Origin of the sequence: Mesoflavibacter sp. CH_XMU1404-2 (assembly GCF_037029465.1) — a bacterium.
Classification (GTDB): Bacteria; Bacteroidota; Bacteroidia; order Flavobacteriales; family Flavobacteriaceae; genus Mesoflavibacter.
Map to the genome: position 1 here is coordinate 57,672 of NZ_JAYMEM010000006.1, position 57,671 is coordinate 115,342.

The following is a 57,671-nucleotide window of genomic DNA, read 5'->3' on the forward strand; positions in this document are numbered from 1 at the left end:
TTAAAAATTTAAAAAACGGTATTTATCTAATGACAATAACGTCTGACAAGAAAAAACAAACTTTTAAATTCATTAAAGAATAATCATTATCAAAACTTAAACAAAAAAGCGATTTCAACTTGAAATCGCTTTTTTTATTTGCTTTTATTGGCTAATTGACCGCAAGCAGCATCAATATCTTTACCTCTACTACGCCTAACTGTAACAGTTATATTGTTTGCTTCTAACACTTTTTGGTACATATCAATTGCTTCTGTATTTGCTTGTTGAAACTCGCCATCATCAATAGGGTTATATTCGATTAAGTTAACTTTACTTGGTGCAAATTTGCAAAACTTAACCAACGCATCTACATCTTTACGCCTATCGTTTATCCCTTTCCAAACTACATATTCGTAGGTTATTCTGTTTTTTGTTTTAGCATACCAATATTCTAAAGCTTCTCTTAAATCTGATAACGGAAAGGTTGCGTTAAATGGCATTATAGATGTTCTTACCTCATCAATTGCAGAGTGTAATGACACTGCTAATTTAAATTTAACTTCGTCATCAGCCATTTTTTTAATCATTTTTGGCACTCCTGAAGTTGAAACTACAATACGTTTTGGAGACATCCCTAAACCTTCTGGAGATGTGATTTTATCAATAGCTTTTAATACGTTATTGTAGTTCATTAATGGTTCTCCCATACCCATAAACACAATATTGCTTAAAGGTCTATCATGATATAATCTACTTTCTCTATCTATAGCTACGACTTGATCATAAATTTCGTCTGGATTTAGATTTCGCATACGTTTTAACCGTGCTGTTGCACAAAACTTACAATCTAAACTACAACCTACTTGACTTGACACACATGCTGTAGTACGTGTATTTGTTGGTATTAAAACCGACTCGACCACCAAACCATCATGTAATTTTACAGCGTTTTTCACTGTTCCATCACTACTACGTTGTAAAGTATCTACTTGTATGTGGTTAATTACAAAATTATCTTCAAGCATTTGACGTGTTTCTTTTGAGATATTGGTCATATCTTCAAAAGTATGAGCGCTTTTACCCCATAACCATTCATACACTTGATTTCCTCTAAAGGCTTTATCGCCTTGAGCTACAAAAAAATCTCTAAGTTGGTCTTTAGTTAAGGCGCGTATGTCTTTTTTCTTTGTTTCCATAGGTTTTGCAAAGCTACAAATTATGATTTATCCTTTGTGTAAGTGATTGATTTATTTAATGTAATAGTCTTTGGCTGGCGCATTAGCGGTTAAGGCTTTGTTGAAGCTCTTTTTGTGTTGTTGCGTATATGCAACACAAAAAAGCGACTGCCGAAAACGCGACCCTTTAGGGTAATGCCATAAAAAAACCTCTTCTTATTGACATAAAAAGAGGTTAAACTATATTTATTGTTCTTTTACAGGATTAACATAGCGTCACCATAGCTGTAAAATTTGTATTTTTCTTTTACTGCTTCTTCATACGCACGCTTAACAAAATCGTGACCTGCAAATGCAGAAATCATCATTAATAATGTTGATTTTGGTGTGTGGAAGTTTGTAATCATAGAGTTTGCGATACTAAAATCGTATGGTGGGAAAATAAATTTGTTTGTCCAACCTTCAATTTCATTTAAGGTTCCGCTAGAAGACACAGAGCTTTCTATAGCACGCATTGCTGTTGTACCAACTGCGCATACACGACGTTTTTCGGCTTTTGCATTATTGATAATTCTTACTGCTTCTGGTCCTATTTTTAGCTCTTCGCTATCCATTTTATGCTTAGAAAGATCTTCTACCTCAACTGGATTAAAAGTACCTAAACCAACGTGTAATGTTACTTCTGCAAAGTCTACACCTTTAATTTCTAAACGCTTTAATAGGTGTTTTGAAAAGTGTAATCCTGCTGTTGGTGCTGCTACTGCACCTTCTTCTTTTGCAAAAATGGTTTGGTAACGCTCTTCGTCTTCAGGTTCTACTTCTCTTTTTATATATTTTGGTAAAGGTGTTTCTCCTAACTCGTTTAATTTATTACGGAATTCTTGGTAAGATCCATCATATAGAAAACGTAATGTACGACCACGTGATGTTGTGTTATCTATTACTTCTGCTACTAAAGACTCGTCATCTCCAAAGTATAATTTATTACCAATACGTATTTTACGTGCAGGATCTACTAATACATCCCAAAGACGTTGTTCTTCGTTTAATTCTCTTAATAAAAATACTTCTATACGTGCTCCTGTTTTTTCTTTGTTACCAAATAAACGTGCAGGAAATACTTTGGTATTATTAAGAATCATCACGTCTTTTTCATCAAAATAATCGATTAAGTCTTTAAACATTCTGTGTTCGATTTTTTGAGTATCTCTGTGCAATACCATTAAACGAGACTCGTCTCTATTTTCTGCTGGATATTCTGCTAAAAGTTCTTCTGGTAAGTCAAAGTTAAAATGTGATAATTTCATCTAGTTGCTTTATTTTATTTACAAAGTTGCAAATATACAATCTGAAACTAGGCGTTGTCAAGTAAATGAGCAATTATTATTTTTTACCCAGCTATAGCAAGGGTTTACAAAGGAAAATTAAAACCTAATATTTTTAAATCTTCCCAAAATGTTGGATATGACTTAGAAACAACTTTGTAATCTTGAATTATGATATCAGTTTTTAAAGCTAAAGGCGCAAAAGCCATAGCCATTCTGTGATCATTGTAAGTTTCAATTTCTATATTTTCTAAAATTGAATCTGAAGCTTCTAAAGTTAGACTATCATTGGTAATAATTACGTTACCTCCAAGTTTTTCGATTTCAGTTTTTAAAGCCACCAATCTATCTGTTTCCTTAATTTTTAAAGTATGTAAACCTGTTAAATAACAAGACAATCCTAATCCAAAAGCTGTTACTGCAATGGTTTGAGCTATATCTGGCGCTTCTTGCAAGTTTAACTCTTTAATTGATTTTGCTTCGGAAGTTTTTGAAATTATTACTGAATTATTATTGAATTCCGTTGAAACTCCAAACGCTTTATAAATCTCAGCTAAAACAGAATCGCCTTGCAAACTTTCCTTTTTGTAAGATGAAATTGTGACACTAGTTCCTATTTTAGAAAGTGCTATAATACTATAAAAATAAGATGCAGAAGACCAATCGGACTCAACTACCAAATTTTTGTTTTCTTTTATATTTAGTAATGGTTTTACTGTAATTACATTATCTTTAAAAGAAGATTCTACGCCTATTTGTGATAATAAATTAAGCGTCATTTTTATATATGGAATGGATGTTATTGTTCCTTCTAAAGTTAACTTTAGTCCGTTTTCTAATTTAGGAGCAATTAACAATAATGCCGAAATATATTGACTGCTAACATTGGCTTTTAAAGTAACTTTATTACCTGTTAGTTGTTTGCCTTTTATGATTAATGGCGGAAAACCTTCGTTTTCTTTATATGAAATATCTGCTCCTATTTGCTTTAAAGCATCGACTAATATTGCTATTGGTCTTTCTTTCATTCGTTTAGAACCGGTTAACTCTACCTTTCTATTTGCTTGCGTCGAATAGAATGCTGTTAAAAAACGCATTGCTGTACCAGCATGGTGTATATCTATAATTTTATTAGATGAATTTAATGCCTTTTGCATTAATTGACTATCATCTGAATTTGACAGATTTTCAATGTTAACACTTGGATATAACGCTTGTAATAACAACAATCTATTTGATTCGCTTTTTGAGCCTGTTATAGCTATTTGCTTGTTGCTTTTTATGGTAGATTTATAGAGTTGTAAATTCATTTATTTATGATATTTACTTAAGTTTTTCGTTATTATGATGCCTATCGTGATCGCGTTTTGTTTTTAAATCTAGCTTTTTATCAAAAGCGTCTTGCAAGTCTACTCCTGTTTGGTTTGCTAAACATAAAACTACAAACATAACATCTGCTAACTCTTCACCTAAATCTTTATTTTTATCGCTTTCTTTTTCGCTTTGCTCACCATAACGTCTTGCAATAATACGTGCTACTTCACCTACTTCTTCTGTAAGTTGCGCCATATTAGTAAGCTCGTTAAAATATCTTACTCCATGGTTTTTAATCCAATTATCTACGTCTTTTTGTGCGTTTTTTATGTTCATAAGTAAATTACTTTTTCTTTGTGATTTTTGGTAAAACTAAAACATGAAACAAGCCCATTGAAGTCCCAAAAAATAAACCCATTTTTATTAACTGACTCATTGTATAATCATTATCTACAATGTAATGAATTAACGAAAAGATAACACCGTTAATTAAGAAGGCTATTATAAACTCTAAAATCTTTTGTTTCATGGTTACTCTTTATCATTAAATAACTTTAATAAAATTGGCTTTAAAAGGATATGAAAAAAACCCATAATCAAACCTAAAAACAAACTTTTCCTAATTATCTTAATTAAGGTTAAATCTTTCAAAAACACATTAAATAACAGAAAAATAATACTGTAGAATAAGAATACAGCTACAAACTCTAAAACCTTTTGCTTCATAATTACTCTTTGTTTTTGGTATCAATAATTATAGTTACTGGTCCATCATTTACTAAAGCAACTTTCATATCGGCACCAAATTGTCCTGTTTGAATAGGCTTTTGTAAGTCTGCTTCGCAAATTTTTATAAAACTTTCGTAAAGCGGAATTGCAACATCTGGTTTTGCTGCTTTTATATAGCTTGGTCTATTGCCTTTTTTAGTACTGGCATGTAATGTAAATTGACTTACCACAATAACATCGCCATCAATATCTTTTACAGACTTGTTCATTACACCGTTTTCATCTGAAAAAATACGGCAATTCAAAATTTTGTTAACTAACCAATTAATATCTTCTTGCGTGTCTTCTTCTACAATTCCGACTAAAACTAATAACCCTTGCTCTATTTGTGCTACTTTTTGATTATTAATAGTAACACTTGCTTGACTAACTCTTTGTAAAACCGCTTTCATGATTACTCTTTATCCCAGTTATCCGTTCGGTAATGTTCTTCTTCTCCTTCTAAAATTTGCACATAACTTCTATATCGTGATGCTGCAATTTCATCATGTTCTAAAGCATTTTTTACAGCACATTTTGGTTCTTCCAAATGCAAACAATTATTAAATTTACAATCTTGTTTTAAAGCGAAAAACTCTGGAAAATAATCACCTACTTCTTCTCTTTCCATATCAACAACACCAAATCCTTTTATGCCTGGTGTGTCTATAATTTTAGCATCAAAACTTAAATCAAACATTTCGGCAAAAGTTGTAGTATGTTGTCCTTGCATATGCTGCATAGATATTTCTTTAGTTTTTAGATCTAAAGAAGGCTCTATTGCGTTAACTAATGTAGATTTACCAACACCTGAATGACCTGTAAACATACTTACTTTACCTGCCATCATGCTTTTAACTTTATCTATATTTTTCCTTGTTTTTGCAGAAATACCAATACATTCATAACCTATTTGTCTATAGACGTGCGCTAAATATCTAACCTCATCTAGCGTATCTTGATCATAAGCATCTATTTTATTAAATAAAAGTACAGCTTTAATATCATACGCTTCGGCAGTGACTAAAAAACGATCTATAAAACTGGTAAATGTTGGTGGATTATCAATGGTTACTAACAAAAATACTTGATCAATATTAGAGGCAATGATATGTGTTTGTTTGGATAGATTAACCGATTTTCTTACAATATAATTTTCACGCTCATGAATGTTATTGATAACACCGGTTTCGTTATCGCTTTTAGTATCCAGTTCAAAATCTACAAAATCGCCAACAGCAATTGGGTTGGTACTTTTAATTCCTTTTAATCGAAATTTACCTTTTATCCTACACTCGTAAGTTTGACCCAACTCGGTCTTTACGGTGTACCAACTTCCTGTAGATTTATAAACGCATCCTGTCATCTGTACAAAGATGATGAATAATAGCCTTTAATGCAATAAAATTTAATTGTTAAAATTGATGTATATTGAACAAGTATTAATCATAATTTCTATTTACAATGAAAAAATCATTATTCCTTATTCCAATTATTGCAATCGCATTTACTTCAATTTCTTTTATTAACAAACCTGCTCAAGTTGAATACAAGGTTGTTACAGCTGTAGAATCTATCGTGCCAAATGGATTTGGGCGTTCAAGAATGATCATGGCTACAGAAGACAAAGACTATCAAGAATTTACTACGTTAAGAAGTGACGACAAAGATTCTGATGAAAAGAACAAGTCTAAAAGAGACGAAATTAGAGTTAAAAATTACGAAGAAACTAAGCTTTTAAACTTCTATAATTTAGGAGGAATTAGATTTCAAAATATTGCAGCTAATGATGCTGTAATGACTTCAAAAATCAACACTATGATTAGTGAAGGTTGGGAATTAGCTTTTGTTAATACTGGTGTGGAAAGTGAAGGTGGAAAAGGTGATGGAAAAGGTATTTTTATTACTAGATATACATTTAAACGAGTAAAATAATCTGAAAATAACATCATAAAAAAAGCCTTTTTCAATTGTTGAAAAAGGCTTTTTAGTTTTAAGATTTTAAAATCTTCTCTTGATGATTTATAGATTCTTGATGTATAGCTTTAAATAACTTTAAAATAAACTCTTCGCTTAGTCCTTTTTGCTCGCCTTCTAATACCATTTTTCCTAAAATCTCATTCCAACGCTTGCTTTGTAAAACAGCCACATTTTTTTGTTTTTTTAGTTGACCAATCCCATCTGCAACTTGCATTCGTTTTCCTAAAAGCTCAATAATTTGATTGTCTACAACATCTATTTTTGCTCTTAAATTGGCTAATTCATTGTTAAAATCTGCTTCAGGATCAGTTTCTTTTCTAATGCGTAAATCTTTCATTATTTGCACCAAAGCAGTTGGCGTAACTTGCTGTGCTGCGTCACTCCACGCATTATCTGGATCAAAATGAGTTTCTATCATTAAGCCATCAAAGTTTAAATCTAATGCGGTTTGTGATACATCAAAAATCATATCACGCTTTCCAGTAATGTGCGACGGATCGTTAATTAACGGTAAATCTGGAAACTTGGTTTGCAGCTCGATAGCTAATTGCCATTCTGGATTGTTTCTGTATTTTGTTTTTTCATACGTTGAAAATCCTCTATGAATCACTCCTAACTTTTTAATATCTGCACTTGCTAAACGCTCAATCGCGCCTAACCATAAAGGTAAATCTGGATTTACAGGGTTTTTAACTAAAACCACTTTATCTGTTCCTTTTAAAGCATCTGCTATTTCTTGCACTATAAAAGGACTAACTGTAGATCTTGCTCCTATCCACAATAAATCAACATCATGTTCTAAAGCTAATTCTACATGCGCACGATTAGCAACTTCGGTAGCAGTTTTTAATCCTGTTTCTTTCTTAACTTTTTGTAACCATTTTAAACCTAATGCACCAACACCTTCAAAATTACCTGGCCTTGTTCGTGGTTTCCAAATTCCTGCTCTGTAATAGCTTACGTCTGTATCTTTTAAATCGTGAGCGATTTTTAAAACTTGTTCTTCGGTTTCTGCGCTACATGGTCCTGCAATTACTAAAGGATGATCTAATTGTAAATCGTCCAACCATGTTCTTAATTCTTTTTTGTTTTCCATTTCTTTTTCTGAATTTAACCTACCAGGTTGTATTAATGTATTCCGTTTAAAATTTGTTTTATATAATTGGTGTCTTTCATTGCTTTGTAAACCGACTGAAAATCGTCTTCTACAATCATTTGCTTAAACATTGAAAGATTTTGAATATACTCTTCTAAAGTCTCTACGACATTTTGTTTATTCTGCTCAAAAATTGGTGTCCACATTTCTGGGCTGCTTTTTGCAAGTCTAACTGTACTTTCAAAACCAGATCCTGCCATATCAAAAATATCGCGTTCGTTTTTTTCTTTTTCTATTACAGTTTTTCCTAACATAAACGAACTAATGTGTGATAAATGCGACACGTATGCTATATGTTTATCATGCGATTCTGGATTCATGTAACGCATACGCATACCTATTTTTGAAAACACATTTAAAACTTGTTCTTGTAATTTTGAAGCTGTTTTTTCAACTTCACATATAATATTTGTTTTGTTTTTAAATAAATTTTGAATGGCTGCTTTTGGACCAGAAAACTCGGTACCAGCAATTGGATGTGTTGCTAAAAAGTTACGACGTTTTGGGTGATTATCTACCGCTTTACAAATAGCTTGTTTTGTAGAACCAACATCTATCACTACCGAAAAATCAGACACTTTATCTAGTACTTTTGGCAACTCATTTACCGCAACATCTACTGGAATTGCAAGCACTACCAAATCTGCATTTGGTAAATCTTCATAAGTTGCTTTTTGATCAATAACACCTAATTCTTGCGCTTCTATTAAATGCGCTTCGTTTTTATCAATACCATAAATGATACAGTCTGGCAACGCATTTTTAAAATCTAATGCCAAGCTACCGCCAATTAAACCTGTTCCTATGATGTATATATGTTTCATTATAATCTACTAATTGCGTCTTTAATTTGGGCTTCTTTCGCGCAAAGCGAAAAACGAATATAACCTTCGCCTTGCGAACCAAAAACGGTTCCTGGTGTAATAAACACGCTGTTGTTGTATAAAATTTGATCTATAAACACTTCAGATGTTTTTCCTTCTGGCAACTTTGCCCAAACAAATAATCCTGTTGCATTTTTATCGTACGTACAATCTAATTTATCAGCTAATTGCCAAATAAGTTCGCGTCTGCTTTTATAAATTTTATTTAAACTTTTGTACCAAGCAGATGAGCATTTTAAAGCTTCTATTGCACCTTTTTGGATTCCGTAAAACATACCAGAATCCATATTACTTTTCACTTTTAAAATGGCGTTAATATGTGCTGCATGTCCTAAAACCATTCCAACTCGCCAACCTGCCATATTAAATGTTTTGCTTAACGAATTTAGCTCTAAAGCGACATCTTTTGCACCTTCAACATCTAAAATGCTAATCGGATTATCGTTTAAAATGAAGCTATACGGATTGTCATTTATTAATAAAATATTGTGCTTTTTAGCAAATGCGACTAACGTTTCTAAATCGGCTTTTGTCGCTTTTGCACCAGTTGGCATATGCGGATAACTGGTCCACATTAATTTAACTTTGCTTAAATCTTGCTGCTCGATAGCTTCAAAATTTGGTAGCCAATTATTGGTTTCATCTAAATTATAATGCATTGGTGTTGCTTGTACCAATTGTGTCACCGAGCTGTAAGTTGGGTAACCTGGATTTGGGATTAAAACAGCATCGCCTTCATTTAAAAACGCTAAAGAAATATGCATAATACCTTCCTTGCTTCCCATAAGTGGTAAAACTTCGGTATCTGGATTTACTGCAACATTAAATTCGGTATTATAAAAATCTGCAATTGCTGTTCTTAATTCTGGTAACCCTTGATAACTCTGGTATTTGTGCGCCACAGGATGTACTAAACTATCTACCAAAACATCAACCACTTGTTTTGGTGGCTCTAAATCTGGACTACCAATCCCTAAATTAATAATTGGTTTTCCGTCTTTAATTAATTGATTGACTTCTTTTAACTTACGAGAAAAGTAATATTCTTGAACGCTATGTAATCGATCTGCAACTTTCATTATAGTTTTGCGTTTTTATAGGTTCCTAAAATTTTAAAATGTGTTGCCATTATTGTCATAATTGATGCTGCTTTTTCAAAATCTTCATAAGCCTCAAAAGTGACATCTACAAAAAACGAATATTTCCAAGGTGTTTCAATTTTTGGTAAGGATTGTATTTTAGTAAGGTTTAATTTACAATCGCTCATCACATTTAAAATTGTTGCCAAACTTCCTCTTTTATGATCTAATTCAAATTTTAATGATGCTTTGTTTATTTCATTTTTATGATTATTAATAGGTTGCGTTTTTACAATAGCAAATCGGGTTTGATTGTGTTTTATGGTTTGAATACTTTCGGCTAAAATGTTTAAGTTAAAAATCTTTGCTGCCAAAGTACTTGCTATTGCTGCAACACCTTTTATTTGCTGCGTCTCAATTTTTCTTGCCACATCTGCAGTGTCTTTATCTTCTACCAGTTTGATATGCGGATAGTCTTTAAAAAACGATTTGCATTGCAATAGCGCCATAGGATGACTGTGCACTTCTTTTATATCTGCAATTGTTTGGTTTGGCAACGCCATTAATTGATGCTGAATGTCTAAATACTGCTCGCCAACAATGTGCAAATTGTTATTATCAATCAACGCATAATTTGGCAAAATAGAACCTGCGATAGAGTTTTCTAACGCTAAAATTGCTGTTTCTGCGGTGTTATCAAATAAAGACGCAACCGTTTCGTCAAACGTTAAGCACTCTTTTATTTTATGTGTATTGTCATAAAAATTTAACGACACTATATGATGAAAAGAGCCTTTTATTCCTTGTATTGCTATAGTTTTTACCATAAAAAAAGTCCCGATAAAATCGAGACTTAGTATTAAATTTATGCTGTTTAAATTACATATACAACGTCTCGTTCTTTTCGTTAAAAAAGAAATAAAACCAGTTATAATATGTATTTAAAATTGTGTTCATTATTGTTTTGTTATTGCTAAAGTAGACAATTAATTGAAAAATCAAAATACTAAAGCCTGAAATTATGAGTTTTATAACAAGTTTTAAAGATTTTGATACAATTAAGCTTTTAAATTATAGAATGTTTATTTTTGAAGAAACATATTAGCATGTCAATAAAAGTTAAAAACATCACTAAACAATTTGGAGCGCAAAAAGCATTAAACAATGTATCTTTTAGCGTTAATCGTCCAGAAATTGTTGGATTTTTAGGTCCTAATGGTGCCGGAAAATCGACAATGATGAAAATTTTAACCACTTACCTTTCTCCTACTTCTGGTAACGCTGAAGTAAATGGGCATGCTGTATCAAACCAACAAAAGCAAGTACAAAAAAGTGTTGGCTACTTACCAGAGCACAATCCTTTATATTTAGACCAATACGTGCGTGAGTATTTACGATTTAATGCAAACGTATATAACGTTGACAAATCTAGAGTTGAAGAGGTTATTGAACTTACTGGATTAACACCAGAAGCACATAAAACTATTGGGCAACTCTCTAAAGGTTACAGACAACGTGTTGGGTTAGCTAATGCGCTGTTGCATAATCCTGAAGTTTTAATTTTAGACGAACCTACAACTGGTTTAGATCCAAATCAATTAGTAGACATCAGGCAATTAATTAAAGGCTTAGGCAAAGACAAAACCGTCTTTTTATCTACGCACATTATGCAGGAAGTAGAAGCTATGTGTGATCGTGTCATTATTATTAATAAAGGTGAAATTGTTGCTGATAAAAAATTAAGCGAATTACGCGAAGGACAAGAACAAACTGTTATTGTCGAGTTTGATTACCGCGTGGAAGATGCTTTTTTACTTAAACTTCCGCATGCTAAAAGCGTGAAAAATGTGCATGATTTTATTTATGAAATTGTGTTTGATACAACAACAGATATGCGTGCTCATGTATTTGATTTTGCGCATGATAATGAGTTGAAGATTCTACAGTTAAACCAGAAAAACGCTAGTTTAGAGAGCTTATTTAGGGAATTGACGAGTTAAACTGAATTAACTTATAGTCTTTTTGTAAATTCTTATTGACACTAATTTACACAAATACTTAATGTGTTTTTAATTGTGTCCAAAACAACATCTACACAATTTTAGATTCCTGCTTTCACAGGAATGTTACTCAAAAATAACGCGACCATCAAATTGCTCGGTCACATCAATAATTGGTGGAGTATTGACTGCAATTACATTTCCTGTGCTTACTAGGTTTGCTTTAAGTTCTTGTTGCGGATTTACAATAATATCGTTACTACCACGATGATAAATAGTCACGTTTTGAGCCACAAGGTATCGTCCTTGAAAACGTCCATCTCCTGATGCATGACTTATATTTAAATGTTCTGTAGTACCAGAAATTGTACTTGTTGTTAGATTATTAATTACAACTCTTAATGTTGTGCAATTTACTTCTAAATTAAAATTACCAACGTTATAATAATCACCGTTATAATCTTCTGACAATAACTGTAAATTTGGAAAGTTTAAAACACCAACGCTATGCACATCTAAAGTACTACTATTTCTAATTTCGGTTAGGTTTGGAACAGTAACATGTACTTTAGTGATACCGTAATCTCTGGTTAAATTACAAGTATTGTTATCTTTTAAAATCAATCGGTCGTTTTGTACATAAACCTCAACATCATTAATTAAGTTTTCACCAGTTTCTACTAAAACACTTGGTGTTGCGCCTTGAGTTATAAATAACTCGACATTTTTATGTACCGTGATTTTGAAAAATGTACCAACTTCAAAAGTTTGTTGAATGATATCTCCTGCACTTTGAAAGCAGTCTGGTGCATCTTCTTGATTGCATCCAAAAACAAAAAACAGGGTAATTATGTATAGTAATTTTTTCATTTTTTTACTCTTTACTTTATCGTCAAACGCTAACCATTGGTTTTACCTGCGTTAGCGATTAAGGTTTTGTCGGAGCTCTTTTTGTGTTGTTGCACATATGCAACACAAAAAAGCGACTACCGAAAGCGCGACCCTTGTGGTAACGCCCAAATTTTATAATCTAATTCCAACGCCAAATTCTACAGCTTCTGCTTTTGCACCATGAGATTTTAGGGTTAATGCTCCAAAAATTTTATCTCCAAAATAACGTTTTAAACCAACACGACTGTAGACACGACCTTCAAAATCGAAAGGGTAATACACGTAATAGCCTAACTGCGTCACTAAAGACGTTTTGCTAATAAACAACTCATGCCCCACAAATGCTCCTACACGTTTGTAATCTTCGTCTCCGCTAACATTATCTTCAGGAAAAGCTACTGACTTATACTCGATATGTTTCTTTAAAAAGTTTGAAAAAAACACATCTGTTCCTAATTGAATCGCACTTTTTCTATTTAATCTTTTATCTGCGTAAGCAGACACAATGTAAAAGGCGTATTGACCAGAATTGATGATATCGCTCTCGTTTACACCTGTTCTAAAAGCGAAGTTGTATTTAATTTTTTCGGTAAATGTTTTATCTTCTGTATTTGGGATATATTCTGGTAATTGATCTGCATCCAACACATAATTAACACCTAAATTAAATGTAATACTGTTTATTGAACTGTTTGGTGCTTTTACATTAGCATTAGAATAATGGATTAAAGATAATCCTGTTTGTAACCCTAAACCTTTAAACAAGTTTTCTTTTTTGTAATTAAGCATCAAATATGTCGAGCTTAATAAATGTGTCCCAAATGCATTATTGCGGTAATTTTCTACTTTGTCGTAAGGATTTGTGTTATAGGCTAACCCTTGACCAATCCTAAACATCAAATGTCTTTTTAAGAAGTAGAAATTATAATGCGCGTATAACCCAAAATTGTTTCCTAACGTTTTATTCTGAAGATTTTGGTAGATAAAAGACGCTCCATAATCTGGATAATTATATCTGCTATGCCAAGCTTGATCGCCAAAGGTTTTTTGGTTATAACTTAATATAACGCCAGTTGGATGACCTTTAATTAAATGTGAAATATCGCTGTTGTGTTCGGCTATATTTCCGTAGAAATAATTAGCGTCTAAAGAGAACAGACGCTTGTCTTCCTGAGCAAAAATTAATGTTGTAATACAACAACAAATTAGGGCTAGTTTTAGTTTCATCTTAATAATTAATGAAACAAAAGTAATGGTTTTTTAAAATACCGCTTCGGCAATCGCTTTAATATTATCACTTTTTCCCATAGAATAGTAATGCAATACGGGTACGCCAGCTTTTTGTAATTCTTTAGATTGATTAATTGCCCACTCGATACCAACTTGTCTTACTTGCTCGTTAGTGCTACAATTATCAACAGCATCTATTAAATCTTCAGGTAGGTCTATTTTAAATACTTGTGGTAACAACTGTAAATGGCGTTTTACTGCAATGGGTTTTATACCGGGAATAATCGGCACATTTATACCTTCTTGTTTTGCAGCGTCTACAAACTCAAAATACTTTTTATTATCAAAAAACATTTGTGTTACAACGTAATCTGCACCAGCATCTACTTTTTCTTTAAGACGTTTTAAATCGGTTTTTAAAGATGGGGCTTCAATATGTTTTTCTGGATAACCAGCAACACCAATGCAAAAATCTGCTTTATCATCAACCTCAATAACATCATGAAGATATTTACCTTTATTTAAATTCTGAATTTGCCCAACCAAATCCTTTGCAAACTGATGTCCGCCTTTACAAGCCTCAAAATACTGCTGATGCTTCATTGCATCGCCACGCAACGCCATCACGTTATTTATCCCTAAATAATGGCAATCTACAAGTAAGTATTCAGTCTCTTCTTTTGTAAATCCGCCACACAATACATGCGGAACCGTATCTACATCGTATTTATGTTTTAACGCTGCACAAATCCCAACCGTTCCTGGTCGCATACGCGTAATTTTTCGATCCAAAAGCCCTTCTTTTTCAATATAAACATATTCTTCTCTAGATGTAGTTACATCAATAAAAGGCGGTTTAAATTCCATTAAAGGATCAATATTATTATACAATTGTTGTATGCTGTTACCCTTTTTTGGCGGAATAATCTCAAACGAAAACAAGGTTTTTTCTTTGGCGTTTTTTATGTGTTCTGTTACTTTCATACTAATGCCTGCGAAAGCAGGTATCTTTATAAATTCTCACGAAAGTGAGAATCTTTTTTATTTGTATTCATTCTTTTGGGCGTTACCCTATCGGGTCGCGCTTTCCGTTAAATCTTTTTACTCTGTTTTCGATACAATGCTCCTTTCGTCGCATCACTCAAACTGACGTAAAAAGGATACCACTACAATCGCTAACGCGTGCTAATCTGCCAAATTTGGGCTTAACCATTTTTCAGCATCTTCTCTGCTAATGTCTCTTCGTTTGGCGTAATCTTCTAATTGATCTTCGGTGATTTTTCCTAAACCAAAATATTTAGCTTCAGGATTTGCAAAATAATAACCACTTACACTCGCTGCTGGCCACATAGCAAGACTTTCGGTTAATTTTACACCAATGGTTTCTTCAACTTTTAAAATGTCCCAAATAGTCATTTTCTCTAAATGATCTGGACAAGCTGGATAACCTGGCGCAGGACGAATACCTTTGTAGGCTTCTTTAATCAACTCTTGATTGCTTAGATTTTCGTTGGAAGCATAACCCCAAAAATCTGTACGCACTTTTTGGTGCAAATACTCTGCAAAAGCTTCAGCTAATCTATCAGCCAACGCTTTAATCATTATGGAATTATAATCGTCGTGATTGACTTCAAAATCTTTAGCTAATTGCTCGGTTCCAAAACCTGTAGTGACGCAAAAACAACCGATGTAATCTTGAATTCCGCTCTCTTTTGGCGCGATAAAATCGGCTAATGCGAAATTTGGAACACTTTCTCGTTTTTTTAATTGTTGACGTAGGGTTAAGAATTTTGTGAAACCTCTCGACTGCGCTCGAGGTGACAAACTCACCTCAATATCGTCATCGTTAACTGAATTTGCAGGGAACAATCCAAAAATCGCTTTTGCTTTTAGCAGCTTTTTATCAAACACTTTTTGTAGCAAGACTTTGGCATCTTTATACAATTCTGAAGCTTGTTTACCAACCACTTCATCTTCTAAAATCTCAGGAAATTTACCGTGTAAATCCCAACTTCTAAAAAATGGTGACCAATCGATATAGTCATTTAAAAGTGTAATATCAAAATCTTGAATATCATGAATTCCTAATTGTTTTGGCTTTACAATTTCAGTAGTATTCCAATCGATTTTAAACTTTTTTTGTCGCGCTTCTTCAATAGAAATATATTCTTTTTTCTTAGTTCTGTTTAGAAATTTTTCCCTAAATAAATTATATTCTTCTCTAATTTGCGCTTTAAATACTTGGTTGTCTTTCTGCAACAAATCGCCAACAACCGTTACTGCACGAGATGCATCGTTAACATGAATAACTGTATTGCTGTAATGTGGCGCAATTTTTACAGCCGAATGTGCTTTAGATGTCGTAGCGCCACCAACCATTAATGGAATCTTGAAATTTTGTTTTTCCATTTCTTTGGAAATGGTTACCATCTCATCCAACGATGGTGTGATTAATCCGCTTAATCCGATAATATCTACGTTTTCTTTTTTTGCCGTTTCTATGATTTTTTCTGGCGGAACCATAACACCTAAATCAATAATTTCGAAATTATTACAACCCAAAACGACGCTTACTATATTCTTTCCAATGTCGTGAACGTCACCTTTTACAGTTGCCATTAGAATACGACCAGCATATCTAGCCCCTTCCGTCCCCAATAGGAAAACTTTTAAAGCTTCTCTAATTTTATTAAGAACATAATCTAAATTTGAAAGCACTTGAGTATTTGTAAATCTAATGACTCTAAACCCTTCGTTTTCTAACCATTTTGTGCGTTCTTCATCAGATGTTTTGTTTTCTGGTAGCTGATGTATTAATCCATCAATTTCAATAATTAAATTAGATTTTAAACAGATAAAATCAGCAATATAACTTCCAATAATGTGCTGTCTTCTAAACTTGTAACCGTCTAATTTTTTATTACTCAAAACATTCCACAACAAATCTTCTGCCTCAGTAGGTTGATTACGCATTTGTTTAGCGAAATCTTTTAGCAATCCATATAAGATAGGGTCTGCTGTCTTCCAGTGATAAGTCCCCTTTGGGGATTTAGGGGCTTTTTTTGCTTCTTCAATAAATGGCTGAAGATAGGCTACAGCTTTTTTCATTACTCGTGCCGATTTTACCACTTGAGGCAAAAACATTTTTCCGCTTCCAAACAAGTCTCCAACTACATTCATGCCTGTCATTAAATGACCTTCAATAACTTCTATTGGCGCAGCAACTGACTGTCGTGCTTCTTCAACATCTTCAATAATAAAAGCATCAATACCTTTTACCAAAGCGTGCGTAATTCGGTTTTGTAAAGGTTCATTTCGCCATTCTTGAATTGCGTTATCGGCTTCTTTTTTATTGCCTTTTACAGTTTCGGCGTAGTCCAATAATCTTTCGGTTGCATCATCACGTCGGTCTAATAGCACATCTTCAACACGTTCTAGTAATTCTTTCGGAATTTCATCATAAACCTCTAACATTGTTGGGTTAACAATACCTATATTCATTCCGTTTTTAATGGCGTGATACAAGAAAGCAGAATGCATCGCTTCTCTTACCGTATTGTTTCCTCTGAAAGAAAAGGACACGTTACTAACGCCACCAGATACGTTTGCGTGAGGTAAATTTTCTCGAATCCACTTAGTCGCATTAAAAAAATCTAGTGCATTTTTTCGGTGTTCTTCCATACCAGTAGCGACAGGAAAAATGTTAGGATCGAAGATGATATCTTGAGGTGGAAAGTGGACAATGTCCACTAATATTTTATAGGAACGCTCACAGATTTGGATGCGTCTATCAAAGGTATCTGCTTGACCAACCTCATCAAAAGCCATCACAATGACTGCTGCACCATAACGTTTAATACGTTTTGCTTGACGAATGAATTCAGTTTCACCTTCCTTTAAACTAATGGAATTCACAACCGATTTCCCTTGTACAACCTGTAAACCAGCTTCAATTATTTCCCATTTTGAGCTGTCAATCATAATTGGGACACGAGCAATATCAGGTTCCGAAGCTATTAAATTTAAAAAGGTAGTCATAGCGTAAACGCCATCTAACATACCTTCGTCCATATTTACATCTATGATTTGCGCACCGCCTTCAACTTGTTCTCTTGCAACATCTAGCGCTTCGTCATATTTTTCTTCTTTAATTAATCGTAAAAATTTACGCGAACCTGTTACGTTTGTACGCTCACCAACATTTATAAAATTACTTTCTGGTGTAACAATTAATGGTTCTAAACCTGATAACCGTAAGTATTTGGTGTTTGGTGTTTGGTGTTTGGTTGAATTCATCATTACTTTTTGTTTTTGAAATAATTAATGAACCCGTTTAATAATCTTTTTACAGAAGTAATCTCTTCTAAAACTTCTGAAAGCTGTTTTTCTGAAATATATTCTAAATCATGAGCTAGAAACAACTGAGTTTCGAGTTCAAAAAGAGAACCTTTTGAGATATATAAAAATTGAATAGTCTCTTTATCTGATTGCCTTCCTATGCCTTCAGCAATATTTGAAGGAATTGAAATTACACTTCTATTAATTTGATTTGTAAGAGTATATATTTCAGTATTTGGAAATTGAGAAGTCAAGCTGTAAACTGTCTTAACTAATTTTCTTGCTGTCTTCCAAACATCTAACTCTGTATAATTTTTCATGAATCAATTACTTTAATTTCTAAATACCAAATACTAAACACCAACAACTACTTTTCTTGGTTTATATTTACTAGCAACTTCAGCAATAGCTTTAATGTGTTCAGGACTTGTGCCGCAACAACCACCAATAATATTGATTAAGTTATCCTTTAGGTAGTTTTCTATAAATTGTTGCATCTGTTCTGGTGATTGGTCATACTCACCAAAAGCGTTTGGTAATCCAGCGTTTGGATGTGCAGAAGTATGAAATTCAGTTTTGTCGGATAAGCGTTTTAAATACGGTTGTAACTGTTCTGCACCTAATGCACAGTTAAAACCAACACTTAACAATGGGATATGAGATACTGAAGTTAAGAAAGCTTCTACCGTTTGTCCTGACAATGTTCTGCCTGAAGCATCTGTTATTGTTCCAGACACCATAATTGGGATATCTATATTGCGTTCTTCTTTTACTTCTTCTATAGCGAATAATGCTGCTTTCGCGTTAAGCGTATCAAAAATGGTTTCGACTAACAAGACATCTACGCCACCATCTATTAAAGCTTCGACTTGTTCTTTGTAGGCTACTCGCAATTCTTCGAAAGTAATAGCACGAAATTCAGGTCTGTTTACATCTGGACTTAAGCTTGCAGTTCGGTTTGTTGGACCGATACTACCAGCTACAAAACGAGGTTTTTCAGGATTTTGCTTAGTAAATTCTTCCGCAACTTGCTTGGCAATTTTAGCAGATTCAAAATTTAATTCGTATACCAAATTTTCCATTTGGTAATCTGCCATAGCGATTGATGTGCCTGAAAATGTATTGGTTTCAACGATATCTGCACCAGCATCAAAATATTTTCTGTGTACTTCAGCAATTGCTTCTGGTTGCGTTAAAGACAGCAAATCGTTATTACCTTTTAATGGCGTTGGATAATCTTTAAATTGCTCGCCACGAAAATCTTCTTCTGTGAATTTATATTGCTGAAGCATGGTACCCATTGCGCCATCCAGCACTAAAATTCGTTTTTGTATTTCTTCTTTTATGTTTGGCATTTTAATCAAATAAATCTGATGACAAGTATCTATCACCTCTATCACAAACAATTACTACTACCGTTCCTTGGTCTAAATTTTCAATTAACTTTAAAGCTGTTGCAACAGCGCCACCACTACTCATTCCTGCAAAGACAGCTTCTTCTTTTGCTAAGCGTTGCGTCATTGCTTTAGCTTCGTCTTCACTGACTTCTATAACTTGATCAACCTTGTTTCTATCAAAAATTTTAGGCACGTAAGCTGGTGACCATTTTCTAATACCTGGAATTTTAGAACCATCTTTTGGTTGTGCACCGACAATAGTGATGTTTTTGTTTTGTTCTTTTAAATAAGTTGATGTACCCATAATGGTTCCTGTTGTACCCATTGCTGACACAAAATGAGTTACTTCTCCGTTGGTATCTTGCCAAATTTCGGGACCTGTGGTTTTGTAATGCGCTTTCCAGTTATCGTTATTTTCAAACTGATTTAATAGTGTATATCCTTTCTCGTCACGAAGTTTAAACGCTAAATCTCTTGAGCCTTCAATACCTTCTTCCGCAGAGGTTAAAATAACTTCTGCACCATAAGCTTTCATTGTTTTTACACGCTCTTCGGTGGAGTTTTCTGGCATTATCAATTTAATTTTTAAACCTAATAAGTTTGCAATGAATGCTAACGCAATTCCGGTGTTACCACTTGTTGCTTCTACCAAAGTATCTCCTTCTTTTATATCACCTCTTTTTAAAGCTTCATTTATCATATTATAGGCTGCTCTGTCCTTAACACTTGCACCTGGATTATGACCTTCTAACTTGAAGTAAAGTGTTACATTTTTGTTTGGATTGATGCTTATTGACTTTACTAAAGGCGTATTTCCTATTAAATTTATGATGCTTTTCTTACTCACTTTTTGTTCTAATTTTATATTCTTTTTTATAGGTCAATGTTGAATTTTGAGGAACAGTTTCTGTCACACAAACATTAGCGCCAATAATGGTATTTGCACCGATAACAATATCTCCTAAAACCGTAGCATTGGCATAAATGACTACATTTTTTTCTATGGTTGGATGCCTTTTTGTATCGGCTAAACTTTTTAATACATGAAGTCCGCCAAGTGTTACACCTTGATAAATTTTTACTTCATCTTTAATAATTGTTGTTTCTCCTATTACAATTCCTGTACCGTGATCAAGAAAAAAAGAATCGCCAATTGTTGCTCCAGGATGTATGTCTATTCCTGTAATTCCGTGTACATATTCGCTCATCATTCTTGGTAAAATCCTTACACCTAATCTTAATAATTGATGGCTTAAACGATGAATAGAAATAGCATAAAAACCTGGATAGGCTAAGTAAATTTCTTCTATACATTTATTTGCCGGATCGTTATCCTGAAAGGCTTTAGCATCTAAATGCAGCTTCTGCCTTACTGATGGTAAACTATCATTAAAATCATTCCAAATTTGCTCGGTATTTTTAACACCTAAACTGTTAGTGATTTCTATAAAATTCTCTTTTAAAAACTGAAAATCTTCAGCTTGTTCATCAAACATAAAATAGTACAGCCTTTTTGTAAAAACTTCTACTTTATCTTTTAATCTTACGTTTATTTTTAAAGCCATTTATTTGATTTTATCTAAAAGAGTAAAGATAAAGCTTAATTAACTAGCCGTTTGTTTATATTTTGTTAAGCCTATTCTTTTTAATGTTGAAAGCTGAAAAATAGGCTTCAATATTTTTGAAAGTTGTTCAAATTCGATTAAAAAAGCATCGTGACCATGAATTGATTTTATTTCTGAAATTGAAACATTTTCCTTTTTTGGTTTTAGTTGAATGTAAGTTTCCCAATTGTTATCTGCTAAAAATAATCCGTCTGTATTTATTGTTACTAAATGAATATGTCCAGCTATTTTTGAAGCTTTATTAGTAAATTCTTTATTTGATTTTGCCACTTCAATGGTTTTTAGTAAATGATTCATCAACTTATATGATGACAACTGAAATCTATTTTTTAAGGCATTACCATGATACTGCAACCAGTTTTCGACTGCATAAAAATGAGCTTCTTTTTGACCTTCAAATTTTTTATTAAAAGATGTTGCTGTTCGATAAAATGTCATGGCATGCGTACGCGCATCTTCCATCGGACGAATAGAATTATTTAAAATATTATCTTGAATAAATGTGTTTGCTATCAACCAATCATCTGCTTTCCAATGACTTGCAACCACAACTATATTTTCAAATAAATTTGGGTTGTTTACAGCTAAGTGCCAAGTAATTCCGCCACCTAAAGATCCACCAATTACGGTATGTATAGTATCAATATTTAGGGTATACAATCCTATTTCAAAGATTTTTGCAACGTCGTTTGCTGTAAAATCTTTATAATTATTTATTAGATTTTCTTCTTTGTTATCAAAGCCATTACCTGGAATATTAAAACATAAAATGGTATATTTTTCTGTATCAATTATGTTTTGGTCACCTACAACATCATTCCACCAACCATTAATCCCTGTAACATTAGAATTTCCTGTTAATGCATGATTAATCAAAACAATTGGCGCTGTATGTAAAGCTTGTCCAAAAACTTGATACGTTAATTCTAAAGACGTTGTTTCGCCATTACTTAACGTAAAATTATGTATTGATATATGTTGTAATTTTCTCATAATTTAAATATTTGAAATAGACTTCGCACTTTACTTTTTCATATAAAATGCGAAGCTATTTCTTATTAATAACTAAAATTAAAACATGCTTTTTTATACCAATACTGGCTTTTTAATAACATTAAAAGCTTCTTTTAAATCTGCTTTTAGGTCTTCAATATTTTCTAGTCCAACAGATAGTCTAATCAAATCTTTGGTTACACCTGTAGCTTCTTGCGCATCATCTGTTAATTGTTGATGTGTTGTACTTGCAGGATGAATTATAAGTGATTTTGTATCTCCAATATTTGCTAATAAAGAGAATAGTTTTGTTGTATCTGCTATTTTTTTAGCCGATTCATAACCACCATCTACACCAAAGGTTACTACCCCGCTTTGTCCTTTTGGTAGGTATTTTTTAGCTAAAGATTTATACTTGCTAGTTTCTAAACCTGGATAATTTACCCAATTAACCTCTGGTTGCTCTTGCAGCCATTTAGCTAATTGCAGTGCATTTTTGCTGTGCTTTTCAATACGTAACTCTAAAGTTTCTAAACCTTGTATGATTTGAAACGCATTAAACGGACTTAAAGCACCTCCATAATCACGTAAACCTTCAATTCTTATTTTTGCAATAAATGCAGCTGCACCAATAGCTTCGCTGTAAACTAAACCATGATAACCTGCTGAAGGTTCTGTAAATTCAGGAAATTTTCCATTTGTCCAATCAAATGTTCCTGCATCAATTATTACTCCACCTAAAGAAGTTCCGTTTCCAGAAATATATTTTGTTAACGAGTGAATAACGATATTTGCGCCGTATTCAATTGGATTTAGCAAATAAGGTGTAGCAACTGTATTATCTACAATTAATGGTACTTTATGTGCTTTTGCTGCTTTTGAAATACTTTCTAAATCTAACACATCCAATTTTGGGTTTCCTAAAGATTCTACAAAAATAGCTCTTGTATTATCTTGTGTTGCTTTGCTAAAATTTTCTGGGTCTGAAGCGTCTACAAATGTGGTAGTAATTCCGTGTCTTGGCAGTGTAACACTTAACAAATTGTACGTTCCGCCATACAAACTGCTAGACGCTACAATATGGTCTCCTGCTCTTAACAAAGTTAATAGTGTTGTTGCTATTGCAGATGTACCCGAAGCAGTTGCTACTGCTGCAATACCACCTTCTAAAGCGGCTAATCTTTGCTCTAAAATATCGGTTGTTGGATTATTTAATCTGGTGTAAATAAATCCTGGAACCGAAAGATTAAATCTTCCTGCTGCTTCATCTGCATTATCAAATACATAAGAAGTGGTTTGATAAATAGGAACTGCTCTTGTTCCTCCATGTTGATTAACGTCATGACCTGCGTGCAACGCTTGGGTTGCAAATTTTTGTGTACTCATTTTTCTAAGTTTTTGAGTTAATAAATGAATTAAACCAAAAGCCAAATAAGCCTCGTAAGAAGCATACTTAATAGAAAAATGTTATAAGAAAAAATAGTAATTACAGATGGGTAATTACGTGTTGGTTATCTATCCGAGAATGCGAGAAATGATTCGCACTTTCAAGTAGAATTTAGCACCTTCTTAGTAAGTCTAAGGGTTGCTAAGGCTTCATTGGGTCTATTCCCTCTGCCTTTCTTGATAACATTTCAGTAAGTTATTGAACTTTGTGAGCACAAATATTCAAATACAAAAACTTAAAATCCAAATAATTTTTACTAAAATTTTTAAAAAAGTTGAAAAACGCTATTGGTTTTCTTGCAAAAACTTCTCTCTAATCACCTGATCTACAGGTTTGTTTTCAACTTTACTTTCTAACCAAGAAATGATATCTAAATATAAAAATGCGCGACGTTCAAAAGGATGATTTTCATAAACTTTCAGCTTTTCAAGTAAAGATTTAAACGCTTTTTTTATGTCTTGTGGATAGATATCTTGTAAATTTCTGATGAATTTTATCATCTCTTTTTGTACTTCGTGCAACTCATTCATTTGTATTAAAAACTTATACGTTGTGCGTAATAAAGTTTCTAAATGATAGTCTAATCCAGCTTCGTAATGTGCAACTAAGTTTAGCACTCTAGAGAAGCACAATAGGTCTTCTCTCATGGTCAAAGATTTATTAGATATAATTTTATCAAGATAAAATATACATGCTTTGTTATTACCAGCTCCAAAGTGTAAACTGGCAAATTTGTAATAGAAAATCATGGTATGATGCTCGTCAATTCTATCTTTAAAAAGCTCTAATTCTTTATCCATTTTCGGAATTAAATTTACACCTTCTTTAAAGCTTCCATCAATAAAAAAAGAGTTGATTTTATTTAAATTGAAATATAAAAACGAAAGTGCTTCAACATTTTCATCTTTAGGAAAGCTTTTGCCTTCTAAAACGTTTTGAAATTTGCTTAAAGCTTCGTCAAATTTCTCTTTGTTTTTAATAAAAAACAGAGATTCTAGTAAGTAATTATTTCCTTTTAAAAAGAATACAGGATTTAAACTAATCATTGATGGGTTTTCATAAAAAAGATCAACCCATTTTGACGCATATTTGTAACAATTTTTAAAATCTTGCATCAAAAAACTATACCACAAATAAGCATTATACAACCATAATTTTTCTCTAAATCCAAGATTTTGAATTTTATATTTTGGTAATCTAGCTTTAAAATAATCGGTAACTTCTTTACTTTCTTCAGCACTTTTTACATAACCAGTTTTAAGAATAATACTGTATAACTGAAGTGATAAATTAGACAATTTACTTGCTATCACGTTTTGAGAACTTAGCTCTTTGGCTTGTATGGTTAACTCGTCTGCGCGGCTACTCATACTTCTTGTAATGTATTGAGACTCTATTACTTTCTCTAATTCGACAATCTCATACGCTAAGTTTTTTTCTTCATTTTGAATAGCTAACTCCTTAGCTTTATCCAATATTTTAAGACTCTGTTTATATAAACCTTTATGATATAAAATTGAAGCAAAATCTAACTGTTCTCTAATTTGAGAGCGTATATTTTGATGTGAAGGACTTAATTTAAGACTTATCAAAATTTGCTTGTACAAATGCGCTTTCACATTAGCCAATTGCTGTTTTTTTATCTCTGTAGATTTTAAAATTGCAGCTTCATCATACGTTTTTAACTTATCTAAAACATTAAATAGGTTTAAAAATTTAGAATCTGAATTAACACCTAATCGTCCAACGTACAATTTAAATTGTCGTTTTTCTGACTTAGTAAGCGATTTAACCAAGGAAAACAAGTTATCTTTTTGGTCTTTAGTCATCAATAAAATTTTGATTTAAAAAACTGATTTTCAGTAAAATAAACTTCATTTCAACTACTGAACATCGTAGCAAAACAAATAGCTATTACCTAATCTTAATACCAAAGTATAAATTAGTAAGTCAAAAGAAAAATAATTCTCTCTTAAAATGTCTAAAAACACAATTCAAATATTTGATACCACGCTTAGAGACGGCGAGCAAGTCCCAGGATGCAAATTAAATACAGAGCAAAAAGTAGTCATTGCAAAACAACTAGATCTTTTAGGTGTTAATGTGATAGAAGCTGGTTTTCCCGTATCAAGTCCTGGCGATTTCCAATCGGTAGAAGCGATTTCTGAAATCGTAAAAAACGCTACCGTTTGCGGTCTTACAAGAGCTGTTGAAAATGATATAAAAGTCGCTGCCGAAGCTTTAAAAAAAGCAAAAACACCTAGAATTCATACCGGAATTGGAACTTCAGATTCTCATATAAAATTCAAATTTAAATCCAATAAAGAAGCCATTATAGAACGTGCTTTTGAAGCTGTAAAATATGCAAAATCCTTTGTTGAAGATGTCGAATTTTATGCCGAAGATGCTGGTCGTACCGACAACGAGTATTTAGCTAGAGTTTGCGAAGCTGCCATAAAAGCTGGTGCAACAGTCTTAAATATTCCAGATACTACTGGTTATTGCTTACCAAGTGAATATGGTGCAAAAATGAAATACCTTAAAGAAAACGTAAAAGGCATAGAAAATGCTATTTTATCTTGTCATTGCCACAACGATTTAGGTTTAGCAACTGCCAACTCTATTGAAGGCGTAATTAATGGTGCGCGTCAAATAGAATGTACTATTAACGGTATTGGTGAACGTGCTGGTAATACAGCGTTAGAAGAAGTTGTTATGGTTTTAAAACAACATCCTTACCTAAATTTAGACACCACAATTTACACAAAACATCTTTACGGAATTAGCCAATTAGTTAGTGAAAACATGGGTATTTATACTCAGCCAAATAAAGCTATTGTTGGTGCAAATGCTTTTGCGCATAGCTCTGGAATACATCAAGATGGCGTGATTAAAAATCGTGAAACTTACGAAATTATTGACCCAAAAGATGTTGGTGTAACCGAAAGTGCTATTGTATTAACAGCACGCAGCGGAAGAGCTGCTTTAGCCTACAGAGCTAAAAATGTTGGTTACGAATTAACAAAACTTCAGTTAGACGACGTGTACGCAAACTTCTTAAGTTTTGCAGATAGAAAAAAGGAAATTAACGACAACGACATTCATGAAATTATTGAAACCAGTCGTGTTTACAACGAAATTATTTCAGCATAAAATATATTTCGCTTTCGCGGAAATTAAAAACTATGAGTAAAAAAACATTATTTGATAAAGTTTGGGACGCACATGTGGTAGATGCAATTGAAAACGGTCCGCAAATTTTATATATAGATAAACACTTAATACATGAAGTTACGAGTCCGCAAGCTTTTAACGAGCTAAAGGCGCGTAACATTCCTATTTTTAGACCTGATCAAATTGTTGCAACAGCAGATCACAACACACCAACTGTTGACCAACATTTACCTGTTAAAGACGATTTATCAAGAAAACAATTAAAACAACTTTCAGAAAATTGTAAAGCTAACGATATTACACTTTACGAATTAGGACATAAATATAATGGTATTGTACACGTCATGGCGCCAGAACTTGGTATCACTCAACCAGGAATGACAATAGTTTGTGGAGATAGTCACACTTCAACTCATGGTGCATTTGGCACGATTGCTTTTGGGATTGGAACTAGTCAAGTTGCTCAAGTATTTGCTAGTCAATGCCTATTATTAACCAAACCAAAAAGCTTAAGAGTTACCGTTAACGGAACGCTAAAAAAAGGCGTTTTACCTAAAGATGTTATTTTATATATCATCGCTCAAATAGGAACCAATGCTGGGACAGGTTACTTCTGCGAATATGCTGGCGATGTGTTTGAAAACATGTCTATGGAAGGTAGGATGACAGTTTGTAACATGAGTATTGAAATGGGCGCACGTGGAGGAATAATTGCTCCAGATCAAACCACTTTTGACTATGTAAAAGGTAGAGAATTTGCACCAAGAGGAAAAGATTTTGAAGACAAAGTAGCCTATTGGAAAACTTTACCAACGGACGAAGGTGCTGTTTTTGATAAAGAATACAACTTTGATGCTGCTGATATCGAACCAATGATTACCTACGGTACAAATCCAGGAATGGGAATAAAAATCACCGATAATATTCCACAATTAAATGATGCGTCTTTTGAAAAATCTTTAAAATATATGGATTTTAAAAAAGGTGAAAGCCTAATAGACAAAACCATTAATTACGTATTTATTGGTAGCTGCACCAACTCAAGAATTGAAGATTTTAGGATTGCTGCGCAATATGTAAAAGGCAAACAAAAAGCAGATAATGTAACAGCTTGGTTAGTCCCAGGAAGCAAACAGGTAGAAACTCAAATTATTGAAGAAGGCTTAAAAAGTATTTTTGAAGATGCTGGTTTTAAGTTACGTCAACCTGGTTGTAGTGCTTGTTTAGCAATGAATGACGATAAAATTCCGGAAGGCGAATATTGTGTGTCGACTTCTAATAGGAATTTTGAAGGTAGACAAGGTCAAGGATCACGTACTATTTTAGCAAGTCCATTGGTTGCTGCAGCAACAGCTATTGAAGGAAAAATTATTGATGTAACTGCAACCAATTTTGTTGCTGAAGAGATTTAAGACATGGAAAAATTTACAACATTACAATCTACAGCTATTCCATTAGCGATTGAAAATATAGATACCGATCAAATTATACCTGCGCGATTTTTAAAAGCTACAGACCGTAATGGTTTTGGCGAAAATGCATTTAGAGATTGGCGTTTTAATAAAGACGGTTCAGTTAATACAGATTTTGCATTAAACCAACCAGAATATAGCGGAAGCATCTTGGTTGCCGGTAACAATTTTGGTTGTGGCTCTAGTAGAGAACATGCTGCTTGGGCTTTGACAGATTACGGTTTTAAAGTTGTGGTCTCTAGTTTTTTTGCTGACATTTTTAAAGGAAATGCATTAAACAACGGTTTACTACCTGTACAAATTAGCGACGATTTTTTAAAGGTACTTTTAAATGAAATTAAAGAGAATCCAAAAACTGAATTAATTGTAAATCTTGAAAACCAAACGATAAGCGTTGCCAACACTTCGTTTAAAGAACATTTTGAGATTGACCCTTATAAAAAAACATGCTTAATTAATGGTTATGATGATATTGACTACTTATTAAGCAAAAAAGATTTAATTACTCAGTTTGAAAACCAACGTAGCTAGTTAGCCTGCGTTAGCGATTGAACGGTATGTTTGAGCGCCTCGTAGAGCGCGAGTAGTGAAAACGCGACCCGATAGGGTAACGCCCAAAAACAAAAATTAACTAACAAACTAAAAGCAAAAAGTTGCTTTAAAATAAATAATATGAAATTAGAAATTGCGGTTTTATCCGGTGACGGCATTGGTCCAGAGGTTACACACCAAGCCATAAAAGTGCTTAAAGCAGTAGCACAAGAATTTGACCATAGTTTTAGATTTAAAGAAGCGCCTGTTGGTGCTATTGCGATTGACCAAACTGGCAATCCTTTACCTGACGACACCTTAGCACTTTGCAAGTCTAGTGATGCTATTTTGTTTGGAGCTATTGGCGATCCTAAATATGACAATGATCCTTTGGCAAAGGTTAGACCTGAGCAAGGTTTACTTAAATTACGTAAAGAACTTGGTTTATTTGCCAACATTAGACCTGTTAAGGCTTATGAGACGTTATTAGGTAAATCTCCTTTAAAAAAGAGTATTATTGAAGGTACAGATATTAGTATTTATCGTGAGTTGACTGGCGGTATTTATTTTGGTGAAAAACAATTAAGTGAAGACGGAAATGTAGCTTCAGATTTATGCGAATATTCTCGGGAAGAAATTGAGCGTATTGCACATTTAGCATTTAAAGCAGCACAAAGCCGAAAGAAAAAAGTGACTTTGGTGGACAAGGCGAATGTTTTAGAAACATCACGTTTATGGCGAAAAGTGGTTACTGAACTAGCAAAAGAATATACAGATGTAGAATTAGACTTTTTGTTTGTTGATAATGCTGCAATGCAAATGATTTTAAATCCAAAACAGTTTGATGTAATCTTAACAGAAAACTTGTTTGGAGACGTTATTAGCGACGAAGCTAGTGTTATTGGTGGTAGCATTGGATTATTAGCAAGCGCTTCTGTTGGAGAAAAATACGCAATGTTTGAGCCTATACATGGTTCTTATCCTCAAGCAACTGGTAAAGGTATTGCAAATCCTATTGCCTCTATTTTAAGTGCTGCTATGTTACTTGAACATTTTGAACTTTATAAAGAAGCTGAAATGATAAAAGCTGCTGTAGAAAAATCTTTACAATTATATGTTACTACACCAGATTTAAACACCAAATTTGATCACATTACAACAAATAAAGTTGGAGACTTTATTGAAGACTTTATAAATAATCCTAAGGATAGTAATTTAAATTTTACTAATATTCACTTAGGACAATCCACAATTATTTAAGTTTTAGTATTTAATTTGGAGTCTATGAAGCACCTTGAAAAAGGTGCTTTTTTTTTTATACTAAAAACTGAAATAACTCTGGTTTATTATTTAAATAATCCCCGTAAAAATTATGAAGTTTCATTTTGGTAATTAAAGGCTCTAAATCGTCTGCGGATTTTAACTCTACTCCTACTACTGCTGCACCATTTTCTCTGTTTGTTTTTTTAGTGTATTCAAAATGAGTGATATCATCATTTTCTCCTAAAATATCAACAACAAACTCTCGCAACGCACCAGCACGTTGTGGGAATTTCACGATAAAATAGTGTTTTAAATTGGCGTGCAATAAGGCTCGTTCTTTAATTTCGGCAGTTCTGGTAATGTCATTATTACTTCCACTTACTACACAAATTACATTTTTACCTTTTATTTCTTCTTTAAAATCATCTAATGCTGAAATACTCAGTGCGCCAGCAGGTTCAACAACTATAGCATCTTTATTATATAAATCTAAGATGGTTTGACACACTTTACCTTCGGCAACTGTTACCATTTGATCTAAATTAGACTTACAAATTTCAAAATTTAAATCGCCAACACGCTGAACCGCTGCACCATCTACAAATTTTTCGATGTGGTTAAGCTGTGTGTTTTTTTGATTTTCAATTGACGTTTTCATTGATGGCGCGCCTAAAGGCTCAACACCAATAATTTTTGTTTGCGGCGATAACTCTTTAAACACTGATGATAGTCCAGCTGATAATCCGCCACCACCAACAGGGACAAACACATAATGAATTGGATGTTGTGCTTGGTCTATAATTTCTAACCCAACAGTAGCTTGTCCTTCAATTACCTTTTCGTCATTAAACGGATGTATAAATGCTTTTGATAGTCTTTCGCATTCTTTCATTGCTAGATGATAAGAATCGTCAAAAGTATCGCCTGCAAGAATAATCTCAATATACTCTTCTCCGAACATTTTTACCTGCTCCACTTTTTGTTTTGGCGTTGGAGCAGGCATATAAATGGTTCCTTTAATTTTTAATAATTTACAAGATAATGCAACGCCTTGCGCATGGTTACCTGCACTTGCACAAACAATACCATTTTCTACTTCTGAAGCTGATAACGAAGCCATTTTATTATAAGCTCCTCTAATTTTATAAGAGCGCACTTGCTGTAAATCTTCACGTTTAAACATGATATTACAATCAAATTCTTTAGAGTATCTAAAACTTGTTGTTAACGGCGTAACCGCTGCAACATCTCTTAATTTTTCGGCTGCAGCTTCTACTGCTTTTAAATTTGGAAAATAGGTTGTTTGCGTTTGCATTAGTTTGTTTTTAAGCTAAAACACTTTCTTCTTTAGCTTCAGTTTTTATTACTTTCATTGCAGTCATTGCGGCACGAAGACGCTTACCAACAGTTTCGATAGGATGATTTCTAATAGCGTCATTCACTTTTATTAATTCGATATTATCGACACCTGTTTTTGTTGAAAATGACTTTCCTATTACTGAAGTATCTACCGTTTTCATAAAATCTGCTAATAACGGTTTGCAAGCATGATCAAATAAATAGCAACCATATTCTGCAGTATCAGAAATGACACGATTCATTTCAAACAACTTTTTACGTGCAATTGTGTTTGCAATAAGTGGTAACTCGTGTAACGATTCGTAGTAAGCAGAATCTTCGATTATTCCTGCGCTTACCATAGTTTCAAAAGCAAGTTCTACTCCAGATTTTACAAATGCGACTAACAACACACCATGATCAAAATACTCTTGTTCTGTGATATGATCTGAAGTTAATTCGGTTTTTTCAAAAGCAGTTTCGCCAGTTGCTGCTCGCCATTTTAATAGGTTAACATCATCATTTGCCCAATCTTCCATCATAGTTTTTGAGAAATGACCAGAAATGATATCGTCCATATGTTTTTCGAATAACGGACGCATGATGGTTTTTAATTCTTCAGACAATTCAAATGCTTTAATTTTTGAAGGATTTGAAAGTCTATCCATCATGTTTGTAATTCCGCCATGTTTTAAAGCTTCAGTAATAGTTTCCCAACCAAACTGAATTAATTTTGCGGCATAACCAGCATCAATTCCTTCGGCAACCATTTTGTCAAAAGACAAAATCGCACCAGTTTGCAACAAGCCACATAAAATGGTTTGCTCGCCCATTAAATCAGATTTCACCTCAGCAACAAAAGACGATTCTAAAACGCCTGCTCTATCGCCACCAGTTGCAACTGCGTATGCTTTTGCTTGAGCCCAACCCTTATTTTCTGGATCGTTTTCTGGATGCACAGCAATTAATGTTGGCACACCAAAACCACGTTTGTATTCCTCACGCACTTCGGTTCCTGGACATTTTGGTGCAACCATAATTACCGTAATATCTTTACGGATTTGTGTACCTTCTTCAACGATATTAAAACCGTGTGAATAACTTAATGTTGCCCCTTTTTTCATTAGAGGCATCACTTGGTTAACAACATCTGTATGTTGCTTGTCTGGCGTTAAGTTTAACACTAAATCTGCTGTTGGGATTAAATCTTCATATGTCCCAACATTAAATCCGTTATCGGTTGCATTTTTGTACGACGCACGTTTTTCATCAATTGCTTGCTGACGTAAAGCATAAGAAATATCTAAACCAGAATCTCTCATATTTAATCCTTGGTTTAATCCTTGTGCGCCACAACCTACGATGACTATTTTTTTATCTTTTAATGCAGCTACTCCATCTTCAAATTCTGAAGCTTCCATAAATCTGCATTTTCCTAATTGTTCTAATTGTTTTCTTAATGGTAATGTGTTAAAATAATTTGCCATTTTTTTTGATTTAGAAAATAGAACATAGACGAAAGAGAATTGACTAAATACAGCCTAAAAATTCTTCTTAAATCATTTAGTTCCTATTTTAATTTATTTGTTTTTTAGTAATTAAATGCCTCTAGCATTTTAGTTATTTCCATTGGTGTTTTGGTGACTGCAATTCTTCCAGAACGAGTAAATTGTAAAATTCCAAATGCACTTAATTCTCTGTGCAATAATTCTATTTCACTACGTCTTCCTGATTTTTCAAGCACAAAAAACTCTTTATTTACAGTGACAATTCTAGCGTTACTTTCTTTAATAATATTTTGAATTTGTCGCTCTTCAAACAATAAATCTGATTTGATTTTGAACAGACAAGACTCTTGATAAATGGTTTCTTCTTCGGTGTGATAATAGGCTTTAATCACCTCAACCTGTTTTTCAATTTGACCAATAATTTTTTTCATTTGGTCTTCGGTTAACTTCACCACAATAGTCCATTTAGACACATTTTCAATTTCAGAAATTGAAGAATTTATACTTTCAATATTGATGTGTCTACGTTGAAATATTGCCGAAATACGGTTTAACAACCCGATATTATTTTCGGTATAAATAGAAACGGTATATAATTTATTTTCACTCATAATTACTCTAATCTTACATCTGAAACACTTGCGCCTGTTGGTATCATAGGAAATACATTATCTTCCTTTTCAACCATAACTTCTAAAAAATATGAACCTTCAGTTTCCATCATTTCTTTTACTGCATCGGCTAAATCTTCTCTTTTAGACACGCTTTTAGCATTAATATGATAGCCTTTAGCAATTGCTACAAAATCTGGATTTTCCATTTCTGTAGACGCATAACGCTTATCAAAAAATAACTGTTGCCACTGTCTTACCATACCTAAAAAATTGTTATTAAGCACGACAATTTTCACTGGTACTTTGGTTTGAAAAATGGTTCCAAGTTCTTGGATTGTCATTTGATAACCACCATCACCAGCAATCATCACCACATCACGTTCTGGTGCGCCCATTTTTGCACCAATTGCAGCTGGCAATGCAAACCCCATGGTTCCTAATCCACCAGAAGTAATATTGCTTTTAGACACATTAAAATCAGCATAACGACACGCAATCATTTGGTGCTGACCAACATCGCTAACAATTGCTGCTTCACCTTTGGTTTGTCCATTAATCTCTTTAAGCACTTCGCCCATAGTCAAGCCATCTTTAGTAGGATGTAAATCGTGTTTTATGACTTTATCAAACTCAACTTGATACAAATCTTTAAATTTTTGACGCCATTCTGTATGCGAATTTTCTTTTAAAAGTGGAAGAATTGCCGCCAAAGTATCTTTTGAATTTCCTAAAACAGCAACATCTGTTTTTACATTTTTATCAACTTCAGCTGGATCAATTTCAAAATGAATCACTTTTGCTTGTTTAGCATAGGTTGCTAAATTTCCTGTAACACGATCATCAAAACGCATTCCGATTGCGATTAAAACATCACACTCGTTAGTTAAAACATTTGGCGCATAATTACCGTGCATACCAACCATGCCGACATTTAATGGATGAGTTGAAGGAATTGCCGAAGCACCTAAAATAGTCCAAGCTGATGGTAAACCAGCTTTTTCGATAACCGCTTTAAATTCAGCTTCAGCTTCACCTAAAATCACACCTTGTCCCCAAACGACAAGAGGTTTTTTTGCATTATTTATTAAATCTGCAGCAGCTTGTAAATCGGTTGGATTAGTTTCAGGAATTGGCTTATAACTTCTAATTCCTGTACATTTTTCATATTTAAAATCGAATTCTTCAAATTGTGCATCCTTAGTAATGTCTATTAAAACCGGACCAGGACGACCACTTTTTGCAATGTAAAAAGCTTTAGCAATGACTTCAGGGATTTCTGAAGCTTTTGTCACTTGATGATTCCATTTAGTCACAGGTGTAGAAATACCAACAATATCGGTTTCTTGAAACGCATCGCTACCTAATAAATGCGAGCCAACTTGACCAGTAATACACACCATTGGCGTGCTATCTATTTGCGCATCTGCAATACCTGTGATTAGGTTGGTTGCGCCAGGACCAGAAGTTGCCATAGCGACACCAACTTTACCAGAAATGCGTGCGTAACCTTGAGCTGCGTGAGTAGCACCTTGCTCGTGACGTGTTAAGACGTGATGAATTTCGTTTTGAAATTTATACAACTCGTCATAAACAGGCATAATTGCACCGCCTGGATAACCATAAAGTACATCTACGCCTTCAGCCATTAAGCTTCGAACAACTGCTTCGCTACCCGAAATGCGAATGGTTTTTGAAGTAGATTGCTCGTTGTTTTTTATCGTTTTTGTTTCCATAAATTAGTATGGCATTAATTAGTTTCTATTCTAAAACTCGTCGGTAACACAACCTTTGGAAGCAGACGACACTGTTTTAGCATATTTGTAAAGGACACCACGATTAAATTTTAATTCTGGTGCTTTCCATGATTGTTTTCTTTGTGATAATTCTTCTTCTGAAACTTCAAGTTGAATAGTATTGGTTTCAGCATCTATTGTGATAAAATCACCATCTTTAACTAATGCGATTGTACCACCTTCTTGAGCTTCTGGCGTGATATGACCAACCACAAAACCGTGTGTTCCACCAGAAAAACGTCCGTCTGTAATTAATGCTACGTCTTTACCTAAACCTGCTCCCATAATAGCAGCAGTTGGCTTAAGCATTTCTGGCATTCCTGGTCCACCTTTTGGTCCTTCATATCTGATTACTACAACGTCACCTTTTTCTACTTTACCATCTCTAATACCATCGTTTGCTGCGTATTCACCTTCAAAGACTTTTGCTTTTCCGCGAAAGCGTAATCCTTCTTTTCCTGTGATTTTGGCAACACTTCCATCTTCGGCTAAATTGCCATACAACATGCGCAAGTGACCTGAGATTTTTATAGGCTCTTCGATTGGTTTTATCACATCTTGACCTTCTGCTAAATCATTAACATCTAATAAATTTTCTGCTAAAGTTTTTCCGGTTACGGTTAAGCAATCGCCATGAATTAAGCCTTTTTTCAATAAATATTTTAAAACAGCAGGAATACCACCAACGCGATGTACATCTTCCATTAGGTATTTTCCGCTAGGTTTTAAATCGGCTAAAAATGGTGTATTGTCACTAATATTTTGAAAATCTTTTAAAGTGAAATCAATATTCGCCGCACGAGCAATTGCTAAAAAGTGAAGTACTGCATTGGTCGATCCACCTAAAATAGTCACCAAACGAATAGCGTTTTCTAAAGATTTGCGTGTAATGATATCACTTGGTTTAATATCTTTTTCGATTAACAATCGCATTGCTTCACCAGCTTTTATGGCTTCTTGTTTTTTCTCTTCGCCTGTTGCTGGATTTGATGAGTTAAAAGGCAAGGTCATTCCTAAAGCTTCAATTGCTGACGCCATCGTATTTGCAGTATACATTCCGCCACAAGCACCAGCGCCAGGACAAGCTTTTTCAACTATATTTTGATATTCGCTTTCATTCATAGTACCAGCGACTTTGCTTCCCCAAGCTTCGAAAGCAGAAACGACATCTAGTTTTTTTCCGTTATGGCAACCAGAATCAATGGTTCCTCCATAGACCAAAATACTTGGTCTGTCTAAACGAATCATCGCCATTAATGCGCCTGGCATGTTTTTGTCACAACCAACAACAGTTATTAATCCGTCGTAACTCATGGCTTGCACAACGGTTTCCATTGAATCTGCAATAATATCTCGTGATGGTAAAGAATAACGCATTCCTGGTGTACCCATAGAAATTCCGTCACTGACACCAATGGTATTAAAAATTAAGCCTACTACATCTTTATTTTTTGTGCCTTGCTTAGCGAGTTTTGCTAAGTCATTTAAGTGCATATTGCATGGATTACCTTCGTAACCTGTACTTGCAATACCTATAATGGGTTTATAAAAATCTTCTTTGGTTAATCCTATAGCGTGCAACATTGCTTGAGCAGCTGGTTGCGTTGGATCTTGTGTTACTGTTTTACTGTATTTATTTAGTTGACTCATTTAGTCCTTATCTTTTTTTCTAATTTTCTAAATTACTAATTTGGCTATGGCTGATTAATTAAATATTGAATTATAGACTAAAGCCACATCTTATTTTAAACAATCAATAAACTGATTTTCAAATACTTAAAACTAAACACTTATGATGTTCAGTAGTTAATATTTGATTTATTTCTTTTTTCTTTGAACTGAAATGAACCCAACAAAAAAGCCTTCCTGAAAAGGAAGGCTTTTTTATTTATTTTAAAATAATAGACACCATTCCTTACCACCGTGATTTAATAATCACAATGCTAATAATTGAAATGATATTTAGGATTTGTTTGTTCATCTTGATAATCAAATATTAAAATTATTTAATTAAAACCCAAATTACACTTTAGGTAAATCACCTTCTTCTTTTAATGGTAAATTAGATTTCCCCATTAAAAAGGCATCTACGTGATGTGCTGCTTGTCGACCTTCGGAAATTGCCCAAACAATTAACGACTGACCGCGACGCATATCTCCTGCAGTATAAATACCTTTTACGTTGGTTGCATAATCTTTTTCGGTTGCTTTAATGTTGGTTCTAAAATCCATTTCTAAACCAAATTGTTCTGCTAAAGTTTTTTCGGCACCAGTAAAACCAAGTGCTAACAACGCTAAATCGCAGTCCCAAGTTTTTTCTGTTCCAGGCAATTCTTTTAGTTCTGGTCTTTCACCTTCTTTAAAAATCCATTCGACTTCAACCGTCTTTAAACCAATTAAATTCCCGTTTTTATCGCCTAAAAATTCTTTAGTTGAAATACTAAAAAAACGTTCTACACCTTCTTTATGTGATGTTGTCGTTTTTAAGCGCATAGGCCAATATGGCCAAGGTTGATGCGCTGGACGACCTTTAGTTGGTTTACTCAAAATTTCAAAATTTGTTACTGATGTTGCACCATGACGATTACTTGTACCAATACAATCACTACCTGTATCGCCGCCACCAATGACAATTACTTTTTTATTTTTTGCTGAAATAATTTCATCTTCACCTATCAATCCATCAACATATTGGTTATTTTTCTTTAGAAATTCCATTGCTTGGTGTACACCTTTTAGATGATTTCCTTTTATAGGAATATTACGTCTAACTGTTGCGCCGCCACATAAAAGAATAGCATCAAAATCTGCTTTTAACGTTTCGACACTTATATTTTTTCCAACATGAGCGTTGGTTTTAAAGGTAATACCTTCGTCTTTAAGAATTTTAATACGTCTATCAATAATTTTCTTTTCTAACTTAAAATCCGGAATACCGTAACGCAACAAACCACCAACTTTTGCGTCACGCTCAAAAACCGTTACAAAATGTCCTGCTCTATTTAATTGCTGAGCAGCTGCTAAACCTGACGGACCAGAACCTACAACAGCAACCTTTTTACCTGTACGATGTTTTGGAGGATGCGCTTCTACCCAACCTTCTTTAAAGGCGATTTCAGCAATGTTTTTTTCAATATTTTCAATGGTTACTGGATCTTCGTTAATCCCTAGCACGCAAGCTTCTTCACATGGTGCTGGACATAAACGACCTGTAAATTCTGGAAAATTGTTTGTAGCATGTAAAATTTGTGCTGCTTCTTTCCATCGTCCTTTATAGACCTTATCGTTAAAATCAGGAATTAAATTACCCAACGGACAACCGCTATGACAAAACGGAATACCACAATCCATACATCTAGCACCTTGATTTTTGAGTTTCTCCTCTTTTAAAGGCACTGTAAATTCTTTATAATTCTTTAAACGATTTTCTACTTTTAAATAGCCTTCGTCTTCTCTTTTATATTCTAAAAATCCTGTTGTCTTTCCCATAATCTTACGCTTTTACAGTTTGCTCTTCTGCTATTCTTTTTAATGCTTGTTTGTATTCTTCTGGCAACACCTTAATGAATTTTGGCAATTCTCTTTGCCAATTTTCGAGAATACGTTGTGCTAACGGACTTAATGTTGCGTTGTAATGATTCTCTATTAAGTCTTTTAATTCTGAAATATCTTCAGCAGTTTCAACTGGATCAAGATTTAATCCTTCTTTGTTACAGTGTTGCTCAAAGGTATTTTTTGGATCGTAGATGTATGCAATTCCTCCACTCATTCCAGCTCCAAAATTACGACCAACTTCACCTAAAATCACAGCGCGTCCGCCAGTCATATATTCGCAACCATGATCACCAATCCCTTCTACAACAGCACTTGCGCCAGAGTTACGCACACAAAAACGTTCGCCAGCTTTTCCGTTAATATAAGCTTCACCGGACGTTGCACCGTAAAGCGCTACGTTACCAATAATTATATTTTCCTCAGGTACTAAAGTAGACTCGTCAGGAACTTTTACCGCTATTTTTGCTCCAGACAATCCTTTTCCTAAATAATCGTTAGAATTACCATTAATGACCAAGGTTAAACCTTTGGTAGCGAATGCACCAAAACTTTGTCCTGCAGCACCAGTAAAATTGATTTTTAATGTATTATCTGGTAAACCTTGTGCGCCATAAATTTTTGAAATTTCATTACTTAAAATTGCTCCGAAAGCGCGATCTCGATTGGTGATTTTTGACTCTAAAACTGTTTTTTCCTTTCTGAATAACGCCGGATGTGCTTGACTAATAATTTTAAAATCTAAAGCCGATTCTAAAGCATGATCTTGCTTTTCCGTGTTATAAAATTTAGCGTCTTTTGGCGCATTCACTTGATGTAAAATTGGCGTTAAATCTAAACCTAAAGCTTTATAATGTTTAATAGTATTATTTCTGTTTAGTTTTTGAACTTGACCAACCATTTCATTAACGGTTCTAAAACCAAGTTGCGCCATAATTTCTCTTAATTCTTGCGCTACGAAATACATAAAGTTAACCACATGTTCTGGTTTTCCTTTGAACTTTTTACGCAATTCTGGATTTTGAGTTGCAATACCAACAGGACAGGTATTTAAATGACACACACGCATCATGATACAACCTGAAGCCACTAATGGTGCTGTTGCAAAACCAAATTCTTCAGCACCTAAAAGACAAGCAATTGCAACATCACGACCAGTTTTTAATTGTCCGTCACATTCTAAAACCACACGATTTCTCAAGTCATTCATTACTAAAGTTTGTTGTGCTTCAGCTAAACCTAATTCCCATGGTAAACCAGCGTGTTTTAGAGACGTTAAAGGTGAAGCACCAGTACCACCATCGTGACCCGAAATTAAAATCACATCTCCTTTTGCTTTTGCAACACCAGCTGCAACGGTACCAACACCAACTTCGGAAACTAATTTCACATTAATTCGCGCCTCACGATTAGCCGATTTTAAATCATAAATTAATTGTGATAAATCTTCGATAGAATAAATATCGTGATGTGGCGGCGGAGAAATTAGACCGACATAAGGTGTAGAATTACGTGTTTTTGCTATATCTGGATTCACTTTTGGACCAGGTAATTGTCCGCCTTCTCCAGGTTTTGCACCTTGCGCCATTTTTATTTGAATTTCTGACGCATTGGTTAAATAATTTGAAGTCACACCAAAACGACCTGATGCAACTTGTTTGATTGCCGAGTTTTTCCAATCTCCGTTTGAGTCTTTATAGAAACGTTCTTCATCTTCTCCACCTTCACCAGAATTGGATTTTCCTCCAATACGATTCATTGCAATTGCTAAATTTTCATGCGCTTCTTTACTAATAGATCCGTAAGACATTGCTCCTGTTTTGAAGCGTTTTACAATTTCTGTCCACGGTTCGACTTCTTCTAAAGGAATTGGATCGTAGTTAGTAAATTCAAATAAACCTCGAATGGTCATTAACTGCTTACTTTGCTCGTTAATTAAATCTGAATATTCTTTATAAGTCTTATGTTTATTACTTCTTACAGCTTCTTGAAGTTTTGCAACAGTTAATGGATTAAATGTGTGTTTTTCGCCATGACGTCTCCATTTATATTGCCCACCAAATTCTAAATTTAGATCGGTATCTACTTCATCTGTTTTGTAGGCTTTTTTGTGACGTTTGTAAATTTCTTTTTCAATTTCTCGTAAGCCAACACCTTGTATTCTTGTAATGGTATTTGGGAAATAATCGTTTACAATTTTTGTGTTTAATCCAACACATTCAAAAAGTTGAGATCCGCGATAAGAATTAAGTGTTGAAATACCGATTTTGTTCATCACTTTAAGAATACCCATTCCAACAGCTTTGTTATAATTTTTGATAGCTGTTAGATATTCTAAGTTTTCAATTTCTTTATTTTCAACTTGATTGTAAACAATTTCGTTAACGATATAAGGGTTTATTGCACTTGCACCGTAACCAAAAAGTAATGCAAAATGATGTACTTCTCTTGGTTCTGCAGACTCAATAATTAGGCTTACTTTGGCACGTTTTCCTATTTTATACAATTCGTGATTAACATAAGAACACGCCATTAATGCAGGAATTGGCGCTAGTTTTTTGCTTACGCCTCTATCAGAAAGTATAATAATATTTCCACCTTTATCTATAGCTTTTGAAGCCTGTTTTACCAAATCTTCTAACGCTGCTTCCAAACCGTTTAAACCTTTATCAACTTCATATAACATCGATATCGTGCTAACTACAAAATCTGGATTGTTTTTATAGTTTTTTATCTTATCTAAATCGTGTTTTGAAATAACAGGATTTTGAATTTTCAACTTTCGGCATTGATCTTCGTTTATTTTGAAAATATTAGTATCGCTACCTAAAGTCAGGCTAATATCTGTGATTAATTTTTCACGAATACCATCTAATGGCGGATTTGTGACTTGGGCAAAAAGCTGTTTAAAATAGTTGTAAATCAGTTGTGGTTTATCAGAAAGCACAGCAATTGGCGTATCATTTCCCATAGACCCTATTGGCTCTTTTGCTAATTGCGCCATAGGTTTGATAATGGTGTTTAGATCTTCTTGTGTATAACCAAATACAACTTGTCTTTTATCTAATGTGTCTTCTTTATGTTTTATTGGTCCTTTTTTTGCAGGTATATCTGCCAAATGCACCAAGTTTTTATCTAACCATTTTTTGTACGGATGTTTGGTAACGATATCTGCTTTAATTTCTTCATCATTAATAATTCGACCTTGATTCATATCCACCAAAAACATTTTTCCTGGTTCTAAACGACCGTGTTTTTCAATGTTTTTAGGGTCTAAATCTATCACTCCAGTTTCTGAAGACATAATTACATATCCATCTTTAGTGACAGAATATCTTGATGGTCGTAAACCATTTCTATCTAAAACGGCGCCGATATAATTACCATCTGTAAAGGGTATTGATGCAGGTCCATCCCAAGGTTCCATAATACAAGAATTGTATTCATAAAACGCTTTTTTAGCTTCGGACATTTCTGGGTTTTTCTCCCAAGCTTCTGGCACTAACATCATCATAACTTCAGGTAAAGTTCTTCCTGTCATCAATAATAATTCAACAACCATATCCATGGAAGCAGAATCTGATTTACCAGGTAAAACGATAGGAAAAATATTTTTAATATCTTCTCCAAACCAATCACTCTCCATTAATTCTTGACGAGAAAGTATGCGTGATACATTTCCGCGAAGCGTATTAATCTCACCATTATGACACATATATCTAAATGGTTGCGCCAGATCCCAAGTTGGAAATGTGTTAGTTGAAAAACGTTGATGCACTAACGCCAAACGCGTCACTAGCGTTGGATCTTGTAAATCTGTGTAATAAAGTTTAATATCTTCCGGAATTAATAGTCCTTTATATATAATTGTTTTAGTTGAAAGACTTGGCAAATAAAATCTTGAACTTTCAGAAAGTTTAGAGTTACGTATAGCGTGTTCTGCTTGTTTTCTTGCTGTAAAAAGTTTTAAATTGAAATCAAAATCTGACTGTTTTTTATCGGATTTACCAATAAAAACTTGTTTTACAAAAGGCTCAGTTTCTGCAGCAATTTTACCTAAAACCGAAGTATCTACAGGCACATCTCTCCAACCTAAAATTTCTAACTCTTGTTCTTCAACATATTTTGTGAAAATATCGACACAGAAATTACGTTGATTTTCACGTTGAGGCAAGAACATATTACTTACAGCATATTCACCAGGTTTAGGCAAATTAAAACTGCCGTTTTTTACAAAAAAATCATGCGGAATATCTATTAAAATACCTGCGCCATCACCAGTTTTTCCGTCACTACTTACAGCACCACGATGTTCTAATTTTTCAAGAATTTCTAGTGCTTTATGTATGATGTTATTTGATTTATTTCCTTTAAGACTGCAAATAAATCCTGCTCCACAATTGTCATGCTCAAATTCTGGAAAATAAAGTCCTTGTTGCTTTAACATTATGCAAAAATTTTTAAAGAGTTTGTTAGTTGTATTCACCCTAAGATACTGTGATACATCCTAATATAAAAGAAGTGAAATCATTTTTCCATATTTAATAATGACATTAATTTTTTATAAGATATTATCAAAATGAACCGCTAAAAAATAAGAAATAACTAATGATAATTTTCAGTAAAAAATATGATTTATTGCGAAAACGTTTTCGAAAAAGACAAAAATCAAAAATAAATTCAACAAAAATATAGATTTACTGAGATTTACTCAAAACACCAATTAACGAATTGATAATATTTTAAGCCAAAAATAGTTTACCCTATATTTTTTAGGGTTTAAAATCTCAATATGATAAAAATAAAAACATGACCCCTAATTTTTATAGGGTTAAAAAACTTTTTTATTAGTTTTGATATAACAACTAACAAAACAAACAACTAAATAAATGAAAAAAGTAGAAGCAATAATTAGAAAATCTAAGTTTTCTGCTGTAAAAAAAGCGCTTCACGAAGTTGGAGTTAACTTTTTTTCCTATTGGGATGTTACTGGTTTGGGTAACGAAAAGATAGGACACGTCTACAGAGGTGTATCATACAGCACAAGCGATATACAGCGTCGCTACTTATCAATTGTAGTAAATGAGGAATTTTTAGACGTCACAGTACAAGCTATAATTGAAGCAGGAAAAACAGGAGATGTTGGAGATGGGAAGGTTTTTGTTTCAAATATTGAAGAAGTTTACCGAATAAGAACAGGAGAAAAAGGAGGAAACACTTTAAACTAACTAACAACAAATGGAATTATTAACCACAAATAATGTATGGATGATGATCTGTACAGCTTTAGTATTTTTTATGCACCTTGGATTTTCTCTATTAGAAATAGGATTAACAAGACAAAAAAATACGATTAACATATTATTTAAAAACATATTTATTATCTGCGTAGGATTACTTTTATATTACTTAGTTGGGTTTAATCTAATGTACCCAGGATTTGAAGAAGGCGCTTCAGGCTTTTTCGGGTTTTCTGGTTTTGGTTTGGATTCACCATTAACAACAGAAGGCACATTAGACCTTAATTATAACGCAGGTTACACGTATTGGACTGACTTTTTATTTCAAGGAATGTTTGCTGCAACAGCAGCAACAATAGTTTCTGGAGCAGTTGCCGAACGCATTAAAATTGGACCATTTATGATATTTACAATTATATATGTAGGATTAGTTTATCCAATTGCTGGCTCTTGGAAATGGGGAGAAGGTTGGTTAGACCAACTTGGCTTTTATGACTTTGCTGGTTCAACATTAGTACACTCCGTTGGTGGCTGGGCAGCTTTAGTTGCTGTTTGGTTACTTGGCGCACGTATTGGAAAATTTAAAGACGGAAAATCTTTTGTAATCCTTGGTCACAATTTACCATTAGCTACTGCTGGTGTTTTAATCTTATGGTTAGGCTGGTTTGGGTTTAATGGCGGCTCAGTTTTATCTGCAGATCCAGCAGCAACATCACTTACTTTAGTGACTACATCTTTAGCTGCTGCAGCTGGAGGCGTTTCCTCTTTTTTAATTTCAACGTTAGCTTATAAAAATTATGATTTAACGATGTTTTTAAACGGAATTTTAGGTGGTTTAGTTGGGATTACTGCTGGTGCTGATCAAATGTCACCAACAGATGCCATATTAATTGGTGTTATTGCTGGCGGATTGATTGTTGGTGCTGTAGCATTGGTTGATAAAATTAGACTTGATGATCCTGTTGGTGCAATTGCTGTTCATTTAATTTGCGGTATTTGGGGAACATTAGCTGTTGGTATTTTTGGAAATCTAGCCGGTTTTGATCAATTTTTAAATCAATTAATAGGAGTTGCTGCTTACGCTGTTTTCTGCTTAGCAACCTCATTTATAATATTATTTACTCTTAAAAAAGTAGCAGGCATTAGAGTCTCTGAAGCTGAAGAAATTAATGGATTAGACGATTATGAACATGGTATGAGTGCATATCCTGACTTTAGATTAAACGAGCATTAAGACATTAAAATTTAAAGTGGTTTTAAGTAACTATTTTTATTTAGTTTGTTAGTTAGTGTTAAACCTCAAGGTTGTAAAAGCTTTGAGGTTTTTCCATTTTTATGGATAAAGAAATAACAAAAAGACACTTTAAAAAAGTGCCTTTTTGTTAAATGAAATTCATTTTAATCTTAAGCCGAATTACGACTAGCGTTAATATTACCAAACAATGAACGTGTAACCATTTTTTGATACACTTCAAATTCTTCACCTTCTGTTACTCCATTTTTTTGCAACTCTTGAATTTTCTTTAAAGCATATTGCTGTATAGTTAGCAAAGGTAACACTATAGATTCTCTAACATTAATTGAAGCCTTTCCTGCTGGCTCTTCCTGCATTAATTCTTTATAGCCAGTTAGTTTTAAAATTAAACGCTTAGAGGTTTCAAACTCTTTATAGATAATATTCCAAAACTCGCCATATTCAGGATCTTCACTCATATATTTTGTCAAGTCAAAGAAAGATTTTGATAAGGACATCATACTGTTTTCTATTAACGTCCTAAAGAAATTAGACGATTTAAATAAAGTTTGCACTTTATCAAATTCACCTGCATCTTCATAATGTTTAAGCGCTGTTCCTACACCAAAAAAACCTGGTACGTTTTGCTTTAATTGACTCCAAGACCCTACAAAAGGTATTGCTCTTAAATCTTCAAATACTAAACCTTCAGATTTTCCTCTTTTTGACGGACGACTACCAATATTTGTCTTAGCGTAATATTTTAAGGTACTCATGTGTTCTAAATAAGGAATGAATTTTTCGTGTTGCTTAAAGTTAGAGTAGGCTTGATAACTTAGCTTAGCTAAATTATCCATCACTTCTCTATTTTCTGGTACCATTCTTAAATCTGTATCACTTAAACTATTGTATAGTCCAGAACTTATTAACTGCTCTAAATTATATTGAGAAGATTCTAAAGTCCCAAAATTAGAACTTATTGTCTGTCCTTGAATGGTTAACTGCACTTCTTTATCCTCAATAGTTGGCCCTAAAGACGCGTAAAAGTTATGTGTTTTTCCTCCACCACGTGCTGGCGGTCCGCCACGTCCATCAAAGAAAATTACTGTGACATCGTATTTTCTAGACACTTCTGTCAAGCGTTCTTTTGCTTTATATATTGCCCAATTAGCCATTAGGTAACCACCATCTTTTGTACCATCACTAAAACCTAACATGATGGTTTGTTTGTTTCCTCTAGATTTTAAATGTGCACTATATTCTGGATTTGTATATAATTCTTCCATCACTAAATGTGCATTTTCTAAATCGGTAATGGTTTCAAACAACGGACCAATATCTACCGTTAGTTTATCATGAAACGCTACCAATTTAAGCATTGCAAAAAGTTGCATTACATTTAATGTGGTTTGGTTATTACTAATAATATAACGGTTTGCTGCGCGCTCTCCATTATTTTCTTGTATGGTTTTTATCACCTCAATAGTCTTAAGTGCTTTTAAGGCGTCTTCATCTTTTATCAACGATAAATCCACTTTTCCTTTTACTTTAGACAGTAATTGCACTTGTTCTTTTTCATTTAAATCGTGATAATTTTTAGGAAAAATATCACTACCGCTTTCAATTAAAGTATCAACCATAGTGTTAAACACCTTAGCATGTGCACGACTATCTTGACGGATATCTAAATTTGAAAAATGAAAACCAAACAATTTCACTTTATTAAGTAGACTTGTTAATTCATCTACGTAAAGTGATTGATGTTTTTCTATAATTACTTTTTTTATAGCTTCTAATTCTTCAGTAAAGTTTTGAAGTGTTAAATCTGATTCTTGTTGAAGCACAATACTGTATAGTTGCGACTCTAATTTTAAAACTCTATCTTCTACACCTTCAAAGGTTAGTTTTCTTTTTAATCGTCTTACATCTCGATAGTAGTTTTTTATTATTGCTTCTCTTAATTTATTTGCTACTTTCAGAGTAATTTCCGGTGTAACAAATGGATTACCATCTCTATCTCCTCCTGGCCAAAAGCCAACATTAATAATATCGTTATTTACTTCTTCGCCTTCAAAAATATTACTCTGAATGTAATCAAATATTTTACCAAAAGAATAGTAAAACACGTTTTCTAAATACCAAATTAAACTTACAGCCTCATCGTATGGTGTTGGCTTTTTATCTTTAAAGAAAGGTGTTTTACCTAATTGGGCTAACAAATCATTAATCCTTAATAAATCATTGTCTTTTATGGCTTCTGTCAAATCTGTAATAATCGCCAGAACAGAACCTGGATAAAATTGAGTTGGATGCGCCGTAAGTACTATTCGCACTTTAAATTCTTCTAAATATTCACGTAGCTCGTCTAATTTTCCATTTGCTCTAGTAGATTCTTTTAAACTTCTTAACGTACCAATACCATCCATATTATTTACTACAGAAAATGCAGCATCTTCAATAGCATCAAACAAAACAACTTGTCTTTCTATATATTGAATAAACCTGAACATAAGATTTATTCGGCTTTCTTCACTTCGTCTTGCTTGGTATTTTTCAAAGAAGGTTTCTACAATTTCAGTTGGATTTTGCCCATCTTTAAAACCTTTCTGACACGTTTCATGAAACAACGGTAATAAGACACCAGTTTTTGTAATTGTATCAAAAGGCAGGGTCATAAAAATACTATTGTAGATTTGGTATTTTGACAAAACATTTTGATTAAAACGAGTTAACTTTGGCTGTAAAGGCATATTTATCTTTTATTTTTTTTTATTAAGCTTAAAGTTAATGAAGCTTCTTAAACTTAGCAAAGTATAACGCGTTTTTTAAGATTAAATTAGAGAAAACCTTTTCGTAATTAATATTTTTTTCTTCTTGTATTTGAAGTTATTGTTATAATAATTTTAACGTCTTACCAGTTTTTAAATTATTTTATTTTAGTACATTTGTCGCTCGAAAAAACAGAGGAAAGATTTGACTGATTGCAACCTCCATAAAAAATGCTAAAGGCAGTAATACTTCCTTGAGACGCACGTGTCAAATCTTACCTATAAATTAAATTTAAAATGGCGTATTTATTTACATCAGAAAGTGTATCTGAAGGACATCCAGATAAAGTAGCAGATCAAATTAGTGATGCTTTAATTGATAATTTTTTAGCATTTGACAAAGAAAGTAAAGTAGCTTGCGAAACGTTGGTTACGACTGGTCAAGTGGTTTTAGCTGGAGAGGTTAAGTCTAACACTTATTTAGATGTTCAAAAAATTGCAAGAGATACTATAAATAAAATTGGTTACACCAAAGGAGAATATATGTTTGACGGCAACTCTTGCGGTGTTTTTAGTGCAATACATGAGCAAAGTGACGACATTAGTCGTGGTGTAGACCGTGCTACTAAAGAAGAACAAGGCGCTGGTGACCAAGGTATGATGTTTGGTTATGCAACACGCGAGACTGAAAACTACATGCCACTTGCATTAGATTTATCTCATAAAATCTTAAAAGAATTAGCAATTTTAAGACGCGAAAACAAAGATATTACTTACTTAAGACCAGATTCTAAAAGCCAGGTAACTATCGAGTATAGTGATGATAACGTACCTCAACGTATTGATGCTATCGTAGTCTCTACACAACATGACGATTTTGCAGATGAAGCTACCATGCTAGCAAAAATTAAAAAGGATATTATTGAAATTTTAATACCAAGAGTTGTTGCATCTTTACCTGAAGAATTAAAAGGGCTATTTAATAACGACATTAAATACCACATCAATCCAACAGGAAAATTTGTAATTGGTGGACCACATGGCGACACAGGATTAACAGGTCGTAAAATTATAGTAGACACTTATGGCGGAAAAGGCGCACATGGTGGTGGTGCTTTTTCAGGAAAAGACCCAAGTAAAGTAGACCGTAGTGCTGCTTATGCCACAAGACACATTGCTAAAAATCTTGTTGCTGCTGGAGTTTGTGACGAGGTTTTAGTACAAGTAAGTTATGCTATTGGTGTTGTAGAACCAATGGGGATTTTTATTGATACTTACGGAACTTGTCCTTTTAATATGACCGATGGGGAAATTGCAGAAAAAGTCTCAAAAATATTTGATATGCGTCCAGCAGCTATCGAAGAACGCTTAAAACTACGCAACCCTATGTATAGCGAAACTGCAGCTTATGGACATATGGGAAGACAAAACGAAGTTGTTACTAAAACTTTTGAACAACCTAACGGTGAAAATGTAACATTAGATGTTGAATTATTTACATGGGAAAAACTTGACTATGTTGAAAAAGTAAAAACTGAATTTGGGTTATAATTCTTATAAATCAAAATAAAAAAAGCCTTTTCGATATGAAAAGGCTTTTTTATTTACTTCCATTTTAATGGTAGATGAACTACTTTTTTGGTTTCGAAAAAATCTTCTTCAAAAAAGTCTGATATATTATAAATAGTCGTGGTTTGATAATCTTTTAATTCTTCAGTTAAATCACCACCTTTTAAATAAATAATTCCATTTTTTAAATCATTATTCTGTGGTTTAGCTATCTTACCCTTTACCCAATGTACAAAAGTTGGCATTGCTGCAACTGCACGACTAATAATAAAATCGTAAGTTTCATTAATCTCTTCAACTCTAGTATGTGTTACTTTTACATTTTCAAGCTCTAAACCAGCCATTACTTCTCTTACAACATTTAGTTTTTTATTAATACTATCTACTAAATGAAATTGACAATTAGGAAATAAAATAGCCAACGGTATACCCGGAAAACCGCCACCAGTACCAACATCCATCAAAGAACTTCCGTCTTTAAAATTTATAACTTTTGCAATAGCTAATGAGTGTAAAACGTGTCTCAAATACAATTCGTCAATATCTTTTCTTGACACGACGTTTATCTTTAAGTTCCAATCTTTATATAAATCTTCTAAAGCTTCAAATTGAGCAATTTGTTTCTCTGTTAAATCAGGAAAATATTTTAAAATGAGTTCCATGGGTTGTATAAAATTTAGGCAAAAATAGACATTTAACACTAAAACATTGCGCTTGCTTTTACATATTTACATATCTTTACAGCCAATAAAATTTGGCTCTTACACGTTATAAAATAAATAATTAATAGCAATGACAAAGCAAACACTTTCTTTTTCAAGAACAGATTCTGCAAACTTTTTTAGAACACTTAATAAAAGAGTAAACAAGTATTTTAAAGAAAACAACATTAAACGTACAGGAGACTGGCGTATTTGGCTTAAAACCATAGTTATGTTTACTATGTTTTTAGCTCCATATTTTTTAATTATGACCTTAAACATTCCTGGTTGGGCTCAATTACTTTTAACTATTGTTATGGGTATTGGTATGGCTGGAGTTGGTATGAATGTGATGCACGATGGTAACCATGGTTCTTTTTCTAATAAAGAATGGGTTAACCGTTTAATGGGAAGCAGCATTTACATTTTAGCAGGTAATGTTTACAACTGGCAAGTACAACACAACGTTTTACATCATACTTACACAAATATTCATGGACATGATGAAGACTTAGAAGCAGGTCGTATTTTACGTTTTTCTGAACATACAGAATGGAGAAAACACCATAAATTTCAACACTACTACTCTATCTTACTATATGGTTTATTAACCATTAATTGGGCAATTACTACAGATTGGCAACAAATGAAACGTTACATGAAACGTAAATTAGCCTATGGGAAATTTCCTAATCCTGTTTGGAATTGGAGTAAATTAGTAATTTCAAAATTAGTTTATATCGCTATTTGGATTATTATTCCTTTAGTATTTTTTGATCTTGCTTGGTGGAAGGTTCTTTTAGGTTTCTTCATCATGCATTATACAGCTGGTTTGATTTTAAGTGTTGTATTTCAGTTAGCTCACGTTATGGATGAAGCAGAAATGCCATTACCGGAAAAAGATGGTACTATGAAAAATACTTGGGCAATCCATCAATTAAAAACAACAGTTAATTTTGGTGCTAAAAGCAGAATTATTAACTGGTTTACAGGCGGATTAAATCATCAAGTTGAACATCATATTTTCCCAAATATTAGCCATGTTCACTACAATAAAATTGCCGAAATAGTTAAAAACACAGCTAAAGAATTTAATTTACCTTACAACGAATATAAAACAACACGTAAAGCTGTAATTGCTCATTTTAGATTTTTAAAAGAAATGGGGAAAAGACCAGCATTACAAGCTTAACAACTAACAATGAACCAACAACTTTCTAACCGAATTTTAAACATGTCTACCTCTGCAACTTTAGCTATGGCGGCTAAAGCAAGAGAATTAAGAGGTGAAGGCAAAGATATTATTGGACTTAGTTTAGGCGAGCCTGACTTTAATACTCCAGATTTTATTAAAGATGCTGCTATTCAAGCAATTAATGATAATTATAATTCTTACACACCAGTAGATGGTTACCAAGAGTTAAAAGAAGCTATAATTACTAAGTTTAAACGCGATAATAATCTTACTTACACATTACCACAAATAGTTGTTTCTACAGGAGCAAAACAATGTTTAGCAAATGTAGCTGCGGTGATGTTAAATGAAGGTGACGAAGTTATTTTACCTTGTCCATACTGGGTAAGCTACGCTGATATTGTAAAGTTAAATGATGGTATTCCTGTAGAAGTACCAACAACTATTGATACTGACTTTAAAATGACTCCAGCTCAATTAGAAGCTGCAATTACACCAAAAACTAAAATGCTTTGGTTTAGTTCTCCTTGTAACCCAAGCGGATCAATCTACAGCAAAGAAGAATTAGAAGGTTTAGCTGAAGTTTTAAAAAAACACCCAAATATTTATATCGTTTCAGATGAAATCTATGAGCATATTAATTATACTGCAGCGCCACATACAAGTATGGCTAGCGTAGATGGTATGTATGATAGAACTATTACTGTAAATGGTGTATCTAAAGCATTTGCAATGACTGGTTGGCGTATTGGTTACATTGGCGCGCCAGATTGGATTGCTCGTGCTTGTAACAAAATGCAAGGTCAAATTACTAGCGGCGCTAACTGTATTGCGCAACGTGCAGTAATTACTGCTTTAAATGCAGATCCAAGCGCGGTAAAATTTATGATTGATGAATTTAAAGTACGTCGTGATCTGGTTTTAGATTTGCTAAGTGATATTGAAGGTTTTAACACCAATGTACCTGAAGGTGCGTTTTATGTGTTCCCTAATGTATCTTATTTCTTCGGAAAAACTTTAAAAGGAAAAACAATTAACAACGCTACAGACTTTTCTTTATTCTTACTTGAAGAAGCTTTAGTTGCAACAGTAACTGGAGACGCTTTTGGTAATCCTGACTGCATCCGTATTAGTTATGCTGCTAGTCAAGAACAAATTAAAGAAGCGATAAAAAGAATTAAGGAAGCAGTTAGTTAAAAATAACTCATACAAACACAAAAAAGACCTTAAAATTAAGGTCTTTTTTTATGCGTAATAATAAAGAATACTAACTAAAAAAATCATTATAAGCATTAAAAAAACAACTTGTTTGATTCGTCTTATTTTGTGTTCTTTTTTTAATTTTTCACTAATTTTTTGACAATATTCTATATTTAGAATTAAGTGATCAAACTTTTCTTTTTCTACTTTATTCCGTATGCTTTTTTTATAGACAAACTTCTCCCTCTTATTATTTTTTAATAAGTCTCTATTGTTTTTAATTACCGAAGATGGAGAACCGCCAAACATAATATATAAAATTTAGATGAAATAAAACCCTTTTATATATACGTAGTATTTTTCTTTAAAATGTTACAGATAAAGCTTTTAAATACGATTAACTACCTGTTTCTCCAGAAAAAAGGTGTTAACAAAATAAGTACAGTAAATAATTCTAAACGACCTATCAGCATTAAAAAACTTGACCACCAAAGTCCTATTGGTGGTAATGCTGCGTAATTGTTTACAGGACCAAAAACACCTAAAGCAGGACCTACATTACCTAAACTTGACGCTGCAATACCTATAGAAGATTCAAAGTCAAATCCCATCATAGAAAAACCTAATGCGCCAGTAATAAAAGAAATCATATAAAGAATAAAGAAACCAAGGATATTAAATACAATGATTCCTGAAACTGATTTACGATTATATCTAACAGGCAATACCGCGTTTGGATGTAAAGTTCTTTTAAATTCTAAAAAACCGTTTTTAATCATTACTAAGTGACGCACCACTTTCACACCTCCAGAAGTACTTCCTGCTGAGCCACCTAAAAACATTAACCCAAAAAACATTACTGTTAAAAAAGGTGTCCATAAAGTATAATCTGCACTAATAAAACCTGTAGTAGTCACCACAGTTAACACTTGAAATAATGCATGTCTAAAAGCACTTTCGCCTTCTCCTAAAACTTGTGGATGAGAAATACTAGAAACCGAAACATCTGCTTTAAAATAGATTAAAAGCGATGCCACTAAGGTAAAGATTGTTATAAATTTAAAGTATAGTTTAAACTCTTCATCTTGAATAATCTTCTGTACTTTTCCTTTAAATGCATAATAACTTAAGACAAAATTTGTCCCAGCCAAAAACATAAACAGTATAATAATGTATTGGATTAATGGATTATCATTCCAATACGCTACACTTGCATTTTTTGTAGAAAATCCTCCTGTTGACAGCGTACTCATCGAGTGATTTATAGCATCAAAAAAGCTCATTCCTGCTACTTTAAGCAAAATAGTTTCGGCAGCAGTATAACCAAAGTAAATTAACCAAAGTCGTTTTGCTGTATCTGTTATACGTGGATGTAGTTTGTCTGCGCTTGGTCCTGGCGCTTCAGCAGCAAATAACTGCATTCCTCCAATTCCTAATAAAGGAAGAATTGCAACTGCTAAAACGATAATTCCCATACCTCCAATCCAATGGGTTAAGCTTCGCCAAAACAAAACACCTTTTGGCACCACTTCAATATCATTTAAAATAGAAGCTCCAGTAGTTGTAAAACCAGACATGGTTTCAAAAAAAGCACTGGTAAAACTAGGTATTGCTCCTGTTGCCACATAAGGAATTGCTCCAGAAAGCGACATAACTATCCATCCAAAAGCTACAACTATATAACCTTCGCGTTTATTCATTTCTTTGTTATGATTGCGATGGTGCAACATACCAAAGAGTCCAAAAATTAATGTTACAACACCTGAAAGAAATATTTGCAACGTTACTCCATCTTGATAAATCAAACTTACCAAAGAAGATAATAACATAAAACCACCGTTAAAAACTAACAGTAATCCAAAAAAATAAAAAATGATTTTATAGTTAAGATGAAGTCCTTTTCCCATGTAATTACAAGAATAATTTTTCTACTTCTTTAATAGATCTTGGCAGACAACAAACCACAATATAATCGCCTTCTTCTACTTTAAATCCTCCAAGTGCGATAAGTCCTTCGCCATTTCTAATAACACCACCAACAATTGCAGACCTAGGAAACTCGACATCTTTAATCAATTTATTACAGATTTTTGATGTTGCTTTTACTTTAAACTCTAATAACTCTGCATTCATGTTGTTAAGCTTTGTCATTGCAATAACTTCTCCTTTACGTATGTATCTAAAGATATTGTTTGCTGCTAAAAGCTTTTTATTGATAAGTGTATCTATTCCTATGGACTGAGACAATTCAAAATAGTCCATATTTTCTACTAAAGCAATTGTTTTTTTAACACCTTTTGATTTTGCTACTAAGCAAGACATAATGTTGGTTTCAGAATTTCCTGTAACAGAAATAAACGCATCCATATCGCTAATATTTTCTTCTTCAAGAAGCTCTACATTACGTCCGTCACCGTTTATGACTAATACTTTTGGTAATTCGTCTGCAAGCTCAAAAGCATTTTCTTTATTATTTTCTATTAGCTTAATATTAAAACCGTTTGTAGACAAATCTCTACTAGTTTTAAATCCAATTTTACTACCTCCAAGAATCATTACATCTTTAATAGCAGTGTTAGATTTACCTGTCATTCTACATAATTCTTGATCTCCTCCTTCACTAGTAATAAATACTACGCTATCGCCTTCTCTAAACTCGGTATCACCACGCGGAATAATCGTGTATTGTGTACCAAAACGCTGTATGGCGATTGGCACAAAATGAATTTCAGAAAATAATTGCCCAGCTTCTTTTACCGTTTTACCAACAAAACTTGCAGTACGAGATAGACTTAAGCTAACCATAGTTAATGCGCCATCTTCAAACTCGTAACTATCTCTAAAAGCCGATTGATTTAAAAGTAATTCAATCTCAGATGCTGCTAAACTTTCTGGCGAAATTAATTCATCAATTCCAAATCTGGTAAAACCTACCTCATCTTTGTGTTTGATAAATTCGGTATTAGAAATTCTTGCAATTGTTCGTTTTGTTCCTAATTGTTTAGCAAGGACACAAGCAGTAATATTTGTGGTTTCTGAAGCGGTTACACCTATAAACAAATCTGAAGCCTCTACTCTAGATTCTTTTAAGATAGCAATAGACGTTGCGTCACCTTTAATTACTTTAATATCAAGGTGGTTATCTGCATAGGTTAAACTTTCTCTATCGGTATCAATTAAGGTAATTTCTTGAGACTCGTAAGACAGTAGTTTTGCTAAATGAAATCCAACTTCACCTGCTCCTGCAATAATTATTTTCATAGATTATATAAAATATGGGATACAAAGATAAATATTTTAAATATTTAAGCCTTAAATAATTATCCTTTTGAAGTTTTAAGAGAATATGTAAAGCATTATCTTTGCCAAAATTTTAGTTTTGACAAAAGTAAATCCTTATAAAAATAGTGACTTAGGCAAGAAAGAACAAGTCACACAAATGTTTGATACAATCTCTAAAGAATACGATGGTTTAAACCGAGTTATATCATTTGGAATTGATATTAAATGGCGAAAAAAAGTTGTTGAAATAGTTAAACAACAACAACCAAAAACTGTTTTGGATATTGCTACAGGAACTGGTGATTTAGCTATAAATTTAGCCGAAACTTCTGCAGAAAAAATTGTTGGTTTAGACATTAGTCCAGGAATGTTAAACGTTGGAAAAGAAAAAGTAAAAGCCAAACAATTAGATAATCGTATTGATATGATTATTGGCGATTCTGAAAACATGCCTTTTGAAGACAACACTTTTGATGCTATTACTGTTGCGTTTGGTGTAAGAAATTTTGAAACCTTAGAAAATGGTTTAAAAGATATTTTACGTGTTTTAAAACCTGGTGGCACTTTTGTTATTTTAGAAACTTCTGTACCAACAAAATTCCCATTTAAACAAGGTTACAAAGTATATTCTAAATTTATTTTACCAACCATTGGTAAACTATTCTCAAAAGACAAAACAGCTTACAAATATTTAAGCGAAAGTGCTTCTGTTTTTCCTTACGGTGAAGCTTTAAACAATATTTTACGTAATATTGGGTTTATTAATGTAGAAGATAAACCACAAACATTTGGTGTAGCAACAATTTATACAGCATCAAAACAATAATTTACATGAAATATATTTTTTCTTTACTTTTTGTTTTATCAAGCATAACAGCGTCTAACGCGCAATTATTTACAAAAGAAAAAGTACAAAACTTACAAAATATAGATAAAGCAACTTTAAGTTGGGGCTACTATTTAGGCTTTAATAATCTAGATTTTAAGTTTGACTATAATGATGATTTAGGAGACATCCAAACAGAACGTACTGTAGGATTTAATGTTGGCTTAATTGGTAATTTACGTATAAATGACCATTTTGATTTACGTTTAGAGCCTGGTCTAGTCATAGCGCAACGTAACTTAAACTACTCTATTAATTACTTTGATAATTTTGAAGATGAAGTTTCTGATTCTGATTTACTACGTGAAGTAAAATCTACTTACGTGTATTTTCCGCTGCTGTTAAAAATTTCGACTAAAAGAATTAACAACATCAAACCTTTTATTTTAACCGGTATATCTACTGCTATTAACTTATCCAGTAACGAAAAAAATCCTGATGATAATTCTGCTGGAGAATTTAGAATGAAAAAAAGCGCACAGTTTTACGAGCTTGGTTTTGGGATAGATTTTTACTTAGACCGTTTTAAGTTTACGCCTTCAATACGTGGTGTTTTTGCTTTAAATGACGAACTTATTAGAGATAAAGACCCAAACAGTCCATGGACAAGCAATATAAACAAAATGCAAACTAGAGGGATTTTTGTGAATTTTACAGTTCAATAAAATTTAATTACTTCTTCTAAACTCACTTAACAAAATAGCTCCTGCTGTAGCTACATTTAAACTTTCTGTTTCTTGCAAATCTCCAAATCTTGGTATGCTAAT

At 33.3% G+C, this 57,671-nt stretch carries 48 protein-coding genes and 1 riboswitch (2 of these 49 cut by a window edge); of the genes, 14 read left to right on the plus strand and 34 right to left on the minus strand.

Annotated elements, in window-relative coordinates; translation table 11 throughout:
• On the plus strand, window positions 1–83 hold the 3' end of the coding sequence (locus WA327_RS04950) for a T9SS type A sorting domain-containing protein (RefSeq protein WP_336067078.1). Its footprint begins 1,081 nt before the window's first position; 83 of the gene's 1,164 nt are visible here — the last part of the coding sequence; its start codon lies off the left edge, out of view; its stop codon occupies window positions 81–83.
• A 51-nt stretch (window positions 84–134) separates the two neighbouring features.
• Here the strand turns inward: WA327_RS04950 and rlmN are convergent, their stop codons facing one another.
• From rlmN to rsgA, 7 genes are all read right to left on the minus strand, one after another.
• The gene (rlmN, locus tag WA327_RS04955) at window positions 135–1,178 is read right to left on the minus strand and encodes a 23S rRNA (adenine(2503)-C(2))-methyltransferase RlmN (RefSeq protein ID WP_336067081.1); all 1,044 of its coding nucleotides are present in this window, start codon (window positions 1,176–1,178) and stop codon (window positions 135–137) included.
• A 236-nt stretch (window positions 1,179–1,414) separates the two neighbouring features.
• Window positions 1,415–2,464 (minus strand): tRNA preQ1(34) S-adenosylmethionine ribosyltransferase-isomerase QueA, encoded by a 1,050-nt coding sequence (gene queA / locus WA327_RS04960; RefSeq protein WP_336067085.1) that lies wholly within the window; start codon window positions 2,462–2,464, stop codon window positions 1,415–1,417.
• A gap of 104 nt (window positions 2,465–2,568) precedes the next feature.
• On the minus strand, window positions 2,569–3,792 hold the full coding sequence (locus WA327_RS04965) for a 3-phosphoshikimate 1-carboxyvinyltransferase (protein ID WP_336067088.1): 1,224 nt from the start codon (window positions 3,790–3,792) through the stop codon (window positions 2,569–2,571).
• Window positions 3,793–3,805: 13 nt separating this feature from the next.
• Entirely contained in the window at window positions 3,806–4,132 is a 327-nt protein-coding gene (locus tag WA327_RS04970) for a nucleotide pyrophosphohydrolase (protein ID WP_336067091.1), read from the minus strand.
• Window positions 4,133–4,139: 7 nt separating this feature from the next.
• Window positions 4,140–4,325 (minus strand): hypothetical protein, encoded by a 186-nt coding sequence (locus tag WA327_RS04975; protein WP_336067094.1) that lies wholly within the window; start codon window positions 4,323–4,325, stop codon window positions 4,140–4,142.
• Window positions 4,326–4,524: 199 nt separating this feature from the next.
• Window positions 4,525–4,977, minus strand: a complete 453-nt coding sequence (dtd, locus tag WA327_RS04980; RefSeq protein WP_336067096.1) for a D-aminoacyl-tRNA deacylase — start codon at window positions 4,975–4,977, stop codon at window positions 4,525–4,527.
• A gap of 2 nt (window positions 4,978–4,979) precedes the next feature.
• Window positions 4,980–5,930 (minus strand): ribosome small subunit-dependent GTPase A, encoded by a 951-nt coding sequence (gene rsgA / locus WA327_RS04985; RefSeq protein ID WP_336067100.1) that lies wholly within the window; start codon window positions 5,928–5,930, stop codon window positions 4,980–4,982.
• A 98-nt stretch (window positions 5,931–6,028) separates the two neighbouring features.
• On the opposite strand from rsgA, the gene WA327_RS04990 reads away from it, so the two are divergent.
• Window positions 6,029–6,499: a hypothetical protein gene (locus WA327_RS04990; protein ID WP_336067102.1), complete on the plus strand. Its 471-nt coding sequence runs from the start codon at window positions 6,029–6,031 to the stop codon at window positions 6,497–6,499.
• A gap of 58 nt (window positions 6,500–6,557) precedes the next feature.
• Here WA327_RS04990 and WA327_RS04995 read toward each other — a convergent pair whose 3' ends face one another.
• The 4 genes from WA327_RS04995 to WA327_RS05010 are packed head-to-tail and all read right to left on the minus strand — an operon-like array spanning window position 6,558 to window position 10,490.
• Window positions 6,558–7,640 carry a bifunctional 3-deoxy-7-phosphoheptulonate synthase/chorismate mutase type II gene (locus WA327_RS04995; RefSeq protein ID WP_336067105.1) on the minus strand — a complete coding sequence of 361 codons (1,083 nt, stop codon included), beginning with the start codon at window positions 7,638–7,640 and terminating at the stop codon, window positions 6,558–6,560.
• Window positions 7,641–7,672: 32 nt separating this feature from the next.
• On the minus strand, window positions 7,673–8,524 hold the full coding sequence (locus WA327_RS05000; protein WP_027881079.1) for a prephenate dehydrogenase: 852 nt from the start codon (window positions 8,522–8,524) through the stop codon (window positions 7,673–7,675).
• A complete protein-coding gene (locus WA327_RS05005; protein ID WP_336067592.1) occupies window positions 8,524–9,666 on the minus strand; it encodes an aminotransferase class I/II-fold pyridoxal phosphate-dependent enzyme in 1,143 nt (380 codons plus the stop codon). The genes WA327_RS05000 and WA327_RS05005 overlap by 1 nt, the downstream gene beginning before the upstream one ends.
• Window positions 9,663–10,490 (minus strand): prephenate dehydratase, encoded by an 828-nt coding sequence (locus WA327_RS05010; RefSeq protein ID WP_336067111.1) that lies wholly within the window; start codon window positions 10,488–10,490, stop codon window positions 9,663–9,665. The genes WA327_RS05005 and WA327_RS05010 overlap by 4 nt, the downstream gene beginning before the upstream one ends.
• 279 nt (window positions 10,491–10,769) lie before the next feature.
• Between WA327_RS05010 and gldA the strand changes: the two genes are divergently transcribed.
• Complete coding sequence (gldA, locus tag WA327_RS05015; protein WP_336067113.1) at window positions 10,770–11,663, plus strand: gliding motility-associated ABC transporter ATP-binding subunit GldA; 894 nt, start codon at window positions 10,770–10,772, stop codon at window positions 11,661–11,663.
• Between the two features lie 126 nt (window positions 11,664–11,789).
• Here gldA and WA327_RS05020 read toward each other — a convergent pair whose 3' ends face one another.
• From WA327_RS05020 to WA327_RS05070, 11 genes are all read right to left on the minus strand, one after another.
• Window positions 11,790–12,533: a head GIN domain-containing protein gene (locus WA327_RS05020; protein ID WP_336067115.1), complete on the minus strand. Its 744-nt coding sequence runs from the start codon at window positions 12,531–12,533 to the stop codon at window positions 11,790–11,792.
• Between the two features lie 153 nt (window positions 12,534–12,686).
• A complete protein-coding gene (locus WA327_RS05025; protein WP_336067118.1) occupies window positions 12,687–13,781 on the minus strand; it encodes an acyloxyacyl hydrolase in 1,095 nt (364 codons plus the stop codon).
• Window positions 13,782–13,814: 33 nt separating this feature from the next.
• Window positions 13,815–14,768, minus strand: coding sequence for a methylenetetrahydrofolate reductase [NAD(P)H] (metF, locus tag WA327_RS05030; protein WP_336067120.1), 954 nt, complete (start codon window positions 14,766–14,768; stop codon window positions 13,815–13,817).
• Window positions 14,769–14,969: 201 nt separating this feature from the next.
• Entirely contained in the window at window positions 14,970–18,080 is a 3,111-nt protein-coding gene (locus WA327_RS05035; RefSeq protein WP_336067594.1) for a vitamin B12 dependent-methionine synthase activation domain-containing protein, read from the minus strand.
• A gap of 2 nt (window positions 18,081–18,082) precedes the next feature.
• Window positions 18,083–18,442 (minus strand): four helix bundle protein, encoded by a 360-nt coding sequence (locus WA327_RS05040; protein ID WP_336067123.1) that lies wholly within the window; start codon window positions 18,440–18,442, stop codon window positions 18,083–18,085.
• Between the two features lie 33 nt (window positions 18,443–18,475).
• Window positions 18,476–19,477 (minus strand): homocysteine S-methyltransferase family protein, encoded by a 1,002-nt coding sequence (locus WA327_RS05045; RefSeq protein WP_336067126.1) that lies wholly within the window; start codon window positions 19,475–19,477, stop codon window positions 18,476–18,478.
• 1 nt (window position 19,478) lies between these two features.
• Window positions 19,479–20,366, minus strand: a complete 888-nt coding sequence (gene cysM / locus WA327_RS05050) for a cysteine synthase CysM (RefSeq protein WP_336067129.1) — start codon at window positions 20,364–20,366, stop codon at window positions 19,479–19,481.
• A complete protein-coding gene (gene epsC, locus WA327_RS05055; protein ID WP_336067132.1) occupies window positions 20,359–21,084 on the minus strand; it encodes a serine O-acetyltransferase EpsC in 726 nt (241 codons plus the stop codon). The genes cysM and epsC overlap by 8 nt, the downstream gene beginning before the upstream one ends.
• A gap of 39 nt (window positions 21,085–21,123) precedes the next feature.
• Window positions 21,124–22,137, minus strand: coding sequence for an alpha/beta fold hydrolase (locus tag WA327_RS05060; RefSeq protein ID WP_336067135.1), 1,014 nt, complete (start codon window positions 22,135–22,137; stop codon window positions 21,124–21,126).
• Between the two features lie 93 nt (window positions 22,138–22,230).
• Window positions 22,231–23,523, minus strand: coding sequence for an O-acetylhomoserine aminocarboxypropyltransferase/cysteine synthase (locus tag WA327_RS05065; RefSeq protein WP_336067137.1), 1,293 nt, complete (start codon window positions 23,521–23,523; stop codon window positions 22,231–22,233).
• A 122-nt stretch (window positions 23,524–23,645) separates the two neighbouring features.
• A riboswitch (SAM riboswitch) is annotated at window positions 23,646–23,770 on the minus strand.
• A gap of 98 nt (window positions 23,771–23,868) precedes the next feature.
• Entirely contained in the window at window positions 23,869–25,413 is a 1,545-nt protein-coding gene (locus WA327_RS05070; RefSeq protein WP_336067140.1) for a hypothetical protein, read from the minus strand.
• Between the two features lie 148 nt (window positions 25,414–25,561).
• Here WA327_RS05070 and WA327_RS05075 point away from each other — a divergent pair, with 148 nt between their 5' ends.
• From WA327_RS05075 to leuB, 4 genes are all read left to right on the plus strand, one after another.
• Window positions 25,562–26,737 (plus strand): 2-isopropylmalate synthase, encoded by a 1,176-nt coding sequence (locus WA327_RS05075; protein ID WP_336067143.1) that lies wholly within the window; start codon window positions 25,562–25,564, stop codon window positions 26,735–26,737.
• A gap of 32 nt (window positions 26,738–26,769) precedes the next feature.
• A complete protein-coding gene (gene leuC, locus WA327_RS05080; RefSeq protein ID WP_336067145.1) occupies window positions 26,770–28,170 on the plus strand; it encodes a 3-isopropylmalate dehydratase large subunit in 1,401 nt (466 codons plus the stop codon).
• Between the two features lie 3 nt (window positions 28,171–28,173).
• Window positions 28,174–28,761 carry a 3-isopropylmalate dehydratase small subunit gene (gene leuD / locus WA327_RS05085; protein WP_336067148.1) on the plus strand — a complete coding sequence of 196 codons (588 nt, stop codon included), beginning with the start codon at window positions 28,174–28,176 and terminating at the stop codon, window positions 28,759–28,761.
• A gap of 141 nt (window positions 28,762–28,902) precedes the next feature.
• Window positions 28,903–30,021 (plus strand): 3-isopropylmalate dehydrogenase, encoded by a 1,119-nt coding sequence (gene leuB, locus WA327_RS05090; protein WP_336067151.1) that lies wholly within the window; start codon window positions 28,903–28,905, stop codon window positions 30,019–30,021.
• 55 nt (window positions 30,022–30,076) lie between these two features.
• Here the strand turns inward: leuB and ilvA are convergent, their stop codons facing one another.
• The 7 genes from ilvA to gltB all read right to left on the minus strand — a co-directional run bounded on the left by ilvA (window position 30,077) and on the right by gltB (window position 43,276).
• Window positions 30,077–31,339 carry a threonine ammonia-lyase IlvA gene (gene ilvA, locus WA327_RS05095; protein WP_336067154.1) on the minus strand — a complete coding sequence of 421 codons (1,263 nt, stop codon included), beginning with the start codon at window positions 31,337–31,339 and terminating at the stop codon, window positions 30,077–30,079.
• 10 nt (window positions 31,340–31,349) lie between these two features.
• The gene (ilvC, locus tag WA327_RS05100) at window positions 31,350–32,849 is read right to left on the minus strand and encodes a ketol-acid reductoisomerase (protein ID WP_336067156.1); all 1,500 of its coding nucleotides are present in this window, start codon (window positions 32,847–32,849) and stop codon (window positions 31,350–31,352) included.
• Window positions 32,850–32,953: 104 nt separating this feature from the next.
• The gene (ilvN, locus tag WA327_RS05105; RefSeq protein WP_205619344.1) at window positions 32,954–33,481 is read right to left on the minus strand and encodes an acetolactate synthase small subunit; all 528 of its coding nucleotides are present in this window, start codon (window positions 33,479–33,481) and stop codon (window positions 32,954–32,956) included.
• Between the two features lie 2 nt (window positions 33,482–33,483).
• Window positions 33,484–35,217 carry a biosynthetic-type acetolactate synthase large subunit gene (gene ilvB / locus WA327_RS05110; RefSeq protein ID WP_336067164.1) on the minus strand — a complete coding sequence of 578 codons (1,734 nt, stop codon included), beginning with the start codon at window positions 35,215–35,217 and terminating at the stop codon, window positions 33,484–33,486.
• A 30-nt stretch (window positions 35,218–35,247) separates the two neighbouring features.
• On the minus strand, window positions 35,248–36,927 hold the full coding sequence (ilvD, locus tag WA327_RS05115; protein ID WP_336067167.1) for a dihydroxy-acid dehydratase: 1,680 nt from the start codon (window positions 36,925–36,927) through the stop codon (window positions 35,248–35,250).
• A gap of 372 nt (window positions 36,928–37,299) precedes the next feature.
• A complete protein-coding gene (locus WA327_RS05120; RefSeq protein ID WP_336067169.1) occupies window positions 37,300–38,766 on the minus strand; it encodes a glutamate synthase subunit beta in 1,467 nt (488 codons plus the stop codon).
• 4 nt (window positions 38,767–38,770) lie between these two features.
• Window positions 38,771–43,276, minus strand: a complete 4,506-nt coding sequence (gltB, locus tag WA327_RS05125) for a glutamate synthase large subunit (RefSeq protein WP_336067173.1) — start codon at window positions 43,274–43,276, stop codon at window positions 38,771–38,773.
• A gap of 442 nt (window positions 43,277–43,718) precedes the next feature.
• Here gltB and WA327_RS05130 point away from each other — a divergent pair, with 442 nt between their 5' ends.
• Window positions 43,719–44,057, plus strand: a complete 339-nt coding sequence (locus WA327_RS05130) for a P-II family nitrogen regulator (protein WP_336067176.1) — start codon at window positions 43,719–43,721, stop codon at window positions 44,055–44,057.
• Window positions 44,058–44,067: 10 nt separating this feature from the next.
• Window positions 44,068–45,303: an ammonium transporter gene (locus WA327_RS05135; RefSeq protein ID WP_336067178.1), complete on the plus strand. Its 1,236-nt coding sequence runs from the start codon at window positions 44,068–44,070 to the stop codon at window positions 45,301–45,303.
• Window positions 45,304–45,473: 170 nt separating this feature from the next.
• On the opposite strand, the gene WA327_RS05140 is transcribed toward WA327_RS05135, so the two are convergent.
• Window positions 45,474–48,053 (minus strand): phosphoenolpyruvate carboxylase, encoded by a 2,580-nt coding sequence (locus WA327_RS05140; protein ID WP_336067181.1) that lies wholly within the window; start codon window positions 48,051–48,053, stop codon window positions 45,474–45,476.
• 315 nt (window positions 48,054–48,368) lie between these two features.
• Here WA327_RS05140 and metK point away from each other — a divergent pair, with 315 nt between their 5' ends.
• Window positions 48,369–49,622 (plus strand): methionine adenosyltransferase, encoded by a 1,254-nt coding sequence (metK, locus tag WA327_RS05145; protein WP_336067184.1) that lies wholly within the window; start codon window positions 48,369–48,371, stop codon window positions 49,620–49,622.
• A gap of 53 nt (window positions 49,623–49,675) precedes the next feature.
• On the opposite strand, the gene rsmG is transcribed toward metK, so the two are convergent.
• Window positions 49,676–50,302: a 16S rRNA (guanine(527)-N(7))-methyltransferase RsmG gene (gene rsmG, locus WA327_RS05150; protein ID WP_027881054.1), complete on the minus strand. Its 627-nt coding sequence runs from the start codon at window positions 50,300–50,302 to the stop codon at window positions 49,676–49,678.
• A gap of 130 nt (window positions 50,303–50,432) precedes the next feature.
• Between rsmG and WA327_RS05155 the strand changes: the two genes are divergently transcribed.
• The gene (locus tag WA327_RS05155) at window positions 50,433–51,533 is read left to right on the plus strand and encodes an acyl-CoA desaturase (RefSeq protein ID WP_336067188.1); all 1,101 of its coding nucleotides are present in this window, start codon (window positions 50,433–50,435) and stop codon (window positions 51,531–51,533) included.
• Window positions 51,534–51,542: 9 nt separating this feature from the next.
• Window positions 51,543–52,733, plus strand: coding sequence for a pyridoxal phosphate-dependent aminotransferase (locus tag WA327_RS05160; RefSeq protein WP_336067190.1), 1,191 nt, complete (start codon window positions 51,543–51,545; stop codon window positions 52,731–52,733).
• Between the two features lie 404 nt (window positions 52,734–53,137).
• Here WA327_RS05160 and WA327_RS05165 read toward each other — a convergent pair whose 3' ends face one another.
• Both WA327_RS05165 and trkA read right to left on the minus strand, forming a co-directional pair.
• Window positions 53,138–54,643 carry a potassium transporter TrkG gene (locus WA327_RS05165; protein WP_336067193.1) on the minus strand — a complete coding sequence of 502 codons (1,506 nt, stop codon included), beginning with the start codon at window positions 54,641–54,643 and terminating at the stop codon, window positions 53,138–53,140.
• 4 nt (window positions 54,644–54,647) lie between these two features.
• The gene (gene trkA, locus WA327_RS05170) at window positions 54,648–55,997 is read right to left on the minus strand and encodes a Trk system potassium transporter TrkA (protein WP_336067196.1); all 1,350 of its coding nucleotides are present in this window, start codon (window positions 55,995–55,997) and stop codon (window positions 54,648–54,650) included.
• Between the two features lie 118 nt (window positions 55,998–56,115).
• Here trkA and ubiE point away from each other — a divergent pair, with 118 nt between their 5' ends.
• Together ubiE and WA327_RS05180 are read left to right on the plus strand one after the other, a co-directional pair.
• Window positions 56,116–56,844 carry a bifunctional demethylmenaquinone methyltransferase/2-methoxy-6-polyprenyl-1,4-benzoquinol methylase UbiE gene (gene ubiE, locus WA327_RS05175; RefSeq protein WP_336067198.1) on the plus strand — a complete coding sequence of 243 codons (729 nt, stop codon included), beginning with the start codon at window positions 56,116–56,118 and terminating at the stop codon, window positions 56,842–56,844.
• A gap of 5 nt (window positions 56,845–56,849) precedes the next feature.
• A complete protein-coding gene (locus WA327_RS05180; RefSeq protein ID WP_336067200.1) occupies window positions 56,850–57,569 on the plus strand; it encodes a porin family protein in 720 nt (239 codons plus the stop codon).
• A gap of 3 nt (window positions 57,570–57,572) precedes the next feature.
• On the opposite strand, the gene WA327_RS05185 is transcribed toward WA327_RS05180, so the two are convergent.
• A protein-coding gene (locus WA327_RS05185) for an RNA methyltransferase (RefSeq protein WP_336067203.1) crosses the window boundary here: on the minus strand, window positions 57,573–57,671 show its 3' end. Its footprint extends 618 nt past the window's final position; only the last 99 of its 717 coding nucleotides appear in the window; the start codon falls outside the window, past its right edge — the gene reads right to left on this strand; it ends in the stop codon at window positions 57,573–57,575.

Excerpts from the sequence above, each read along its gene's own strand:
- rlmN (WP_336067081.1), bottom strand. The coding sequence starts at position 1,178 with ATGGAAACAAAGAAAAAAGACATACGCGCCTTAACTAAAGACCAACTT.
- queA (WP_336067085.1), bottom strand. The coding sequence starts at position 2,464 with ATGAAATTATCACATTTTAACTTTGACTTACCAGAAGAACTTTTAGCA.
- WA327_RS04965 (WP_336067088.1), bottom strand. The coding sequence starts at position 3,792 with ATGAATTTACAACTCTATAAATCTACCATAAAAAGCAACAAGCAAATA.
- WA327_RS04970 (WP_336067091.1), bottom strand. The coding sequence starts at position 4,132 with ATGAACATAAAAAACGCACAAAAAGACGTAGATAATTGGATTAAAAAC.
- WA327_RS04975 (WP_336067094.1), bottom strand. The coding sequence starts at position 4,325 with ATGAAACAAAAGATTTTAGAGTTTATAATAGCCTTCTTAATTAACGGT.
- dtd (WP_336067096.1), bottom strand. The coding sequence starts at position 4,977 with ATGAAAGCGGTTTTACAAAGAGTTAGTCAAGCAAGTGTTACTATTAAT.
- rsgA (WP_336067100.1), bottom strand. The coding sequence starts at position 5,930 with ATGACAGGATGCGTTTATAAATCTACAGGAAGTTGGTACACCGTAAAG.
- WA327_RS04990 (WP_336067102.1), top strand. The coding sequence starts at position 6,029 with ATGAAAAAATCATTATTCCTTATTCCAATTATTGCAATCGCATTTACT.
- WA327_RS04995 (WP_336067105.1), bottom strand. The coding sequence starts at position 7,640 with ATGGAAAACAAAAAAGAATTAAGAACATGGTTGGACGATTTACAATTA.
- WA327_RS05000 (WP_027881079.1), bottom strand. The coding sequence starts at position 8,524 with ATGAAACATATATACATCATAGGAACAGGTTTAATTGGCGGTAGCTTG.
- WA327_RS05010 (WP_336067111.1), bottom strand. The coding sequence starts at position 10,490 with ATGGTAAAAACTATAGCAATACAAGGAATAAAAGGCTCTTTTCATCAT.
- gldA (WP_336067113.1), top strand. The coding sequence starts at position 10,770 with ATGTCAATAAAAGTTAAAAACATCACTAAACAATTTGGAGCGCAAAAA.
- WA327_RS05020 (WP_336067115.1), bottom strand. The coding sequence starts at position 12,533 with ATGAAAAAATTACTATACATAATTACCCTGTTTTTTGTTTTTGGATGC.
- WA327_RS05025 (WP_336067118.1), bottom strand. The coding sequence starts at position 13,781 with ATGAAACTAAAACTAGCCCTAATTTGTTGTTGTATTACAACATTAATT.
- metF (WP_336067120.1), bottom strand. The coding sequence starts at position 14,768 with ATGAAAGTAACAGAACACATAAAAAACGCCAAAGAAAAAACCTTGTTT.
- WA327_RS05035 (WP_336067594.1), bottom strand. The coding sequence starts at position 18,080 with ATGAATTCAACCAAACACCAAACACCAAACACCAAATACTTACGGTTA.
- WA327_RS05040 (WP_336067123.1), bottom strand. The coding sequence starts at position 18,442 with ATGAAAAATTATACAGAGTTAGATGTTTGGAAGACAGCAAGAAAATTA.
- WA327_RS05045 (WP_336067126.1), bottom strand. The coding sequence starts at position 19,477 with ATGCCAAACATAAAAGAAGAAATACAAAAACGAATTTTAGTGCTGGAT.
- epsC (WP_336067132.1), bottom strand. The coding sequence starts at position 21,084 with ATGGCTTTAAAAATAAACGTAAGATTAAAAGATAAAGTAGAAGTTTTT.
- WA327_RS05060 (WP_336067135.1), bottom strand. The coding sequence starts at position 22,137 with ATGAGAAAATTACAACATATATCAATACATAATTTTACGTTAAGTAAT.
- WA327_RS05065 (WP_336067137.1), bottom strand. The coding sequence starts at position 23,523 with ATGAGTACACAAAAATTTGCAACCCAAGCGTTGCACGCAGGTCATGAC.
- WA327_RS05070 (WP_336067140.1), bottom strand. The coding sequence starts at position 25,413 with ATGACTAAAGACCAAAAAGATAACTTGTTTTCCTTGGTTAAATCGCTT.
- WA327_RS05075 (WP_336067143.1), top strand. The coding sequence starts at position 25,562 with ATGTCTAAAAACACAATTCAAATATTTGATACCACGCTTAGAGACGGC.
- leuC (WP_336067145.1), top strand. The coding sequence starts at position 26,770 with ATGAGTAAAAAAACATTATTTGATAAAGTTTGGGACGCACATGTGGTA.
- leuD (WP_336067148.1), top strand. The coding sequence starts at position 28,174 with ATGGAAAAATTTACAACATTACAATCTACAGCTATTCCATTAGCGATT.
- leuB (WP_336067151.1), top strand. The coding sequence starts at position 28,903 with ATGAAATTAGAAATTGCGGTTTTATCCGGTGACGGCATTGGTCCAGAG.
- ilvA (WP_336067154.1), bottom strand. The coding sequence starts at position 31,339 with ATGCAAACGCAAACAACCTATTTTCCAAATTTAAAAGCAGTAGAAGCT.
- ilvC (WP_336067156.1), bottom strand. The coding sequence starts at position 32,849 with ATGGCAAATTATTTTAACACATTACCATTAAGAAAACAATTAGAACAA.
- ilvN (WP_205619344.1), bottom strand. The coding sequence starts at position 33,481 with ATGAGTGAAAATAAATTATATACCGTTTCTATTTATACCGAAAATAAT.
- ilvB (WP_336067164.1), bottom strand. The coding sequence starts at position 35,217 with ATGGAAACAAAAACGATAAAAAACAACGAGCAATCTACTTCAAAAACC.
- ilvD (WP_336067167.1), bottom strand. The coding sequence starts at position 36,927 with ATGAGTCAACTAAATAAATACAGTAAAACAGTAACACAAGATCCAACG.
- WA327_RS05120 (WP_336067169.1), bottom strand. The coding sequence starts at position 38,766 with ATGGGAAAGACAACAGGATTTTTAGAATATAAAAGAGAAGACGAAGGC.
- gltB (WP_336067173.1), bottom strand. The coding sequence starts at position 43,276 with ATGTTAAAGCAACAAGGACTTTATTTTCCAGAATTTGAGCATGACAAT.
- WA327_RS05130 (WP_336067176.1), top strand. The coding sequence starts at position 43,719 with ATGAAAAAAGTAGAAGCAATAATTAGAAAATCTAAGTTTTCTGCTGTA.
- WA327_RS05135 (WP_336067178.1), top strand. The coding sequence starts at position 44,068 with ATGGAATTATTAACCACAAATAATGTATGGATGATGATCTGTACAGCT.
- WA327_RS05140 (WP_336067181.1), bottom strand. The coding sequence starts at position 48,053 with ATGCCTTTACAGCCAAAGTTAACTCGTTTTAATCAAAATGTTTTGTCA.
- metK (WP_336067184.1), top strand. The coding sequence starts at position 48,369 with ATGGCGTATTTATTTACATCAGAAAGTGTATCTGAAGGACATCCAGAT.
- rsmG (WP_027881054.1), bottom strand. The coding sequence starts at position 50,302 with ATGGAACTCATTTTAAAATATTTTCCTGATTTAACAGAGAAACAAATT.
- WA327_RS05155 (WP_336067188.1), top strand. The coding sequence starts at position 50,433 with ATGACAAAGCAAACACTTTCTTTTTCAAGAACAGATTCTGCAAACTTT.
- WA327_RS05160 (WP_336067190.1), top strand. The coding sequence starts at position 51,543 with ATGAACCAACAACTTTCTAACCGAATTTTAAACATGTCTACCTCTGCA.
- WA327_RS05165 (WP_336067193.1), bottom strand. The coding sequence starts at position 54,643 with ATGGGAAAAGGACTTCATCTTAACTATAAAATCATTTTTTATTTTTTT.
- trkA (WP_336067196.1), bottom strand. The coding sequence starts at position 55,997 with ATGAAAATAATTATTGCAGGAGCAGGTGAAGTTGGATTTCATTTAGCA.
- WA327_RS05180 (WP_336067200.1), top strand. The coding sequence starts at position 56,850 with ATGAAATATATTTTTTCTTTACTTTTTGTTTTATCAAGCATAACAGCG.